This window comes from Bacteroides sp. OF03-11BH (assembly GCF_003604005.1).
GTDB classification, from domain to species: Bacteria; Bacteroidota; Bacteroidia; order Bacteroidales; family Bacteroidaceae; genus Bacteroides; species Bacteroides ovatus.
Genome location: NZ_QTMW01000033.1, coordinates 1 through 57,671, shown reverse-complemented (window position 1 = coordinate 57,671; position 57,671 = coordinate 1). Strand labels below are relative to the sequence as shown.

Sequence of the window (57,671 nt, the reverse complement as noted above, 5' to 3'; positions counted from 1 at the left end):
ATATGGTTTCTGCAAAAGAGGCGGATGCAAGAGTACTTCCTGCGGTAGTAGAAGCGGTGGCGGCTGACATCAGCGCCCCTGATACAGGAGCAATCATAACTTCATCAAAGTGTGCTTGCGCCAACAGGTTTAATATCCAGTCTTTTAACGTAGAGTTCTTTATTATTCCGGCAATAGTACCAGTAGCAACCAATAAAATAGCAACAGAAGACATCTTTTGCAGTCCATACTCCATACAAGGCAAAAGATTCTTCCACTGCCTCATACAAAGTAATCCACAAAGACCACCTATGGGCAGCGCAATCAATGGGTCAATAGCAATATCTGCAACAGGACGTAAAGCTAAAAGTATAATCGTTACTATAGGAGCTACCAGACTACTGGCAAGTGACGGAAGTTGCCTATCATCTTGCACTTCCTCCTTTGTCTCACGCATCACCATCAATCGCTTAGGAATAAAGCGCACGATCACAAATACCGTAAACAGTAATCCTAAAAAAGCAGGTAAAAGATTAGCTAACATAACTGATGAAAGATCTGCTCCAAAATTATCAGCTGCAATAATCGTATTGGGATTGGGAGAAATGATATTTCCACATTTTCCTCCTCCTATCATAGCTACTAACAATACAGAAGGAGACAATCCTAATCGTTTACCTATGGAAAGAGCTACAGGAGCAACCGTTATAACAGCGACATCTATAAATACACCGACTGCACAAAGTAACATGGTAGCTAAAGCCAAAGCTCCAAATACTCGTTTCTCGCCTAATGAAGAGATGATAGCATTGGATAAAGTAGCAGCCGCTCCCGTTTTAATAAGAACGCCAGACAACACTCCTGCGGTAAGAATACGAATAATGGCCGGAGTCACGTCTTTTACTCCCTCCGTCATCATTTTTACAGTTTCCACCAGAGGCAATCCACCTAATAAACCACCGACAATAGCTCCGGCTATTAAACTATAAGCTGGAGCTATTTTTTTGATAATCAAAAATACGGATAACATTAATCCGATTAGAGCACCTATTGTTGTCATGAGAAACTCTTGATTTTATTTCTGATTCAGACTGAATTGCTTTATAATACGTATCAATTGGGTTACAGTACGCTCTACATTATCCAACGTAAACTTCTGCTGCATAGCTTTATCCAAAGATACAGGGGCAGGCTGAATAGATAATACAGCAGTAAATCCCATTTTATTCAGTTGTTCAGTAGCTTCGACCCCACCACCCAAAGCAATGACAGGGACATTTTCTTTCCGAGCTTCCTTCAAAATTCCGCCTAACGCTTTACCCATGCCCGTTTGTGCATCCAATTTCCCTTCACCTGTGAAAATAAGATCCGCGCCTTGCAATGCTTCACGAAAATGAAGAATATCCAATATGACATCAATGCCCGACTTTAGCTCTGCCTGTATAAAAGGAAGCAATCCTCCGCCGATACCACCTGCCGCTCCCGCACCTGGAATAAAAGCAATATCCATCTGTTTTTGTCTCTTAATAACCTCGGCATAATGCCGAAGCCCCTCATCCAAACTTATAACATGGTCCGGAGTAGCTCCTTTTTGGGGTGCAAATACATAGGCTGCTCCCTGCAAACCATAGAACGGATTATGAACATCACAGGCCATTGTAAAAGTGGCTTCTTTCAAAGCCGGATGAACAAAGGTTTCATCTATAAACTCAATCGCAGCCAAGTTACTCCCTTTCGGTTCTAATCGTTCTCCCGATTTATCAAAGAAACGAATACCTAAAGCACTTAATATACCCATGCCAGCATCATTGGTTGCACTGCCGCCAAGTCCTACAATAAATTGACGACACCCGCGGTTCAATGCATCCAAGATCACTTCGCCAGTCCCATAAGAAGTCGTATTCATCGGATTGCGTAAAGGAAATGCGACTAAAGGCAATCCGCTTGCTGATGCCATTTCTAAAATTGCAGTAGCTCCATCTTTTGTTATTCCATAAGAAACTTCCACCGGATTCATTAACGGGTCATGCACCTCACAGAAGATCTTATTCACTTCCAGAGCAGTACAAATGGCCTCGGTAGTTCCTTCACCACCATCAGCTACCGGAAATTCTAATACCTCACAATAAGGCAGTTCTTTCCGGATAGCCTGCCGGGCGTACCGGGCAATATCCAGTGAACCTGCTGATCCTTTGAATGAATCAAATGCTAAAATAATTTTCTTCATACAACCTATATTTACATAACAAATTTATTTAGCAGACCACTTATCCAGCCCCAACTCTAATAACCGGCATTACGCCTTCTAAAGAAGCTCCTTTCGTATTTAATGTTCTTTTGTAAATCCAACCATTATTACAAAGCACATAAAGCACATTCATAGCTTCTCCTCCCCATGCAACAGATACAGGTTTCACATTTCCCGGCATGGATAGAATAGCTTCACTTCTTCCATTATAATCACAGATCTGAATACCATACGCCGTTGCCAGATACGTTCTTCCAAAATTATCACAGATTGCGGATGTCGTTTCTGCCCCATCAGATTGATCCGGCACATGAATATAATAGAATTCCTGCCCATATAGTAAATCCTTATGTTCCTTATTCACCTTATAGCTGAATCCACGCCGCGTGTCATATCCAAAAGCATATAACCAGTTATTGTTGCCACTTAACGCCAATGAATACACACTTTTTAATCCATCTGCCTTTCTTGATAACTCATATTCATTCGACAAATACCAGATTGAAGTAAACAGATCTCCCTGATTCTCTTTTCCAACTATATAGTAACCGCCATCTCTCAAAGCGACAGCGTTGCATGGACATATTTCAGTCTTTATGTTTTTCCGGATATGCCCGTTTTTATCTGCAATGACTAAACCTTTCCGAGATTCATATGCCAACATTTCATTATCTATTCCTATAGCCAGCACCTTTTTATCAATAATCACAGTTTCTCTTTTATCATCAAGCAACTTTGCTCCTTTCTCCGAAGCAACAAGGATTTCTCCTTTATTATTAGAAAGTAAAATAGAGTTATCTTCGATGCCGGACACGACCTGTTCGAAGTTTTTGCCATCCAATAAAACTTGCCTCAACATAGAATTATGTGTTTCCTTTTTGGGTGATGGAGAATTACCCGGATATCCTTTCCAAAGAAAGCGCATTGCATCCGGAAATAATTGAGTTACATTATCATCACAATGATCTGCATTCTCCGTAAATTGATAGGTAAAGTCATAACCTGCAAAATCCATGGCACGCACCATAGCCTGATTAGCACTCCACCAATCACCAAATGAAGTCCACATATCATGTGAACCACTTTGAAAATAAAACCGAATAGGTTTAGGCTCAAATTTATGAACCAATGTAGAATTCGTAAAAGAACCTCTTAATCCGGTCAGCGAACCGCAAGAGCTATAAACACGAGTGAACTCTTCGGTATTCCAGGCAACATTAAAAGCACAGGCAGCACCAGAACTACAACCTGTAATCATCCGGTCATTTTTATTTTTCGATAGTATTATACTTTTCCCTTCGGAAGTCTTCAATGATTCGACAAAAGGCAAAAGTTCCTCTAAAACAAACTGTCCAAAACGTGGAGAAGGAGTATCATATTCGTATGTCCTGTTTGCCCGTGGACTATCCGGGTCAAAATCACCTATGACTTGTCCCGGAGAAGCAGCCACCAATATCATCATTGGGATTTCTTTACTGGATATTAGATTGGACACTACAGTATCCGCTCTATAACTCATTCCATCTTGAAACACACAGACACATGCAGGAGTCTTTCCATCATATTGTGCAGGTACATAGATGTCTACTTCACGTATCGTACCGGGAAATACAACGGACTTATCAAAACGAGCATAAATATGCTCGCCATACTCTACGCCGACTTTTTTCTTACTGTCGGCCGTTAATACATATTTATTCTGTGCCTGACAAAGACAACAGACTAAAAGCAAAAAAAGCATTAATAATTTTTGTATCATAACCCTCTATTTTTTATCGATTAATGACTTTACTCTCTATACACCCAAACAAAATTATGTAAAAAATACCATTATAGCCAACTTGACAAGATATTATTGCACCTTACAATCCAACTTCAACTCACGAATGCCCGGAGCTCAACAATATTCATGTTCACCTAAAATATAATCAGAATAACTTGATTAATTTCTGATATACACCTTAGCCTTATAAATTCCCGGAGTAGCTATCTTCTTACGACTTGCATAAGAATACGTAAAATTTTGCTCTCCCTCTGCTTCCAAAAAGCCTTTAGATGCATTCACTTCTGAAGAGTCATAAAGACGTCCTACGGCGATCAAAGCATAATTATGCCATGTCTCATCACCATTCAATAAACGGGCAGAGCTCCATTCCCCAGCTTCATAACCTCCCTCCCATATCTGTTCAAAATAGCCTATCTTATTGGGATCATTTGCCGAAATAAATACTTTAAAGTTCATCCCTGCAACCAGAAACTCATCTATATCCGTTTGTATAATCAGGCCGTAAGCCGGTTCATTATTCTTTTCATACACCACTTTTAGCGTATAATCCTTAAATGGGAACACTTGTTCCATTTCATCACCATACTTCAATATACCACGCATTTTTCCCGTACCTTGATATCGGATAATTAAAGATTGCAATTCTTGCAACACTTCATACGATTTGATTAGAAGAAAATGTTCACCCTCGTCCTCTATTGCAAATAGAGCAAAACCAATCGCATCATGTTCGGCAAAGGCATAAAAAGCTCTTCCCGGCTCCATAGTAGATTCCGGGATAAGTAAAGGATTATCCGGACGATGATATTCAGCTACTATTCGCTTAAAGTCAGGTAAATAAATATCAGGAGTCAAAATATCAAGGTGACCGGCAGCAGCTTTATAAATGTCAATAACACGCGAAACCGGTCCACCCGTAGGATATCCTCCCGGCAACTGTTCCGGATATTGCACCAGCCATGCATTGACAAACATGGGTAACGGATATTGCTCCTTTCCCACCCTAGCCACCTCATCGATATAGTCAGCGTACTGCCACGCCATAAAGAATTCTTTAGTAAAAGGCGTATCTCCAAACACCTCTTTCCATGTTCCAGCTTTCACCGAGCCCTTGCTTTCCCATATCTCTTTCACATGTTGATTCAACATATCCTTATTATCCTCCAAATAAGTCATCAGCTTTTCTGGAACCTTTTTTTCAAACCCTACTAAAGCTTGTGGACAGTAATCTATCTCCTGAAATACTCCAACCTCGTTCTCCGGTTGGATAAGAATTACCGTACGTTCCTTATCAACCTCCGACAGATATTTCATCAATGCCCCAAACGCTTTTGCATCCGCTTTCCGGGCTTCCCTACAGAAAGGAGAAATCGTTTCAATATTCTTCCCATCCTTATTCTTCACCCGAAAGAAACGTTCCGTATCTTTCTTAACCCAACCCGGCACATAACTCGATTCTCCATTCTTCCAACTGCCAAACCAAAGCAGACAAAGTCTCAAATCATTCTCACGAGCCTTTTGTAACATGACATCAACCAAATGATAATCAAAAATTCCCTCTTCAGGTTCTAACAACTCCCAAGTCACAGCTGCCAACACAGTATTCAGATTCATCGATTTGAGACGTGCCCAAACAGGTTCCATATACTCAACCGTAGAAGACGTGGAATTATGAAGTTCTCCGGCAATCATCAGAAAAGGTTCATCGTTGACCATCAACTGGACTGCTCCTCCATTTTTCTGCAAAAAAGGAATTGTTTCTTCTTTAACCCCTCCCTTATTATCGCATTGTACCATAACAAGGAGAGTAATCACACAAATAATATATGATATAAATTTTCTCATTCCCTAATTATCTCTTTAACGCAGTGTAAACCGCTTCGTTTGTACATCTCTACTATTACAACCAACCATCACATCAAATTCACCCGGTTCATATACATACTCAATATTATAATTATAAAATTTCAGCATTTCCGGAGTAATCCTGAAGCGGACAGTCTTAGACTCACCAGCTTTCAGATATATTTTTTCATATCCTTTCAGTTCTTTCAATGGACGGGTGACACTCCCTACCACATCACGTAAATAAAGCTGAACGATCTCCTTTCCATCCACTGTCCCTTTATTGGTCACAGTGATACTTGCAGTCAAAAACTCCGTATTGTTTATTACTTCCTTATCCAACGATAACTCTCCGTATTCAAACTGTGTATAACTCAATCCATACCCAAAAGGATATAGAGGTTCATACGTCTCATCAATATACCCTGTCCGATACTTTTCTGATGGTTTTTCTTTACTAGGTGCCCTGCCAGTGTGCTTGTAGCTATACGAAATAGGAACCTGTCCTACACTCCGCGGAAAAGTAGCCGTAAGTTTACCACTTGGATTTACATCTCCAAAAAGCACATCCGCTACCGCATTTCCCGCTTCCGTACCCGGAAACCAGACATTTAAAATAGCAGGAACATTTTCCTCTTCCCAAACCAACGTCAACGGCCTGCCCGCAAATAAAACAAGAACCACCGGCTTGCCTGTATCTACCAGTTTCTTAAGCAAGTCTTTCTGGGCATCCGGAATATTTAAATCGACTCTCGACGTACTCTCTCCAGACATTTCAGCCGCTTCTCCCATCACTGCAATTATAATATCCGATTGATTGGCAATATCCAAAGCCTCTCGTTGAAGCTGACTATCTGTCCGTCCGTCACGCGGGAAGCCTTTTCCCCAATGAGAAGCTCTCTTTTCCAATTCTTCATCATACGTGAGATTACTTCCGCGAGCATAATTGATTTCGGCTTTGTCTCCCACAGCTTCCCTTATCCCCTCAAGTACAGATACAGGAGTATCCAGATCCGCGCTCACAGTCCATGTTCCCAACATATTTCTCCGATTATCCGCCAACGGGCCAATAACGGCTATTTTGCCACTCTTTTGAAGAGGCAAAAGCCGCTCCTTATTTTTCAATAAAACAAAACTTTCAGCAGCCATTTCTCTCGCTGCCCGCCGATGTTCGGGAGTGAACAAATCTTTCTTCGCCCTCTCCTCATTGCAATACTTAAACGGATCTTTGAACAATCCTAATTTATATTTGGCAACTAATATACGGCGGCAAGCCGTATTTATCTGTTCTTCCGTAACTTTTCCCTCATCAAAAGATTTCTTCAGCGTGCTCACCAGTCCCTCACTTGCCATGTCCATATCCAAACCGGCAATAAGTGCCCTGGCAGATACTTCCTGCATATTTCCAATACCATGCTCCGTCAATTCACGAACAGCATCCCAATCAGACACTACAAAGCCATCAAATCCCCACTGTCCTCTCAACAAGTCAGCCAAAAGCCATCTATTGGCTGCAGCCGGAATGCCCTCTACTTCATTGAATGCACTCATTGCACTGCCCACTCCCGCTTCTACGGCTGCCAGATAAGGTAACATATATTCATTAAACATACGTTGACGACTCATATCAACCGTATTATAATCTTTCCCGGCATCCGGAGCTCCATAAAGAGCAAAATGTTTCACACAAGCCAATATATTGGTATTAGCCGACAAGTCACCCTGATAACCACGCACGTATGCTTTGGCAATCTCACCACCAAGCCACGGATCCTCTCCAGCTCCCTCGGCAATACGCCCCCATCGTGCATCCCGTGTGACATCCACCATCGGACTGAATGTCCAGCAAATCCCATTGGCACTTGCCTCCACCGCCGAAATACGGGCTGCCTCTTCAACCATATCCATATTCCAGGTTGCCGCCTGCGCCAAAGGAATAGGGAAAATTGTCTTATAACCATGTATCACATCCATCCCAAACAACAACGGAATCTTAAAACGACTATGCTCCAAAGCCAACTGCTGAACTTCCCTGATTTTCTTCACATCCTGAAGATTCAGCAAAGCTCCTACCTCATTCTTTCGTAAGCGCTCACCGGTATTCGTATTCTTTACAGGACCGGTAATAACCGCCCCATCAATATTAGGCATATTCAACTGACCTATTTTTTCCTCAATAGTCATTTTACTCATCAGGTTATCTACAAACTTATTCATCTTAGACTCCTGTGAACTCTGTGCCATCATACCACAAACAGGTATCATAGCCAATATCAATACTAAAAATCGTTTCATATCATTTTGTTTTTCCTGATTATTCATTTTGTTATTTCCGTTCCATATATTAGTTTCCCGGTGGTATTATACACCCTGTTTGATGCATCAAACACTATCGGAGCACAGTCAAAAGTCTGGTCATCGGTGCGCAAATGTATCTCCGTATTCTTTATTATTCCCTCATTGGCAGGTTTTCCCACGCCAAAAACCTTACCGACATAATCTCCATCCGTACTCCAGTTATTCCCCTCGATATAACAACTATCTATTACACAACCTTTATTGATTCCTGCCCAACTATCACCATAATACAATACAGCAGGACCTTCATTATTGATAAACCTACATTTACGAACCACCACATCATGTACATCCGCTTCAAAATCAAATCCCTGCCCATCCGGACTTTTCCCCTTAATGGTATTCGAGAACGTACAGTTTTCCACCAAATAGTTGTGTACTCTGGCGCATTGGAATGCAGCTACTCCCCACCACATACCTATACCCTCATAACCAGTCTCATTGATTATAATATTTTCGGCCGTACCGCCCGTGATACAATACAGCATTACCCCTCCCGTACGGTATGAACGCTGTACATCACAATCCGAGATATTTACATTTAGAAAAGCCTTTGCCGATATCAAATCGTGTCCATGACGTCTCCATTCACCGGTATCATCATAGTCTCTTCCTATCACTTCAATTCCCACATCACAACGATCAAATTTACATTTCGTAATAGTAATATCCGAAAGCAATGTTCGCCCTCCAAAAGCATCCGCTCCACAGATACTGACTCCCATTCCATAAATCAAATCCGGAGTAACGGGACGTCCGTTCCGTCCACCGCCAATCGGCTCATCCTTATCTGTTATATCATGAAAGTAGCAATCTTCAATCCATATATATTCGTGGTTATACGTGTTTTCCTCCCAAACCACTATTCCTCCATAACAGTCGGAAACTTCCAGACCTTTTATTTTATATCCGGCATCATTCACAATCCTTATTCCATAAATAGCATCATGTCCGGGCTTTATATGAGGCCGTGCCCCTTTCCCATAAGAAGAGATAACAATCGGATTTTCCGGCCTGCCACTCCCTACCGGAAACAAAGACTCTTTCAACCATATATCACCCGCCCTCAATAAAAGGCTATCACCCGGAAAGAGTCTTAGCTGCGATGCTTTTGCCAGTGTTTTAAATGCACGTTTCGGAGTCAGTCCGTCATTGGAGTCATCCCCCGTACTCGAACTTACATAATATTTACGTTGTCCTGCTGAAGCCTGCTGATTAATAGTAAAAGCCTGATGCCCAGACACAAGCGGATAATTCTGACCTTTCCATACAAAAGTTCCTTTAATGTTTTCCGGCAAATCTACCGTAGCAATCAACTTTCCTTTTTTATCCACCTCATAGTTCACTGCAATATCTCCCAAAGGATGAGGAACGGTTCCTGAAACTTTCTTCAATGTCCCCAAATTAGGAGCAATACGTACCTTGCCAAAACCTGGCGCATCAGAATCAATCCCCAATACAACACGATAAAACTCGATGTTAGGGCTCGCTCCCCAAGCATGACAATCAGAACGGGAGGGTTCAGGACGTTCCGCCCATGTAGTCAATCCCAATGCCATTTGTTCTTTCCATACTCCCAGATGCTCCAGCAGTTCATCCCCCAAACCCGCCTTGTTTAAAGCCTGATTCAAATAATAGCGAAAATAGATAGTAACCTGTATTAAATCAATATCAGTCAACACAGAATGCATCACCTGCCGGGCTCCATCTCCTGTAATCACCCCTGCCAATACTGCCAACGAATTCACATGTTGAGAGAAACTATTGTGTTTATACGTATCAGCAAACAATCCACGAGAAACATCCCAATATTTTTTCCGTATGGCAACTTTTACAGCCGATGCTATCTTCGCATAATGTTCTCCCATAGCCGGAAGTCCGAATGCCTTTTCCATTTTGACAACAGACTCTAATGTAAGAAGATACATCAAATCCTGTAAAGCAGAGTTTCCATCCTTTTCGCGCACAGGCTCTCCATTAGGAAACCCTTCCGCCCAATCTGCAAAAAACCAATAAGGTACATACCCCAATGTATGATCTGGTTTCAACCATTGTTCATACCAGGCCAATATAGTACGATAAGCAGGCAGTAATGTTTTCAAATATGCCTCATCCCCCCTATACATCCAGTAATCATACCCCATTCCTATCCACCAAAGTGAAAACGAAGATATAAATTGATGAGAATTGGTAGGATACCGTCCCATCGTTATTCCATCTGCTACAATCGACTGCCGCCCCTGTTCCAATGCATTCTTCACCATACAAGTATCATGCGTATTATACAATGTTATCATTGCCTGAATACGTGTATCTCCCAAATATTGCAGTTGCTCATAATAAGGACAATCCATGTAGGTTTCATTCGCACACAGCCTGGCTGTTCTCCATCCTATCTCCAATATATTCTCCAGATATTCATTCTCCGGTGCCACAAAACGGGCTTCTCTTACAAACGGATAAGCCGAATAAGTGCTATACAGATCCTCAATGACAAGAGGTTCATTTTTCGTCTCAATCCGTACATCCACATATCTCCAAGTACGCCACCACAAATTAGTATACTCCCTGTCATTCCCACCGTCACATATTATTTTATCCTCGTAACCTACAAACATTTTTCCATCCAACTCATTCCTGTTGTCTTTAGCACCTGTAGCGGGATTCGAATAATAGGCCTCCGTGTAACCCAAACGAACTTCCGTCCCTCTTCCCCCGCTAAAAAACATCGACAAATAACCGGTAGTCAGTTGTCCCTGATCCAATATCAAATGAATTTTGCTATTTGCCGGAACAGTAAATGCCTGTTTTTGAGATGGAAATTTTCCGGGTAACCTAACTCCATCCGCTTTTCTAACTTCAGAGAAACGCTCCACTTTATAATCCATTGGCGGTATCGGAGTGGGAACCAAAAGACGTCCCGGATAATCTGCTCCCCCTTTCATGGAACCAGCTAATTCCTGCCGCGCCTTTACCCAACCGGAATCATCATAATCCGATTGTTCCCATCCCCAGGGATATGATGCTGCATCCAACAATTCTCCGGGACCAGCCACATAATATCCGCAAACGGGAGTTTCCCAAGTACTGTATCCTCCATTTTTGATACAAACCCACGTATCGTTTGTATTAACAACAGCTTCCGCCGCCGTATTACCTTGCACTATAAAACCTGTCCGATTGAAACTCATTTGTGCCAAAGGCTTTTTATCACCATAATTCCAAACCACAGCGGCCAGCACATTCTTTCCCTGCCTCAAACAGGAAGACAGATCGACAGTCTCAAAATTCCAATTAAATACATTTCCTCTGGCAGGTCCCAACGATACTAAACTTCCATTTATATACAACTTATACCGGTTGTCAGCAGAAACATGTACCCAGAAATGCTGTGGAAGCGTATCCAACTCAAAAGTCTTCCGGAAGTGATATACTCCATAAATATCCGCAGGCTCATCAGGCATAGAAATCCAACGTGCCGGCCACTGCCCCATATACAATGCAGGATTCACCTTTTCACCCTGATGTCCCGGCAACCGAATTTGTCCACAGAGCGGAAAGTGCATTATTATCAATAACAGTGTTACAAGTGTACGGTTTATCATACTATTTTACATTTCAATCATTAAACATTGTAATTGAAAAGACAACAGGATCAGTGGCAGACTCATCATATATGAGCCTGCCCACTTATTCCCAATCATTTAATCAGCTACCTATTGAAAAAAGATCCCAGCTAAAGAGGACAAACGATTAAATTATCGAACAATGCCATTCCTGAATGACCATTAGCCAAACCAACAGTACCTTTAGAGAAGGCAGCATCTGTCAATGTCCCCATCAAATTTCCATCCATATATACCTGAATAGAAGAATCTTTCAACTCTATCCTTATCTTATAAGCTGTCTCTTTCAGCATACTATAACATGGATAACTAGCCAACGGAGAAGTATTTTCAGTACCGTTTACCACTTTATAAATATCAATTGTACTCCGGTAATTACGAAGCAAATTAACTTTTGCAATATAATAGTTCTTTCCACTATCGTCAGCACAGAACACCAATCCCGGAATGGCAACCTCCGACTTACAAGTTACTTCTGCCTCAAGGAAATAATTTTTCCAGTCACTTCCTCCTTTTGCAAAAACAACCCTATTATTCTCGACGGATAACTTGCCACTGGTTACTGAACTACCTGCCGCATTATCTTTCCATTTTGATAAATCAGAGCCAAATCGCTCCTCAAACATAGGATTAGTGCGTGACGGACCACCACTGTATATTAACTTTCCGGCAGCATCATAAACCCTGTTAGACTCATCAAAAGCCAAAGGATAAGAATAAAAAGTAGTTGCTTTATTTCCCATGTGAATTTCAGAATTCTTCACGATGCCGCTATTAGCGGGATATCCTATATTAAAAATACGATTATCATCCACTCTATTGTTACCTTCAAAATAGCAATCATCCACCACATTACCCGCATTAGCTCCCGGCCAAGTTCCACCAAAACACAATAACCCTGCAGCATCATTATTAAGGAATCTGCATTTACGAACCGTCACGTTCTGGTTGTCCGACTCAAAGTCAAACCCTTGTCCGTCGGGACTGCTGCCCTTTATCGTATTAGAGAATGTACAATTTTCAATCAAGGAATCACTAACACGGGACACTTGGAACCCAGCCACTCCCCAATACATGCCGACTCCCTGATATCCGGTTTCGTCAACCAGCAAATCACGGGCATCCAGTTTACTCACACAACTGATACAAATTCCTCCAGTACGATAAGAACGGGTAACATCACAATTGGTTATTTTCACATCATAAAAACTGTTCGATGTCGTTTTATCTTTTCCATGATAGTTCCACTTTCCTGAAAAATCATGATCGCGGGAAATAAACTGAATACCAACATCACAACGGTCTATCTTCGTATTACGGATGGTGATATCCTCACAAATCCGGCTATTACCGTAAGCGTCAGAACCATTAATACAAATACCTGAAGCCATTACCAGATCCACAGGCATTTTCTGATCCCATCCACCACCCCATCCGGTAGTAGTTCCTGTTACCTGATGCACATAACAATCCTCAATCAGAATATACTTGTGGTTATACGTATTCTCATACCAGAATACAATCCCACCATAACAATTCATTATTTCCAATCCACGAATTTCATACCCGCTTCCATTCACAATCCGGATACCATATATCGTATTGTTACTATATCCCGGACTGATAATAGGCTTGGCCCCTGTTCCATACGTTCCAATCACAATCGGCTTTTCTCTCGTTCCGCTTCCTTTGGGCATCAACATTTGCCTTTGCCATACGTCGCTTGCACGCAACAGCAACTTACTTCCCGGTTTCAGTTCCAATTGAGAAACTTTAGTCAATGTCTTGAAGGGCGTATCTTCACTTAATCCGTCATTTTCGTCATTTCCCCGGCTAGAACTTATATAATAAGTTTTTCCATCAGCAGCTGATATTATATATGGAGCCGAATAACCAACTGATGTTCCTTTATCTCCCTCCACGGTAGCTTTTACTTTATATTCACCTTCGGATAAAGTTGAAGATAATTTTAAAACAAAAGCAGCCTTATTATCTGTCAGCTTTCCTGTTTGTTTTACCGGAGTTTCTAACGAGTGTCCATCTTCAGCTGCAACCAATTCTATCGTAACACCTGCATTATCCTTCACCTGTTCAGTTTCAACATCAACGCTAACTTCCACCTGTTCGCCCACCACAGAAAAATAAGAGCCCAATCTCACAGATGATACTGATTGTACACGCTTGTAAACTTCGATTTCAGCTAATTGCAAGATATAAGTATCTTTATATCCCGTCCATTCATTATTCGCAGAATAAAGATTTGTAGCGACCAGACGAACAAATTTTGCATTCACATCAGCAAAGGTATACTTACGAGGCAATGCATCTGTTACTTCTGTATGATTTTCTCCAGTAGCTACTATATTCCATTGTTTACCATCAACAGATGTCTGCAAGGTAAAGTCTACAGGAAAACCAGCATGAATGCCATCGTAGCGGGGATACACCCAAATAGAGTTTATCTCCGATTCCTTGGTTAACTCAATCTGAACCCATTCTGTATGATTCTCCGTAGAACCGACGCTACTATAATACCCTTGATTCTCGGCAGCCTCAATTTTTCCGTCAATAAGATAGAAAGGGGCTCGTCCTGAATCAAAACTGGAAGCGGTAGCCACACCGCCCAATGCTAAATTCTTCACATCGGGCACTTCTTCAACGGGTGGCTCCGGCGTTGGTTCCGGTGCAGGTTCAACCATATCGTTATCCGAACAAGACAGAACTTGCAGCGAAATCAACACTAGAAACATAAAATTCAAGATTCTATTTATCATATTTTTCTAATTAACAACATTAGTATTGTAAACACAGAGCTCTGCAAATTGCATCGTGTACACATCTTGCCAACCTGTCCACATATTATTAGCTGAAAATAACTTAGTAGCTATTATCTTGACATATCCGCCATGCACAGTTTCAAACTTAAAAATTTCCGGCGTTGGAGTTTCGGGAGTATATGCAGGAACTGGATAATCTGTTTTTGACACAACCTCTTTCCACTCCTCTCCATCTACCGATACCATTATCCTAAAATCAATAGGAAAACCATCTACCCCTTCTCCACCATATTTAGGATACAACCATACTTCATTAAAATCATCTTCACGCGTCAGCTTCACATTCACCCATTGAGATTCACTAGATGATGAAGACCGTGTACCGAAGTAAGTCGTGTTGCTATCCGCAAAATTTCCATCAACCAAGAACTGACCCCCATGCCCATCTTCTTCACTAATAGCCTGAACAAATCCTCCTAATGCAAGATTAGGTTCATTCGGGTCTGGCTCCGGCTCTGGTTCCGGGTCAGGATCAACACCTGTTTCATCATTTAAATAGACCTCTATTTCCTTCAACTGTATATAATATACATCTTTATCACCCGTCCACATATTATTAGCTATAGCGAGTTTAGTGGCAGTCAATCTCACATACAAAGCAACCACAGGATCAAAATCAAACTTCTGCGGATCAGCAGTCGTTGCTTCATAACCCGTTTTCTCCACAACAGAAGTCCATGTTTTAGCATCGGTAGAAACCTCCAGCTTAAAATCTTTAGGAAAGCCCTCATTTGCAGCTCTCGGATAAAGCCAGATAGAGTTAATCTTTTGTTTCTGTATCAGTTTTATCTGTACCCATTCTTCATGGTCCACACCAGTCTGATAAGTTCCGAAATATTCTTCATTTCCCTGAATTAAACCATTAATCAACAATGCAGCGCCATGATCGCCATCCTGCTCACTCCCCGACAAAGCAATTCCTCCTTTTGCCAAATTCTCATTTACTTTCTCCACCACATCACCGTCATCGCCATCTCCATCATTGTCCACATCCTGATAAATCTCACCGGGAAAATATCTGTCTTCCGAACAACTTGAAATATAACAAGCACAGAATAACAGAAATACTATATATGCTATCTTTTTCATATTATATTCATTTAAAATTAAAACAATTACCAGCCCTCATTCTGATCAAGTTTCGGATTCAGATCCCTTTCCGCCTCCGGTATAGGCCACAAATAAAATTTCTCCGGGAAAGAACGAGTAAATAATTTTTCACCTGTAAACTGATACACATCATGATTCAACCCAAAAACAGGATCATTGGTATGTGCAGTTCTCCAACGTCTTACATCAAAGAACAAGTGTCCCTCTCCGGGAAACTCATGAAAACGTTCCATTCTGATGGCTTTACGCATAGCCGTTTTATCCAATCCGGACAGTTCGTTCAATCCCGCTCTTTTCCTAACCCGATTCACCGCATCATAAATATCATCATCGGGTGCTGCCAATTCTTCATTCTTAGCTTCGGCATACATTAGTAATACATCAGCAAAACGAATCAGCGGTATATCTGTCGGTCCCTGATAAGCCCAATATCCCTCATCACCAACACAAACAAATTTACGCCATGAATAAGTAGCAAAATCATTGAAAGTCACTCCTAATGCTTGCGGGTCATCATTGACATGCGCTTCATAAGGCCAATACACTTTAAAATATTTACTATCCTTTCCATAATAGGTAGCAGAAGGCAAAATCATATTTACGCTAATACGTTTATCCAGTCCTTTAGGAGAATTGATAACATCATCATACCACTGTATCAAATCATTACCAAAAGTCACTTCATCCTGATAATCGCTTCTTTTAGGCCGTGTGCTCAAATCAATAGGACTTCCATCAGCATACGTACTGGTTTCAAAAGGAATATGTGATCCTAAACTGTAAGATTCTCCGTTTATAAAAGAGGAACGGTTTCCATACCAACTATCATAAGCTGTACCATAACCAATCTGTGCTATAAATGACAATGCATAAATATATTCAGTATTTCTTTCGTATTTCCAATCGAAAAGCTTCGCATAATCTTCAACCAAATCATACTTATAAGGTTCTTCCATCAGCTTGTGCAATTCCACAGCTGCATCTCCCCAACGCTGATCGTAAAGATAGGTACGCCCCAGCATTGCGACTGCTGCACCTTTCGTAATTCTACCGTTTTCAGAATCACCATATTCCAATGGCAAACGTTCAATTGCATCTTTGAAATCCTCTATCACAAAATCCCTCACCTGATCTGCTGTATTACGGGGTAAATATGTATCAGTGGGGTGAGTTGGTTTATCTAAAATAATAACACCACCATAAAGCTGCCAAAGCATGAAATAAGAAAATCCTCTAAGAAAACGAGCTTCCCCAATCATTCTTTCCCGAAGTTCTGGAGTGATATTGGGATTATCCGTCAGATTTGCAATAGCGTCATTAGCAGCATTAATCACCTTATAATACTCCACATAAGCTGACAAGAAAATGCCATCACGAGTAGTAGCTGTGCCCATCTCAATGTTAGAATTACGGAAATAATCGTATCCATCAGGACCAAAACAAGTAAAATGATAGCAATATCCCTGCATCGCCCATCCATTCTTAGTCAGTTTATAAACGCCATTCAATTGCATGTTCGCATTAGCATCCGAAGTCCACACTGTACTACCCGACAAATCATTATACGGCGAACGATCTAAGAAGTCCGTACAGCCAGTCAACAAAAGAGCAAAAACCGATATAATATAAAATATTGATTTCATAACTAATTAAAATTTAATGTTAACACCTAAAGATACAGTTTTCAATATAGGATAACCCACATCTCCATTCATTTCCGGATCCATTCCCGGATAAGAAGTGATTGTGAAATAATTCTCCAAATTACAATAAGCTCTGATACGCACTTTAGGAATCAAATTCTTGGGTAGAGTATAACCCAGCTGAAGTGTCTTCAATCTTAAGAAACTGGCGTCATACAGATAATAATCGGACACTTGATTATTTTTCTCATTACTTGCATAAAGTTTAGGTATATTAGTATTCCGATTTGTTTCCGACCATTGATTTTGAAACTTCTTCAAGAATAGACGTTCTGTGTCCGCATTTGTCAGACTGAAAATTCCTGTACTAAGATATCGATCCCATCCTGCCACTCCTGAAAACAAGGCACTAAGATCAAAATTCTTATAAGAAAAAGCGATTGAACCACCAAATGTGAATAAAGGAAGCGGCTGTCCTTTGAGAACTCGGTCTTTATCATCTATTCTCTTGTCGTTATTCAAATCTTTATACAAGAAGTCACCAGGTTCAGGACGAGACGGTGAAAAAGTCCATCCCTCACTCACCAACTTGTCAATTTCGGCTTTGTCCTGTACAATATGATCTATTTCTCTCATATAGAATTTCCCAATAGGTTGTCCTTCGGTCCATACAGTAGCTCCATTGATTTCAAGATAATCGCCCTTATAATCTATTATTTCATTACGATTGTATGCTCCATTTACAGAAACTGCAAATCCTAAATCACCAAAATTCTTATTATAAGAAGCAGAAAACTCAAAACCTCTGTTACGAACTTTTGCACTATTTATCATCGGAGCTCCCAAACCACCATTTACATACGGAATAGGATTTCGATACAAAATACCATGCGTCAGCTTGTTATAATAATCAAATGTTAAAGAAAGGCTTCCAAATAAGTTCACATCTAATCCCAAGTCAACGACATCCGTCTTTTCCCAAGAAATATCCCGATTCGCAATTGCTGTAGTCCATACTCCTTGCTGAATAGCATCACCAAAAGAAGTATTTGCAGGACTATATACATTCTGCCAGTCATAATTACCAATGCCATTATTACCCAAACGTCCCCACGAAGCTCTGATTTTTAAATTATCAACAATTGGTTTAAGGTCTTCCCAAAAAGCTTCTTCTGATATTCTCCATGCGGCAGAGAAAGAAGGGAAAGTTCCCCAACGATTTCCCGGTGCGAAACGAGATGAACCGTCCATGCGTACATTAGCTTCAAACAGATATTTACCGGCATAATCATAATTTATACGCCCGAAATAAGACCTCATGGCATAGTCGTCCTTTCCACCATCCGAACTCTGCAAATCAGAAGCAGCGGTCAATACCGGAGTAGAAAGACTTATCAAGCCTGCCTTGCGAGCATTAAACCACCAGCTTTTACAATATTCCTGATTATATCCAACCAGTACACCTACATTATGTTTCTTAGCAATCGTTGTATTATAAGTTGCAAATAAATCAATCACATATCTATCACTATTACTATCCATATTGGTTATAATCCCCTGTCTTCCTGTAGTTATCTGTTGATCCAAACGGAAATCCCAACGCGGAGAATCTGTGTCGACTATATTTTCTTTGTAGTTATAAAGATCTCTAAAATAGCTTGCATTGATAACCAAACCTTTCATAGGAGTCAACACCGCAAACACTTTACCAGTGAAACGGCGCTTATTTTTTTCACCTTGTAGAGCTTCCAATATCCACAACGGATTATTTTTATCTCCCGTTCCTGTCTGCCCTGTACCATACCTTCCGTCCGGATGGCGAGGAACCATACCCGGTGTTGTAGAATAGAACCATTCCAAAGCTCCATTTATATTACCAGCATCATTCACACCTAGCATGCCTGATACGTTTACACCTACCTTCAACCAATCATTTACTATAAAATCTGTATTGGTTCTCAAATTTACGACTTTATAAGAAGTATTATTCATCAAACCATCATTGTTCTGAAAATTGACAGAGGTATATGAAGAAACCTTGTTATTTCCACCTCTCAAAGATATTTGATGGGTTTGCACCATATTGGTATTCAACAGTACATCCCACCAATCCGTATTCGGATATTTTATTGGATCAACCTTTGACTGTTCTCTCCATAAATTTATAAAATCATCTCTGTACAATTCTCCTCTCTGCGAGTTCCTTGCCACCTGATTACATAAATCCATATAATCAGCAGTATTGCTTACCAATTCAGGAAGTTTTGTCGCCCCATTCCAGCCTACACTCCCACTATATTCAAGTTCTATCTTCCCGTTTGTATTCTCACCTGTTTTAGTTGTTATAAGAATAACACCGTTAGAAGCTCTGGAACCGTAAATAGCAGCAGATGCGGCATCTTTCAAAACAGTTACAGAAGCAATATCATTGGCACTAATTTGTCCGATTTCGCCAGGTTGTCCATCAATTAAAATCAACGGGTCCTGACCGGCATTTAGGGAGCCGACCCCTCTTAGACGTAAAGTAGCTCCATCCGCTCCGGGAATACCTGAACCTTGTCTCACATTCAAACCGGGCATCGTACCAGATAAGGCACTAGAAACATTAGTGATAGTTCGGGAACTTGTCAAATCATTATCAAAGTTTACATTAGCTACGGAACCTGTCAGGTTTACTTTTTTCTGTACACCATAACCAACTACCACCACTTCATCCAACATCGCCATATTTTCGATCAAAGTGATTGTCAGAGGTTTATTTCCGTCAGTCTTGATTTCCTGCTTTTTATAACCGATATAAGAAACGTCCAACCACACCTCTTTTCCGGCTTCGACATACAATACAAAGTTCCCATCAACATCGCTGACTGTTCCCACACTGACACCTCTAACAGCAATCGTTGCGCCAATAATGGGTTCTCCATTAACATCTACCACCTTTCCGGTTATTTTCTTCTGATTTTCCGTTTTAAGCAATTGCTTGTTAGATAAAATAATGCTTTTATCCAGTACTGAGTAGGCTACATCCGTATTTTTGAAAAGTTCGTCTAGTATTTTAAAGACATTCTGCTTATTAGCCGTTATAGACACACGTCTGTGGACATCCACTTGTTTACTGTTATAGAAAAATACAAATTCAGTTTGTGCCTCTATTTTATTCAAGACACTTTCAACAGTTTGATTCTCCACATTCAATTCCAAAATTGTGTTTTGAGCATAGGTATTCGCTGCGCTGATACATCCCACGGAGATGCACAACATAATAATTAATAATCTCATAGGCAGTGGAATTTTATTTAAGGTTACGCATAGTAACTTTCCTATCCAAAAAAATTGGATACTACAATGTTTTTGCATAAATTTGCTGGACTTTTAAATTTAAAAATAAAGTTAACTGCACTTGTCTGCAAACAAGTTGGTTTAATGAATTTTTATATGGGGAAAAATACTGCAATATTTTTTCCCATATTTTTGTTTTAAGGCGGATGTGTTTTCATATCATAGTCTTTTTTAGTTAATAAATTTCGATAACGCTCTTTCCTTTTACGACTTCTTCTCCTTTCCTGGTGGTTTCAATATACTTATATTTTATTCCTGAAGCTATTTTAAAATGTTCCAGAATCCTATCCAAACGCTGATCTATAAAAGTACCGGTAAAGCAATACTCTTTCAACAATGAGTTTGTAAGCTGAAAGTCAACTTCAAATCGCTTGCTTAAAATCCTTAAAGCATCTTCAATCGGAGTGTCGCGGAAAATAATCTTTCCGCTTTTCCATGCTATATCCGATTCGATGGAAGTATCCGTACATACCAACTTTTCACTCCCGAAGTCATATACCACTTTCTGCCCAGGAATCATCATATGCACCGTCTCCTGACCTTGTTGGCGGCAATGGAAGTTCACTTTACCCGTTACCAGACTGGCCGCTACGAAATCGTCTTTCGGATAAGCATCCACATTAAATTCCGTACCTAAAACTTCCAGTTGCACATTATCTCCCACGTTAACCAGAAATCGCCTTCCGGCATCCTTCCTTACTGAAAAATAAGCTTCGCCCTCCAGTTCGACTTGTCGGTCACTCTCGGTAAAACGAACCGGATATTTCAAATAGGAAGCAGAGTTCAGCCACACTTGAGAGCCATCCGGTAAAGTAATCTGCGAAATCATTCCGGGATTTGCACGGATCTCAACATACTGGTCTACATCGGCATCCTGACTGAAAAAGAAATAAAGAGAAGAGATTAGCAATGGGATGGACAAAATAGCTGCAACTCTCATTGTCCATTCCCACCAACCTCTTTTCATCCGTTTAGACAATCTCTTATCAACCTTTACTAATGCCTTTTTTGCATCTACCTGACTCAAAGTTTGTACAACATCGGTTGCACGATATAGGTATAATATCTGTTTGGCAGTTTTCCTGTTTTCTTCAGAGAGAGAAATCCAGGTTTCTACCTGTTCTTTTTCTTCGTTCTCCAATACTCCGGAAAAATACCGGAGTAACATGGCTTCATCCATTGCTATATTTAATTCTCTATTCATTTTTCCCTGTTTTACTAATATGACTGGAAACTCGCGATAGTTCCTAAACGAAAATGCAACTTTTTTTAGAAAAAGCTGCATTATTTATTTTAAACCACTGGAAATCAATACAATTTATTTAAAAAGGAAATAAGGGAAAATAGCTGCAATCAGTGGCAAATAATCTTTGAGTTCTGTTCGAAGAATCTTCAAAGCCTGCTGAATACGATAATCTACAATCTTGGTAGATACATTCAGCTCCTGCGCTATTTCCTTATAGGTTTTATCTTGATAACGACTCATTTCAAAAGCAACACGATATGTTTCCGGTAACTGTGCGACTGTTCTTTCTATTTTCGTCATCAATTCTTCGGCAATATAAAAATCAGGATCTTCAAAAGTCCCCTGCATTTCTGTTGCCAATACATGTTCGCAGAAACGTTTTTTAGTATAGTTCTTATCAATCAATGCCAGACATTTGTTTTTGACAGACTTGAATAAATAACTTCTTAGAGAAACTTCTATCACCTGAAACGATCTGTTTTCCCATAACCAGACCATTATGTCCTGAACGATCTCTTCCGCATCTTCCATGGACACATAATATTTGCCAAAAGCACATAGCACAGGGTAATATTTCAAAAACAAGGTATTAAAGGCTTCCCTATCCCCTTTTTTCATTTGAGAATAAAGCTCAAAATCTTCTGTCATCACCAATTTATCCATCTAGTTTTTACGATTTTAAGGAATTAACCATGCTATTACATGACGGCAAATATAGGCAATAAAATATTAAATGGGATACCTTTACCACATTTTTCAATTCAGATATCAATTAATGAAGGGCAGCCAAACGAACGTAGCGTGCTTCCCGGTAATCTTATTTCAAATCCTCAAAATAAGTATCGAGCAGACTTCTTGCAGCTATAAACGAAGTCAGGTTACCTTTCAATACCTGCTGTTCTTTTTCTAAAAGCATTGTTTCAATCTTCGGATTATGATAAAAGCTGTCACGAAGTTGTTCATTAATGCTTTCATACATCCAGTATTTACTTTGTTCGTTGCGGCGATATTCAAAATAGCCGTTTTCTTTCACGAAGTCAATGTATTCGTAAATCATGTCCCAGACCTCCTTCACTCCCAGGTTATAAAAGCCGGAGTAAGTCAATACTTTGGGAGTCCATCCGGATTCAGGCGCAGGAAACAGATGCAATGCATTACGGAATTGAGTGGCAGCCAACTTGGCACGTTCCAGATTATCTCCATCGGCCTTATTGATAACGATGCCGTCCGCCATTTCCATAATACCACGCTTAATCCCTTGCAGTTCATCGCCCGTACCGGACAACTGAATCAACAGGAAGAAATCAACCATCGAGTGAACAGCCGTTTCGCTCTGTCCCACTCCTACGGTCTCCACAAAAATCTTATCGAATCCGGCAGCCTCACAAAGAATAATCGTTTCACGTGTTTTGCGTGCCACTCCTCCCAAAGAACCGGCTGACGGACTAGGGCGGATGAACGATTTAGGATGTACGGAAAGCTGCTCCATACGGGTTTTATCTCCCAAAATACTGCCTTTACTACGCTCACTGCTAGGGTCGATGGCCAATACCGCCAGTTTGCCCCCCTTTTCGAGCACGTGCAGACCGAATACATCTATGGATGTACTCTTTCCCGCACCGGGAACGCCGCTAATACCAATCCGGATCGAATTTCCGGAAAATGGCAGACATTTCTCAATGATTTCTTGTGAGACAGCCTGATGTTCAGGCTTTACGCTTTCAACCAATGTCACAGCCTGACTCAATATAGTGACATCACCTTTTACGATACCTTCTACAAACTCTGCTACTGAAAGCTGGCGTTTCTTAGGTTTCCGCTTTAAGTAGGGATTCACAGATGAGGGTTGCTCAATGCCTTTATTGACAACAAGCCCCTTATATTCTTCACTATTTTCAGGATGTTCCATAATCATAGGATTTAGCGTTTGATATTGATTTCGACTTTCGGGCGTAACGGATCATTTGTTATCATCAGGATACGTAAATGATGCTTCTTATTACCTACGTCACGCTTACGAATAGTTACTTTGAGCTTCGTCATTCCATCCGGAGGAAGGACTGTCTTCTTCAGGCTCACTCCTACCGATGAATTGAATACCTGCAACTTACTGATGACTAACGGAGTCTTTCCGGAATTAGCTATCAATATATCATGGCTTACCTTATTCTTCTTTATCAACGGGATACTAAGATCAATATCCGTTTCCGAAATGTGCATGGCAGGAGCGTTCAAAGAATCTTTTTCCGTCATACGTGAGAAGTCGGGAAGAAGAATGGCCGAAACCGGTATTTCATTATCTTCGCTCACCTTATCACCGGAGAAACGGGAAAGGTAGACAGAAGTCTGTGTCAATCCGTAATCTTTTAGCTGGCTTGCATCCAGCGTCAGTTTGATAGTTCCTTTCTTGCCTTTCAACAAGACTTTGGGTTCCGCTTCCATTTTCAGATAAGGAGGCAGATGCATCAATACCGGTTCGTAAGGACGATCCGAAAGATTGGCGATATCAAAGGTCAATGAAGGCTGCTGTCCGCGATAGACATCGGGGAAAGCAAACTCATCACGATCTAAACGAATATTTCCGATTGTATAAGGAAGTAGCTTTGTATAATCTTTTATTTCCTGCACTACTTCACCGGTAAACTTCAGATAGACCAAGCTCGGACTGGCATTGCTATATATTCCTATCGACTTTTCAAAATGTCCTAACGCTTTTGCGTCAAAAGAAGCTTTTACGACTCCTTTTCCTCCCGGAGCAATCGGTTCTTTGGTCCAGTCGGCCACGGCACAGGCACAAGAGGTTGTGACGTTGGTCAGTACCAATGGCTGGTTTCCCGTGTTAGTGATGGTATATTCCACTGTCACCGGACGTTTCCACTCAATTTGTCCGAAGTTATGTGTCTCTTTATTTGAAGAGATACGAGGTTGGGCAACGGCTGCCAAAGCGACAGTAAGTAAAGATAATATAGATAGTAAACTACGTTTCATGCGATATTTTTTATTTTGGTGCACAAATGTAGGGGTTTTAGATGAGTTTTTCACCACAGATTACACAGATTAACACAGATTGGGAAAAGACTTTACTTAATAGCAGTCCTTGTAAGCCCCTGTTTATAAGAAAAAAGTTCCTCACCGACGAAGGATGCCTTCCTCGGTGAGGAACACCCTCTTCATCGGTGAGGAACGCCTCGCTCGTCGGTGAGAATAAAAATCCCCTGCCGGAACTATTTAATAATAATTGTCATCGAAGCAGAATGCGAAGCGTATTCCGGTGCATAAGCACACTGCATAGTTGCCAAACCTGTTTCGTAAGTTCCTGCACGACTGACACGGTAACTATATTCCAACACGTATACACCCTTTCCTAAATGATCGAAGAAGAAATTAGTCGATGCATCTTTGATGTCTACGTAATAGCCAAGCCCGTTGTTCCAACGATAACCGGAGATACTGCCGATCGGTTCGAAACAAGCGCCCCGCTGATCTTTCAACTGTACAAAGTCCATCGGACGGTCTACGCGGATGCTCAAACGGGAAACGACTTTATCACCTACCTGAAGAACCGTTTTGGCAGTAATAGGCTGTAATTGAGGCACGTTATTCATCGTACGCTCTACATACAACTGTTTCTCAACATTCAGGTCACCGCCCTGTTGTTTCACATCACTGATAGGAGATTCAAATTCTGCATACACAGCTCCCCAAGCAATACCCGGATTTCTCTTTTCCACTTCAATCTTGCGGGCATCCACTACATTCTTCTGTGTGAAAGAACGTTTGATATATCCCAATCCGGGAACAGTCGTTTTACTTGGACTAACAGTTTCCAGCACCTCATTAGCAATCACGATCCGCACATTTCCCTGATTGTCGAGTAAATTAGTATCCTTCATCAGCAATGCAAATACCGCATCGGCAGTAGCTACCGGAGAATCCCACTGTTGTGTCTGCTTTTGCTTCAACAACCAAAGTTTCATTTCTTCCACTGTATCGGTATTGCCACCTGTCTGTTCCAGCGCTTCCATCACATCTACATGAGCCTGCATCTGCATTCCGCCCCATGTATATGGATTCTCGTTGAAAGCAAAGAACATTCCCTGTTCATCTGTCTTCGTCAGATGTTCTTTCAGAGAAGCGACAAATTCCTGCGCTTCCTTCTTGCGTCCGGCTTTATCAAGCACAATGGCGGCAATCGCTTTTGTATCCATCGAAGGAGAAGTCAGCAATTCTCCTACCTTAGAAAGATAATAGGTATAAGCCGCTTTATTGGCTGCGGGTACCTGCTCTCCCGAAATAGCGATGAGATACAAATATTGCAGAATACTGCCCGAAACGCCAGTAAACTTCACACCGTCTTTCTGTGCTTTCAGGATTTCCTTATACTCGTCCAAAGCTGATTGATGAAGGTAAGCGAAAGCCTTCTGTTGCAAGGAAAGAGCCGATCCGCTTAATTTCTCACCTGTCAGCATAGCCAGACGGGCATTCAGTTCGGCGATATAGGTAGTTACAGATCGACTCCCGTTCATTCCTTTATACCAGGACCATGCCCCATTTGAGTTCTGTAACTCCTGCAATCGAGTCAAAGCTGCGATATTATTACTACGGATGTTATTCAAATCAAACAAGGTGGCGATGCGCTCTTTCTGTTGCTCTTCCGTCTGTGCTTCGAGTACCCAGGGAGACTCGGACAAAATGATATTCTTCACTTCCTGATTCTTTTGCAGATTGCTCAAGAACGTTTCTTTCGTACCTCCTTGCAGTTTCCAACTTTCAAATACCGCTTTGATCTTCGGCTGACTGTTCATGATAAACGAAGCCAATGTATTGGCATAGTAGGCAGTAGCCCAGGAAATAGCATTATTACTTGTCGGAAGACTCAATGAAGGCAATGCCTGAACGGCATACCAAGCCGGGTTTCCTGTAAATTCAACAGTTAGTTTACGATCTGTGGCTGTTTTACTTTGTTGATTGAACAGATGATCGAGTGAGAAAGTACGGGTTTCTTCTCCACGCACTGGCATTGGAAGTGTCTCCACCAAATGCTCTTTATTGCTAAGAACCGGAAGCAACTGTTGTTCTCCATCGCTGAAAGTACCACTGTCGGCAATCATCCGGCATCCCACTATTTCGTATTTATCACTAACGATAAACTGGAAGTCCACACCCATTGTCTTTCCGGCAGCAAGGCTGAATTTCTGTTTTTGTGTACTGATAACCTTCTCTGTCATCGGGTCAAAAAGGACCAGACTGACCGTTCCGGCTTGCGGCTTACCAGTCATATTAGAGATAGAAGCTGCCAGAGAAGTCTTATCACCCACACGCACAAAACGAGGGAGATTAGGAGTCAGCATAAATTCTTTGCTTGTGGTAGCTTCGCCATCCAATGTTCCCGTCAACATTCCCTTTGTATGAGAATATCCACGGAAGTTCCAACGCGTCAGACTTTCAGGCATCGTGAATGAGAAAGAGATCTCTCCCTGTTCATTGGTGCGAAGTTGAGGATAGAAGAATGCTGTTTCTGCTAAATTGGTACGCAAGTCAGCAGATGCTTCGGGAAGCATTTCGTTGTCAGATGCCTCATCCGCTTTTTCTCCCGTGGGTATCATTTCCGATTGAAATTCAACATTAGTCATGGCATCAGCAGCCATAGCCGATTTCATCTTTGGCGCATTACTCCTTAAAGTTGCAACGTCCAATGTCGAAACGCTACCTGTCACCGTCAACTTTCTCGTCAAGCCATATCCTCTCACTATTACTTCACCCAAATCTCTTCCATTATTATAATAGTCCGATAGCATCACAAAATGGTCATACTCCAGTGATGGCACTTTGAGACTCTTCGTATTCCACCAGTAGTTGAATGAATTATTGCCGGAATATCCACTCATCCAGTTAGAATATGGGACAATCTGGTTATAATAGATTTGGAAATTCTGTTGCCGATTCCATATTTTATCCAAGGAAGCATCATACATCGTTGCCAGCATTTCCGCGTTAGCAGCTTGTCCTTGCGGCGTTTTAATCGTCAGCTTCCATTCTTCCTTTTGTCCCGGACGCAATTTATCACGGAACACTTCCCACTTCATAGTCAGTGTCTTATCAGGAATCCGTTTGGTCAGCCGCACCTGTTCCTGATAAACCTGTCCGTCCCTCACCATACAGAGATTCACAAAGACACCATCCCCATAACTTTCCCGATATGGATACTCGAAACGTACAATCGTATCTGACAAATTCAACGTCTTGCTCTCCAGCAATTTATCACCGGAAAATACATTCATCATCACATAAGCATCTTTTTTCGACGTACCGAAACAGAACACGGCCGGATGGGCAGCATCAAATTCCGTATTTGCACCATAGAACCACATCGTCGTTTCTACAGGCGGACGTTTGTCCTCAACAGAGAAAAGAATCGTGTTGGTGTCAGCAGTCACTTCCTTGCCCTGATTATCTTTCACTGATGCTTTCAGCACATAAGGTCCCGATGGAAGATTCTTCCAGTCAAGCGTCATGTCTTCATTAGAAGTAAAGGTTCCCGTTGCAACCGGTTTCTCTTCCAACTGCTTAAAGTCCTTGTCTTTGGCAGGGTACAAGTAATAATTCCCCTTCACCTCCACAGGTTGTCCATTCAGGTTCTGCACTTTAAACATTGTTTCGAAGGGTTGATCCTTGCAAGTCTTATCTTGCAATTCCACCTGCAAAATCAACGAACGGTTTCCTGCCGAAATCACGTCCGTAGAAGATTGTGTTTCACCTGCCACATTGGTAACAGTGGCCTCAATGGAATAACGATAATATACCTTATCATTATTCTTATAAGAGTCACTTTCCTGCAAACGAACCGGTATCGTGAATTCTCCATTCTCATTGGCCATCACTTCACCGGAAGCAATCTGCACAGATTCCGCAAACCGCCAAAGGCTGTATGCAGAACGCTTTACCGTATATTTCACCGGAAGATCCTGAAGCAGCACACCACTATAAGATTGTACCTTACCCTTCACCTGTACCTCATCACCCAGTTTGTAACTTCCTTGTTGCTTTTCAAAAGTGATATCAAATGTCGGACGTTTATAATCTTCTACCCGAATGCCTGTATGGTCTCTTCCCGCTTTCAAAGAAAACATTCCGTTCAAACAGGCCGAAGGCAATGCGAAATCGGTGGTAAACGAACCGAACTCATTGGTACGTACCGACTTCTGCCCTACTTCCTGATTGTTTACATCCAATAAAGTCACCGTATATTCCTTGTTCGGAAGTACATTCGCCGTATCCGATTGTTGAGAATAAGCAATTCCCTTCACATACACAGTCTGTCCGGGACGATACAAAGAACGGTCGGTCAATAAAGTCATATTTTCAGTCACTTTATCTTCGTCGCCGTAATATCCGTAACTTCCTGCATAAATGCCTTGTTTCGGCATTGCCGTATCCGTCCCCTTGGAAGCTTTCAGATAGCGGTATTCGGATTTCCAGGGAAATACGACCTTACCCTCTTCGTTTGTCGTAAACTCCTGCAACACTTTTTCGTCATTACTGTACATCGTCACTTTCGCATGGGGAATAGGATACCCTGTCTGTCCATCCAGCGTCACCACTTGATACTGTTTGTCCGGCAAACGGCATGTCAGCACTTTGAAACGTGTTACATCAAACTTGCTTTCACTATCTCTCTTCGCACGAATATCCGGTATGATACGCATCACGTAAGATCCAAGTTCAGGAGCTTTGAATGTAAACACAGTGTCCTGCGTCTGATAATCTTTCGGACGAAGCACAGCGTAATGTTGTTCCTTTATCAGTTTCTTCGCCTGATAAAGACGGACAGTGAAACCATCCAGATTTTTGTGTGAGACCCTTAATTCTATCTCTTCGTTCGGAAAAGCCAAATCGGATGCATTAACATTCAAATAAGGAGCCAATATCTCTTCCCGAAGATTCTTCAAAGCATTGATTCTGCGATAGCCTGGATAAAGGCGGATTGCCCCATCGCAAAGCTGCAATGCATTGAGCTGCTGTTGTTTTCCAATAGTATACCGGGCTTCTGCCAAATAGACTTCGGCACAGATCGGTTCGGAAGCATACTTGCTTTTCAATGTGTTCAAAGCTTTCAGATAAGTATCTTCCGTCAGTACCGGAAGTTCGCCCTTAGCCTGCAGAGGTCGAATATTCCGATCAGCATTCCATCTCCATTCCAGGTAGTTAAGTGCTGTCAACACATAACCTTCTTTTAATCCGGTTGCTTTATAAGCGGGAATCATATTCCCATAAATAGCTATTATATCTTGTTTGACCGGATTCACAGTACCGTCATTAGTAATCCTGTTACTCAATTCTTCCACCCGTTGCAGTGCTTCAATGCTACGGGAAGCCAATAAATGATACATATCATGGTGATAGTATTCGCTCGTTTCCCCCAGTTCTACAAAAGGAATATAGCCGCGTGAGGACGTTTTGAGCAGCAATACAGAATCGGCCAATGCCTCCTTTATATTTGTCCGCACTTTTTCGATGAACATATTGGCTGTCCATTCACGCATATCGGTAGCAGGTGTCTGATCTACGATTTCTGTCCGTTGGCGGAGTTGCCACTGATTGCTGGCTGCATAATCTGCATAGATTCCCGCTATCAAAGAGTGTAGGATGGCGCGATCCATTGGTTGGTCAGTCTGTTTCACCCATTGTTCCAGTCCTTTCAAATCAGCGTAAAGACTGTCGGGATTCAACATTTCCCGATATTTCATCCGCCACGTATATGCTTTGAGCATTTGTGGAGAGTTTTTCTCTTTTTCCCCTTTCTGATAAATCTCATCAGTCAGTTTTATCACAGTCTTAGGCAAGCTCTTTTTCTCCGCTTGCTCCACTTCTTTCCATAATTTGTCGAAAGTTTGTGCCTGTACCGCCGGAATCACTCCCAACCATAGCAGCACCATCATACAAATTTGCTTTACTTTCATAATCTTTCTAGTTTAAGTTTGCTATAAGTCTCACTCTTATAAATAACAAAGTAAGGAAATAAAGTTTAAAGATTTGTACTTTTTAGCTTAAAAAAAGCTTTTATCAAGCTATCAGCCCCATACCATATTGTATAAACATTAGCCTATTAATCAACTCGCTCTGGAATAAAATAAAAAGTCCAAAAACTGCCACTCGGTTTATTATTTAATTGAAAAGTTTATCTTCTGCAATAAGATTCACCTATCTCTTACAAGTTCATAAATGCAAAAGTATCTTGCACCTTACACTAAACCAGCGATAGTCAACTGATATACAAGTATTTGAAGCAGTGCAAGATACCGTTGCAGATGCGTGCAAGATAGAGGTATCTTACACACTGTCTCGTTTATAAGAATCCGGGCATATTCATAGAAGACACTCAATAATTTGCAGCACCTCTACATAAAATGACTTGTTCATGCCGGTGAATAAGCTGTTTTATGCCTTGAGACCAACAGTTTCAAGTAATGAAACTACCAGTTTCACACCGGAAAACTAAGTGTTTCAAGCGTATGAAACAAACTGTTCACAAGCTTGAAACTGATTTTCCCCTATGGAGAAGCCAATCGAAACCTTACGGAATACAATTAATTCATCCGTATCTATTATCTCGTTCAGCCTGTTATTCCAGATAATATTACGCCAGTTATCAGACACAAATACATCATCTTTCATGTATTAGTACCAGACAAATCAGCATACAACTTACTATAAATCAACTATTAAGCACTTATTACAGGTATAATTGTAGGGTGAGAGTAAAAATTACCCTCACCCTACAATCACAGTTACCCTCACCCTTTGTAACATCGATGAACAAAGGCTTTCAAGTGATTCGGTGAGGGTGTGATAGTAAAATCAGCCAAACTCGCATGTGATACATTCCAGCCCAAGTGGCAAAAGACAGTGTACCCAAACACAGAAATTAAAGGAGGAACTGACACTGAAACAGATCCCCCGCCACAGTTGTTAGCTAAAACAACTCTATATAAAATTTTAGATATAAAAAATGGGGATATCGTATTTAATAACGTATCCCCACTCTAAACTTAGTTAATGTACTTGTTCTCATTTCTCAATTCTGTACCCCCATGAAAGCATTTCATTACGACCTACTTCACTAAGGATTTTTCTAACTAAAGAACCCATTTTCTTTGCCATAATCTTTAAATCTTTTAAATTACTAATTCCTGAAAACTAAAAAATAAAACTTACTTGTTTGGTTTGGTATTAATTGTTGAATATCCCCAAACATGTACATCGGCTTCGCCGATCTTTCTAAACAATCTTTTTAAACTTTTCATTTTGTTATCCTCCTAATTACATGTTTTACAACACAAAAATACAGCCTTTGTTTATACATTGATCTAAAAAAGAGAGAAATTTATGTTTTATAGCATATTTCTTGATTTGCATCAATTGATTTATTTGTTATAAAGCAGAATTGTAATATACGCTGCAATAAATATAAAAAAAAGGCACAGATGAAATATCATCCGTGCCTTCACTATGGTCACCTATTATATAATAGGAGAATATTTATATAAAGAGAAATACGTTATTTCATTGGAGTTTGCTCCAAAGTTGCCACCAGGAAGTCATAGAACTTCTGTACGGTAGGAATCAACGCTCTTTCGTCCGGTGAATGCGGTGAACGCAAAGTCGGACCAAAAGAAATCATGTCCAATCCCGGAATAATAGCACCGATAATACCACATTCCAAGCCAGCGTGAATCACTTTCACTGCAGGTTCTACACCAAACTGTTGTTTATAGGATGACTTCATCGCATGCAAAATCGGAGAATTTACATCAGGTTGCCAACCGGAATATCCACCAGTCATTTCCACCTTCATACCTGCCATAGAGAAACAAGACTCCAAGCTGGTAGTCAGATATTCCTTCATGCTATCACTCGAGCTGCGAGCCAGAATCTTAATGGCAGCTTTTCCTTCACCAATCGTAATAATAGCAAGATTGGAAGAAGTCTCTACCGTATCCGGAACAGTAGGAATCATACGGGTCACACCGTTCTGACAAGCAAAGATTGCATCAATCAGATTGTCCTGAATCTCTTCAGGCACTTGACCCGCAGGAAGTTCCACACGTTCAGCCGTAAAGCTGATCGGTGTTTCAATTGCCGAATATTCTTCATTGAACAGGTCTTCGCAGTATTTCACCAAGCCCAATAGTTCTTCTTCATTTTCAGCCGGAATGGTAATAACCGCATGTGCTTCACGTGGGATAGCATTACGCATATTACCACCTTCCCAGCTAGCCAAACGGGCTTCATAGCTGGCAACCGCCTCACGAACGAAACGAACCAGCAACTTATTAGCATTGGCACGTCCTTCATTGATTTCCAATCCCGAATGTCCGCCACGTAATCCTTTCAATGTAACTTTCACTGCGATATCTCCTTCTTCGGGAGCTACTTCCTTATATTCCAGGGTAGCAGTTACATCCATACCTCCGGCACAACCAATATACAACTCGCCTTCATCTTCCGAATCCAGATTCAAAAGAATCTCTCCGTTCAGTGTACCCGGTTTCAAGCCGAACGCACCGTACATGCCGGTTTCTTCGTCTTTCGTGATAAGAGCTTCCAAAGGACCGTGTTTCAGGTCTTTTGCTTCCAACACGGCCATAATAGCAGCTACACCCAGTCCGTTGTCTGCACCCAGAGTAGTGCCTTTTGCTTTTACCCAGTCACCGTCTATATAAGTTTCAATCGGATCTTTTTCAAAATCGTGTACAGTATCGTTGTTCTTCTGCGGAACCATATCCATGTGCGCCTGAAGAATCACACCTTTCCGGTTTTCCATACCCGGAGTGGCAGGTTTACGGATAATCACATTACCTGCTTCGTCTACAAAAGACTCCAGCCCCAGCTCTTTTCCGAAACCTAAAAGAAATGCTGTAATCTTTTCCATGTGTCCTGACGGACGGGGAATCTGTGTCAACGAATAAAAATGCTTCCACACGTTCTGTGGAGCTAAAGAAAGAATGGTACTCATAATAAATATTTTAAAACTATTTTAAATCTGATAATTAAACAGTGCCAAGTTATGGAAAAGTTTTCAGATGACAAAGGAGGTTGGCAAAAACATGTAAGAATATACACTTTTAGCTAAAAATTTACGCCCGATGTCTATTGGTGAACGGCAGAGCAGCCAAGCCGTACACACCCAATAAAACAACCAAAAAGGTTTGAATACCGTGTACAATCAGGGCAAATATTCCGGCATCCGTCACGTTTACTCCATAAAGCATCATCATAGAAATGATGGCAAAATGCCAGGGTCCCGCTCCGTTAGGGGTAGGCACAATTACGGCAAACGTGCCGCCGACAAACATGACCAATGCCGCAAGGATACCCAAATGTGCCGTAAAGGCAAAGCAATAGAATGTAAAATAGAAATGGAGAAAGTAACAAGCCCAAATAGCCAGTGTATAAAAAATAAAGAGGGGAATGTTGCGCACGCCTTTTAAAGACATAATTCCTTCCCATATATTCAATACAAATCCTTTCACCCGTTCATAGAAGAACAACGTTTTTCTTAAATAATAAAGAAGTATCACCACACCAATAAAACAAAACAGAATGATATAAAACCACACTGAAGTCAACAGGTGGACTAATGAAGGGATTTTCGTTCCGGTCTGCTGAAGGAAAGTGACGAATATCGGTAATTGGAGCAATACAGTGATGCCTGTGATGAGGAGAATAGTCAACGTATCGACCAACCGCTCCGTAACGACTGTTCCCAACGACTTGGCAAACGAGACATTATCATATTTCGCCAACACTCCGCAACGGCTCACCTCCCCGATCCGGGGAACCACCAGACTGGCAGCGTATGAAATGAAGATAGCATTCACGCAATCGCTCTTTTTCGGGAAAGCGTCCAACGGTTCCAATGTTTGTCTCCACCGCCAACCACGAAAGACTTGTGCAAACACTCCGAACAATAACGAGAAGAGCATCCACCACCAATTTGTACCGTGTAACAACACATCGCCCGCTTTTGTAAAATCAAAGTCGCGATATACCCAGAATAAGATAAAGCCGCCTAAAACAACCGGTAATATCAGTTTCAGCGTCTTTTTTAATAGTTTCTTCATCCTTAATTCTTCATTAGCTTCGCTGACACATCATTTATTTTTTAATAAATAGTGGTACGTTCTTCATTTAAAAGAATTACCTTTGTCAGCTGCAAAAGTAATTATTTAGTTGGTAAATGAAATTAGTAAAGCCTAAAAAGTTTCTCGGACAACACTTTCTGAAAGATCTGAAAGTTGCGCAAGATATTGCCGATACAGTCGACACCTTCCCCGAACTGCCTATTTTAGAGGTGGGGCCGGGTATGGGAGTATTGACCCAGTTTCTAGTAAAGAAAGACCGATTGGTAAAGGTCGTAGAAGTTGACTATGAGTCGGTTGCTTATCTTCGCGAAGCCTATCCGTCACTGGAAGACCACATCATCGAGGATGACTTCTTGAAAATGAATCTTCACCGGTTGTTCGACGGGAAGCCTTTCGTACTGACTGGTAATTACCCGTATAATATTTCCAGCCAAATCTTTTTCAAGATGCTGGACAACAAAGATATCGTCCCCTGTTGCACGGGAATGATTCAAAAAGAGGTAGCCGAACGTATTGCAGCCGGACCGGGCAGCAAGACATACGGTATCCTTAGCGTATTGATACAGGCATGGTATAAAGTGGAATATTTGTTCACTGTCAGCGAACACGTGTTCAATCCGCCTCCCAAAGTGAAAAGTGCTGTTATCCGTATGACACGCAACGAGACTAAAGAGTTGGGATGCGACGAAAAACTGTTCAAGCAAGTAGTGAAAACGACCTTCAACCAGCGACGGAAAACATTGCGCAACTCCATCAAACCTATTTTAGGCAAAGATTGTCCGCTCACGGAGGACATCTTATTTAATAAACGCCCGGAACAACTATCGGTAGCCGAATTTATCGATCTGACCAATAAAGTGGAAGAAGCATTAAAGACAGCCGGCAACGCCCAATAATTGGCGGGCAACAGTGAGCAGAGAACTGGATTTTGTAATTCGTAATTTGTAATTGACAACGATGAACGAGGAATACATTGACAACGTTAAACACCTTATTGAGCAAAAAGACGCCGACAAGGTAAAAGGTCTTCTCATCGACCTCCATCCGGCCGACATCGCCGAATTGTGCAATGACCTGAATGCGGAAGAGGCTAAGTTCGTCTATCGCCTGCTCGATAACGAAATTGCCGCCGACGTGCTTGTCGAAATGGACGAAGATGCTCGTAAAGAGCTGCTCGAAATGCTTCCTTCGGAGACAATCGCCAAACGCTTCGTTGACTACATGGACACGGATGATGCCGTAGACCTGATGCGTGAACTCGATGAAGACAAGCAGGAAGAGGTTCTTTCGCACATCGAGGACATCGAACAGGCAGGAGACATCGTCGACTTGTTGAAATACGACGAAAATACCGCCGGTGGTTTGATGGGTACGGAAATGGTACTTGTCAACGAAAACTGGAGTATGCCCGAATGTCTGAAAGAGATGCGGCAACAGGCGGAAGAACTGGACGAAATCTATTATGTATATGTCATTGACGATGACGAACGTCTGCGAGGTATCTTCCCGCTCAAAAAGATGATTACTTCCCCTTCTGTATCGAAAGTGAAACACGTGATGCAGAAAGATCCGATTTCGGTACACGTAGATACTCCCATTGACGAGGTAGTACAGGCGATTGAGAAGTATGACTTGGTGGCTATCCCCGTTGTCGACAGTATCGGTCGGCTTGTGGGACAAATCACCGTCGACGACGTCATGGATGAAGTCCGTGAGCAGTCGGAACGTGACTATCAGTTGGCATCCGGTCTTTCGCAGGACGTAGAAACAGACGATAATGTATTGAGACAGACCACCGCCCGCCTCCCCTGGTTATTAATCGGTATGATCGGCGGAATCGGCAACTCTATGATATTGGGTAATTTCGACTCCACCTTTGCTGCCCATCCCGAAATGGCACTGTATATACCGCTGATCGGTGGTACAGGAGGAAATGTCGGAACACAATCTTCGGCAATCATCGTACAGGGTTTGGCAAACAGCTCGCTGGACGCTAAAAACACGTTCAAGCAGATAACCAAGGAATCGGTAGTAGCTTTAATTAATGCCACTATTATCTCCTTATTAGTATACACCTACAACTTTATCAGGTTCGGCGCAACGGCTACGGTCACCTATTCCGTATCCATCAGCCTGTTTGCCGTGGTAATGTTCGCTTCTATTTTCGGGACACTGGTACCGATGACGCTGGAGAAGTTCAAAATCGATCCAGCCATTGCAACAGGTCCGTTTATAGCCATTACAAATGACATCATCGGAATGATGTTGTACATGGGAATAACCGTTTTATTGTCATAAAAACACGATAAACAAAAAAAAATAAGCAAAATAGTATGAAGTAATCGTTTTATTTCATTAATTTGTGACCCAAAACTAATATACAATGATGGACGCTCATGACACTAATCAACCCTTGAACCAAGGGGAATTAGAAGAAGAAAAGAAAACAGTCGAGGTTTCTGAAGCTATTACAGAGACTCCGGCTGAAGATGTTACTGCCGAAGTTCAACCTGAAGCAGCTCCTAAACCTGCCACTAAGGAAGATGTACTAAACCAGCTAAAAGAGCTTGCGCAAGACGCTGAAAATGCGAACAAGCAGGATATTGACAATCTGAAACAATCATTCTACAAGTTACATAATGCCGAGTTGGAAGCTGCTAAGGTACAGTTTACAGACAACGGTGGAAACATTGAAGATTTTGTTGCCGAAGAGGACCCGACGGAAGAAGAATTCAAACGCCTGATGGGGGTTATCAAGGAAAAACGCAGTAAACAGGTTGCCGAGTTGGAACGCCAGAAGGAAGAAAACCTGCAAGTGAAACTTTCCATTATTGAAGAACTGAAAGAATTGGTGGAATCCGGAGATGACGCCAACAAATCTTATACGGAGTTCAAGAAGCTGCAACAGCAATGGAATGACACAAAACTGGTGCCGCAAGGTAAAGTGAATGAACTTTGGAAAAACTATCAATTATATGTAGAGAAGTTCTACGATTTATTGAAACTGAACAATGAATTCCGCGAATATGACTTCAAAAAGAATCTAGAAATCAAAACGCATCTCTGCGAAGCTGCCGAAAAGTTGGCTGACGAGGAAGATGTTGTTTCCGCTTTCCACCAACTTCAGAAGTTGCATCAGGAGTTCCGCGATACAGGTCCGGTAGCCAAAGAACTGCGTGATGAAATCTGGAATCGGTTTAAAGCAGCTTCTACCGCTGTCAACCGCCGCCATCAGCAGCACTTTGAATCGCTGAAAGAAGCCGAACAGCATAATTTGGATCAAAAGACCGTCATCTGCGAAATCGTTGAAGCGATTGAGTATGATGAACTGAAAACATTCTCTGCCTGGGAAAACAAGACCCAGGAAGTGATTGCCCTGCAAAACAAATGGAAAACCATTGGTTTTGCGCCCCAAAAGATGAATGTGAAGATCTTCGAGCGTTTCCGCCATGCCTGCGATGATTTCTTCAAGAAGAAAGGAGAATTCTTCAAGAGTCTGAAAGAAGGAATGAACGAGAATCTGGAAAAGAAGAAAGCGCTCTGCGAAAAAGCGGAAGCCTTGAAAGACAGTACAGACTGGAAAGTAACTGCCGATGCACTGACCAAACTTCAAAAAGAATGGAAGACCATCGGACCGGTTGCCAAGAAACACTCGGATGCTATCTGGAAACGGTTTATCACAGCTTGCGACTACTTCTTCGAACAAAAGAACAAAGCTACTTCTTCACAACGCTCCGTAGAAACAGAGAATATGGAAAAGAAGAAAGCGTTGATCGAGAAGTTATCCGCTATTGATGAAAGCATGGATACCGAAGAAGCAAGTACCTTGGTTCGGGATTTAATGAAAGAGTGGAACTCTATCGGTCATGTGCCGTTCAAAGAAAAAGATAAGTTATACAAGCAGTATCACGGAATCATCGATCAGCTATTCGACCGCTTTAACATCAATGCTTCCAACAAGAAGTTAAGTAGCTTCCGTTCGAATATCAGCAATATTCAGGGAAGCGGCACTCAATCTCTGTACAGAGAACGCGAAAAGCTGGTACGTACTTATGAGAATATGAAGAATGAGCTTCAGACTTATGAGAACAATCTAGGCTTCCTGACTTCTACTTCTAAGAAAGGCAGCAGCCTGCTGACTGAATTGAACCGCAAGGTAGATAAGTTGAAAGCAGACTTGGAACTGGTATTACAAAAGATCAAAGTAATCGATGAATCAATAAAAGCAGAAGAATAAGAGTTCTGCCCGATTTAGAAAAATTAGAAACAGGTTTTATACTCACTTGAGCTATAAAACCTGTTTTTCTTTTCTACTAAACAAGACGACAGCCAGTTTAAGGATTTATTCTTTATCAATCAACCGCACGGCTTTTCATAAGATTAGCATTTTTCGAACTATCAACGTGCATTCGTGTCACCGAATTAGCCACCGAATTAGCGTCAACTTTTTTCGGATGGTATTTGTCAAAGCACAAAAAAACCCGCTAAAATTGCATTTTTAGCGGGTTTTTGTCAGTAAAAAGCTGGTGTTTTGTTGGGCTACCTGCCCTCAAACTTTAATTCCTTTATAGTCTCATTCATAATGAATTAACAGCTTCCTATTTTCGTAGTGTCACCGAATTAGACACCGACTTTGGCAAAAACCCTCTTTTAATATCCCATTGAGGATTCAAGTTTTGTAATACAAAGGTATCGTTTTTAATCGGATAAACCTAATTAAAGTGACAAATAACGATAAATATCGCATTTAATTTATTAACTTCACAGCGTAAAAAATATAAATTATGCAAAATAACAGGTATCAGAATTCTTATATTAAAGGCTTAAAAAGAAATGTTATCAATAATACCATAGCAGGAATCGTTATAGCAGGAATAATATTCATTATACAACTGATAGGAGGCTGCGAACAACCGGAAATAACTCATCGAAAAACTCTCATTGACAGCCTGCAAATAAACACGAATGATGAAATTAATGACTGGGACACAGACACCACCATCTACCATACAACCACTAAACCAACTAAATAAAACATTTTTCTTGCTAAATAATCAACCTATAAGTTTATTATCTCGTTATTTTTGCGTATCTTTGTCTTACTATAAAACAAGGAGATATGACATTTGACGACATTACTGGAGATAGAAAATTATGGGCTGTACACTTTGAAGGCGAGGATGATAACGAACTTTATAAGGTGTTCAACAACTGGGCGGACGTGGTTTGGCTACGTGCTTTCTTCAAGGAGAACATTGACGACTTGAACGCCTACTTTAAAATAACAGACATAAAAGAAGCTATCAGCGATACGATTGAAGATAGTGAACGCCTTCGATACATCATAATGGACATCTCCCCGGAAACCGATTTAAGCAAAATATTCCGCCCGCTGGACAACAACCAGGCTTCGGATGTGATGCTGCAAAAAGAAAAGGCCCGGTTAAAACGTAAATACGGTCACTCGTCATGGCTCCGGCTATACGCTATCAAATTGATTCAAGGCAACTACATCATCACCGGAGGCGCCATCAAGCTGACGGCTACGATGCAGGAAAGAGAGCACACCAGGCAGGAACTTGTGAAAATAGACAAAGTCCGACGCTACCTGCTGGAAGAAGGAATTATTGATGACGAAGGGTTTATAGAGTATATTAGTGAATTATAATTTGGGAGGAATAGTATGGAAAATAGTATGAAATCTATCGCACAAAGGCTTGAAGAACATTCTTCTCCAACGCCTTCGAAATGGCGTGAGCTGTTTGACTTCCTTGAAACAAACAAGTCTTGGCTCCGACATTCGCAAAATATTGCCATGCTGATGCTGGACAGGATGGAAGAATTAGGAATGAGCCAAAAGCAATTGGCTGAAAAAATGAATTGCAGCCCGCAATACATTTCAAAGGTGTTGAGAGGACGGGAGAACCTTTCACTCGAAACTTTGACCAAGATTGAAAACGCACTGGAAATCTCGATTATCAAAGAGGAACCGATGGCTGTATAGCTCACCCCGGCTGCAGTAGGAAAGATTTGCTATCAGATTTTTCCGGATCAACTACTGCAGCTCGGGAATAGTGCTAGCAAATGTTTCGTCCTGGAAGAAGCCGGCTGCCGGATTCTGCTAGCAGTTGGCAGGGGATAACAGGTTGATGAAGCCGGGATCCTGCCAGGTATGTGCTAGCAAACTGGAAAAAAGTCATGCTTGAAACTTTTCGTCTGATTGCTCACCGTGCCGCCGTGTGGTTCGTGGCAATGCGTGCAGCGGGAATACCGCCACCCACAAAGCCCCGCTCCCCACAGCAGCACTCCGTCAGTGTTTAATCGGAACATTCCTTCACCGGCAGCGTATCTCGGACGTTCAGTGTTTCTGTGCACCGTGCCGCTTTCCTTGCTTTCCCGTAGCCGTCGGACTGGCGCAAAGAAAGCCGCCCTACGGCAGTGTTTCTATGGGACATTCTTGGGGAAAGTTTCTTTAAAGTTACTCCGGTGTATAATAGTCGAGGCTTGCCAAGTGGGTGATTACAGAAGTTACTACCGTCTTATATCCGGCTCCGGTTGCCGCTCCCTCACTTGCCGAATACAGCAAAGGAAGCAGCACCCTATGCGATGGGCACCCTTTCGGATGATATCCTTAGCGGAATGTAATCCCTTGCGGCACGGGTGACAGCTGCGATGCCCGGTGCGGTTTCGCTCCGCCCGGCACTAACGCCGGGACTAAGGCGAGAATCCGCTACCTCTTTTCGTCTGACTATAGGAACGGGCTGTTAGTCAGGAGTGCAGCCCTGCGGTGCGGGGTTCCCGTATTTTATGATTGAGCGGGTTTGTCCGTTTGAACTAGAGGCGTCGAAAGCTTTCGCCGCCGTGCTGACGTGATGTTGCTAGCGCCGTGGTCTTCCGGTTTTTCTAGTGGAGTGCAGCTTTTGCGCAGGAAATCCGGAAGAGCAATTATGTTTAATTAGTCACAAAACCGTTCCGGATTTTGTGCTTTAATTCAACATAACAGCATCTTCCAAATATTCCTGCTGTTTGCGGGCTTTTCCGTTGTTTCAGGAACGGGCATAAAGTTACTCCGTTTAATGTCCACCCTTGCGGACTGCGCCCTGCGGAATGTAAACGCCACCACTGTGGCGGCAAGCCGCCACCCCGACCACACCCCTTAGTTACTCCTGCCTTTCCCGGTTTCCGGCAGGGTTTCCGACTTCTTGCGGGTTTCCTGTTCCTGCGGGCTGCGCCTGGCGGCGTGCCCGGCTGACTGTTTGCACCCTGCGGACAGTCTTTGCAGAATATCGGAGATTCCCGGCGGTCGGCTTCGCCGTCCGCTTCACGAAGCGGGGCAGACGCCCCGCCGAAAAGTTACGGACAAAAGAAATTCGTGACAATTGCCCGAATATCACAAATTTCCTCTGCCAACAAACATATATAACTATATCTACCAAGTATACAGGTGACAACCAGCCACTAAAAAGCCTATCTTTACATCTGTAAACCAACACTATAATTATGTATACCAACATGCACCAACAAAACAACTGCCAAAGTTTGACCAACCGTAGCTACGGTTTCAAAGAACTGGCCGTTCTCTATTTCCCGAATATTGCACCTGCGTCCGCTTCTATCCGCCTCAAACAGTGGATAAAGGACGACACCGAACTACTCGAAGCATTGCAAGAAACAAACTACCAGTTAAGTAACCGCATCCTCACCCCCAAACAAAAGGAACTGATAACCATCTCTTTCGGCTCACCCTTTTAAACCCTAGCGCAGCAGCTCCTACGGCTACAGCCCGAACCCTCTTCGCTAGGGGAACGCCCAGCGGCAAGGGGGAAGAGCACTTCCCCCGACAAGCGTCTCCCCCAAAGGGGGACGGAAGGGGGGTAGAACAAGAATACACAACTAAAAATCATCCACATAATCACCCACAAAAAACAATGATTAAACAAAGAAACATCACCCTGATTGTGGTGCACTGCACCGCATCCCGTTGCACAAGCAACCTCACCCCGGAAGCCCTCGACTCCATGCACAAACGCCAAGGCTTTGCCGAATGTGGCTATCACTATTACATCACCAAAGACGGAACAATACATCACATGCGCGACATCACCCATGTCGGCGCCCACGCCAAAGGCTACAACACTCCGTCGATAGGAGTTGCCTACGAAGGAGGCCTGGACGCTTCCGGACATGCCGCCGATACCCGCACCGACGCACAAAAACAAAGCCTTGAAACCCTTCTCCGCTTCCTGCTGCTCACCTACCACGGAGCAAAGATTTGCGGTCACCGCGACCTCTCGCCCGACCTCAACCACAACGGTACCATAGAACCCTGCGAGTACATCAAACAATGCCCCTGCTTCTGTGTCTCCGTCGAATACGGGTATTTAGCAGTGAACGGTGAGTGATGAACACGTAGATATACGCACGAAAGCGCAGCCACTAATCGGTAACCATTAACCGTTCATCGCTCTCTTCTACCTTTGCGGGAAACAATTAAAAAGGAGGTCATTATGAAACCATTTTGGAGAACGACGTTGAAGGTATTGAAAGTTATCGGTAAAATTTTTGTTTGGCTCACCGGGGCAGACAGTCCCGTGAAAGACGATGAAAAGAGAAACGATTAAGGAGTAAACTTTACGATCGGAGTGAAAACCCCTGTTTGGAGGGCTGCGGAATACAAACCGCAGCCCTTTTTTCATGTACATAATCGTATGATGAAACACGTATCATCACAGATAAGAACATACGTCCGCACGCCCACGCACGTATATGTAGATTTGCAACATTATTAATCATTAAAACACTAATTAACATGGCAATTACAATCAAACCCGCTTTGCGCAAGAATCCGCAGGACAAAGCCGCTGCAGCAAAATACTATGCGCAGGTAGTGCTCGCTCCGGAAATGAAACAAAAACAAATCGTTGACCAGATCGCAGACCGTTGTACACTGACCGGCTCTGACATCAAGGCAGTTCTTGACGCATTGATGGTCGTTATCAAGCGCAACCTCGCAAACGGTTCACCCGTCCGCCTGGGAGATCTCGGTTCATTCCGTCCTTCCGTTTCCGGTAAAGGTACCGAGGATGCCAGCAAGTGTGGAGCAAGCAGTGTGAAAAAAGCACGTGTCATCTATGTTCCTTCTGCTGAAATCAAGGAAGCCGTTTCAATGTATTCTTTCTCCAAGGCAGGAGCAAGCGCAGCGAACGAAGATGGCGAAGGAGGAGATGAGAAACCAAATCCGAAACCTGACGAAGGCGGCGGAGAAGCTCCAGACCCGGCAGCTTAAACAATGACCGGTAACGAAGAAAACGCCTGCTAGCGCATTATCCTCGTTTCGTACATCGCAAACAAACCAAGGAAAAAGCCCGATGAATGAGAAATCATTTCACCGGGCTTTTCATTTGCGGGTATTTGGTGAACGGAATATGCTTCTGAAAGTCTCATAGAAAACATCAGGAGTTTTTCAAAAAACGTCTGACGAAATAAAAAAAACGTCTGATGAATTTTTGAAAACAACTCGAAGGGTTTCAAGTACGTTTTTGCTTCTTTTCCGGCTGTTTTCGGGAGTTTTTACGTTTTATTCCCGTATGGTTCTATCCGTAAATAAACAGAATGACACAGACAGAAACGCAATTATCTATAAAGTGACGGGAAAGTATAAATGATAAGTTTGCTGTTTTACAGCGTATTTTTCCTCTTTTCTTCTACAAAGATAGGTCACGGCCGTCCGTCAGTCAAGAACCGCTACGCTATTTCAGATAAAAATATCCTGCGCTCCTACGTCGTGCGGTATTTTTATCTGAAATTTCTTGTCTGCCGTTCATCCATGCCCTTGGAGAGGTAGATGAAAAAAGGAAAAAAATGTGTTCCTGTGCAGTGTGGGGCGGATAAAAGCATGTATTAGTCTTAGGCCCAATATCCGCCGAAGTGATTGTGCCTGGTTACTTTGTCTAACTTCAATTGCTTGCGGCGAAACTTGTTGATTGCCCGTTTGAGCGATTTACGTCCCGATGTGCTGCAGTTCTTTTTTTTCATTCGGCATTGGTAGCAACGGCAGATACCAATACCTGTATGTGATTCTTTCATTTCTATTCTGTTTAATATAAGTTTTGAGAACTTACGTTTTTTACTATTTTATTTTGTGACATTTGCCCGATTGTCACGGATTTGTTATTTGCACTTTTCGGCGGGGCGCTTCGCCCCGCTTCATGGAGCGGACGGCGAAGCCGACCGCCGGGAATTTCCAATGTTCCGAAAGGCGTAAACAGTCAGCCGGGCACGCCGCCAGGCGCAACCCGCAGGAAGCACAAACACCCGCAACAGGTCAGAAAACCGCACGGCTCGGGAGTGGCAGAAGTAACTAAGGGGCGGTGGTCGGGGTGGCGGCTTGCCGCCATAGTGGTGGCGTTTCCACTCCGCATGGCTTTTTTCGCCTGGGGGCGGAAAAATAAAACAATCCATATTAAACATAACCACGCATTATGCACCCGACTTGCCTGAATGGCAAGGCGTGCGGGCATAATGACCCGTTATGTTGAATATCGCTACCCCTTTGTTTTTCTGCCGGTCTCTTTTTGGGTGTCCCCCAAAAAGGAAGACGGAAGGAAAACAATTGCTGTCACGGCGCACGCAGCATCACGTCTGTACGCGCCCGAAGGACGGCGAAGGGTGCTTACTTCCACAATACAAACTTGCTCAACCGTAAACCCGGGAACCCCGCACCGCAGGGCTGCACTCCTGGCTAACACTTCCGTTCCTATAGTCAGCCGAAAAGAGGTAGCGGATTCTCGCCATAGTCCCGGCGTTAGTGCCGGGCGGAGCGAAACCGCACCGGGCATCACAGCTGTCACCCGTTCCGCAGGGGATACCCTTCCGCAAGGGTTTCCACCGCATAGGCTGTCGCTTGTAGTCCGGCTGTGCCGGGGTGTGAGCGGAAGCCGGAGCCGTATGCGTCAGGCGGTAGTAACTTCCGTAATCACCCACTTTGCCAGCCTCGACTGTTACACACAGGAGTAACTTTTGGGAAGACTTCCCCCAAGAACGTTCCATAGAAACACTGTCAGAGGGCGGCTTTCTTTGCGCCCATTGGGTGGCTACGGGAAAGCAAGGAAAGCGGCACGGTGCACAGAAACACCGCCCGTCCGAGAAACGCTGCCGGTGAAGGAATATTGCTATTAAACACTGACGGAGTGCTGCTGCGGGGGACGGGGCTGTGTGGGCGGCGGTATTCCCGCTGCACGCATTGCCACGAACCACACGGCGGCACGGTGAGCAATCAGACGATAAGCCGCTCGCGAAAGTAATCCGCTTGGTTCGGCACTTGCCCATTACCTTCACTTGCTATCACATACCTGTCGGGATCCCGGCTCCATCAACCTGATATCCCCGTTAATTGCTAGCAAATTAGTTGCTCCGGAACGAACCGGGAACAAGAATCCGCTAGCACTTTTACGCAGCTCGAGTACACGATCCGGAAACATCTGCTAGCAAATATTTCATTGGCCAAGATCTTCCGGAGCGTATTTTGCTAGCAATCGTTTCCCCCTACTCTTTCTCCCTGCCCGCTTTCTCCAACCTGTCGAGTGCCGACAGAAAACCCCGCACTGCTTCGCCCTGCTCCCGATACTTTCGTTTCAGTTCTCCGTGTTCCTTCGCTTCCTGCTTGTAGTGGGTACAGAAACGGGGGTATTCCTTGACGACGTATTTAATCGCTTCGCTCCCGCTCTTCTTCCCAATGATGTCTTTGAGTATCTCCAGTTGGGCGGCTTCTTCGGCTGTCAGTCGCAAGGTGATCGTGCTTACTTTTTCGCTCATGATCGTTCACCCCCTCTCTTGCCGTCAGAGTTGGCTGGTTGAAGGGCTTGCGCCTGTTGCTGCTGGTTCATCACTTCCGCCCGTCGGTATGCTTCCGCATACGTCTGGCAGTGTATTCCGTATCTCTCGATAGTGACGCCCGCGGCTGTCACTTCGTGCGCCACGCACCACCCTGTACGCATTTTGCGGGGGTAGTAGAGCGGCGTCTTGTTTTTATCTTCACTCATAACTGTGTGGCTTACGCCGTTTTTTGCAATTCGTTTTTCTTCGCTTTTTTCAACCGTGACCTGATGAAACAGCTCACCGAAAGAATCCGCCCTTTCGATCGTCGTATTTCCCGTATAACCTCTTGCAGGACATCTTCTTTGCCTTTCGCCTCTCCGCATAATTCGTCCATGTCGTAGCTCGGCACGCCGATACCCGACAGCATCTGCCTGACGTTATGAACGCCCTCTTTCACCTCATCCGTATGCTCTTCCATCATCCGCAGGCGTCCCGTCTTCACCAGTCCCCACAAGGCGGGCAACACCTCTCCGGTGAACGAATAACGTCCGCCGCTCGCCTTCAACTCTTCAATCAGTTGCCATATCGGGCTGTCGTCCAGGGCAATATTTTCTATCATCAGAACCTTACGGATATCTCCTTTCGAACACCCCAGATTGTAGCAGGTTTCACCCAGCCGCTGCAACTTCAAACGGTATTCTTCGCCATGTTCCGGACGTTTCCCGCAGGATTCTGCGGAAACATTTCCCCTATTCCCGTCCGGAGAGAGTGAAACTTTGTCCTCATCATCCCTTGCCGGCGGAATAGTCCGGGGGATAGAGGGGGAATTTTCTTTACTTTCTTTTTCTTTGTGCCGTTTTTCCGCAGAATTCCGCGGAGTTTCCGGAATTTCCGCAGAACTCTGCGGAATAATGACGCCGGAAGATATTCCGGCAGTGATTACGGTTTCTTTTCCGATATCGGTTGCGGTCTGTTTTCCGGTATCCAGTTTGGGAGAACCATAAACTGTTTTTCCGGTTTTCGTCTCAATTTCCTGACCGGAGAAAAGAGGTAGCGGCGCACCTGTCACACCGGAAGCCACGTCTTGTATCTCGACAAGCCGTATATCTTCCGGTATTACAATCTTCTTCTTGGCTCTCCGGCAGATTTCGAGATATCTCTGCTGAATATCTACGGAAGTAAGTACATGATTCGTATGCCAGGTAATGGTGTCGAACAATTCCACTTCCGTGCAATATTCAATGATTTTTTCTACCCGTTGCTCTTCAATGCCCCAGTATTCGGAAACATCAAAAAGCTGGTCGTCCGTGAAACGGATATAACAGCCTTCAACCCGGTATATCTCGTTTTGGATATACTGGTACACTGCATACCCTTCGCAGCCGTACCGCTTCTTCAGGCGTTTTACCTTGATGTCCTGAAAGCGGTCGGTTTCCGCCTGATAATATGATAATCCTGTTTTTGCCATTTTCGCTAGATTCTTCTACTGTAATTGGATGCGAGGTAATTCATGATTTCTTCTTTGCTGTAGAGAAATATCCCACCCAGTTTGTAGAATGGGATTGCGTGCTCCGCACGCATGTTCCTTAACGTTGAGTTGCTGATGTTGAGCAATTTGCATACATCCGTGGAGCGGATGAACACGGCATCTTCCGGAACAGTTTCGAGTGTGACGGGTTCCACGGGTTTGTACTTCGGTTTTCCGGTGGCTTTCTCCTTTTGGGGTTCCACGACTGCTTTTTCAGATTCCTTTTCAGGTTTCACGATTCTCATGCTGTTGGTTTCTGTTTTCATGATTTTGTTTTTTATGTGAGTTAATTATCAGGGGTTAACCGGCTGTTTATCCATGCAGGTGAAAGCTACCCGGTCGAGGTCTTTCAGTTGGCTGCTGTCGAGGGCGTAGATGGTTTTTATAATCCACCCTTTCAGGACGATTTCCCGGTGTCCTTCCCTGTTGGCGTAGTGATGCAGCGCGCGGGTGACTGCATCCTTCATTTCCTGTCCGGAAATGAGGCTCTTCTCGTATGCTATCATGCTATCGACAGCTTTCTGCTCCAGTTCTTCCTGGCTGATGGTTGCGGTTGTTTTCATCCGTTTACGGCTTTATTATCTGGTGATTTTTGAGATTCCTTTCTGGTGTACAATTCTTTGAGGGCCGCCATGTCGTCCATGACTTTCGTGTCCAGAATCTTAGCGTAGATTTGCGTCGTCTTGATGCTGGTATGTCCCAACATTTTTGACACAGTTTCAATCGGTATGCCGTGAGACAGGGTGATAGTGGTGGCAAAAGTGTGTCGGGCCATGTAAGTAATATTTAGAAATGCAATAAAAAACAGAATGACGATAATTAAACGTAAAACGTTTATAATTAAGCATTTTGCGAGAATTGCAGAACAGACAGACCTGCAAAAGAAAACAAAATATTGCGACGTTTCAGTTACCAGACTGTTAGCCGCCTGTTTCGGAAACGACGGCAGGTAACCGAATTTTTACCGATAAGAACAAAGCGGATTTGTATTCACTGTTTCTCAATGTTTTGCATGCCAAAGGACGCTTTTCAAAGGAGTATTTTTACAACCTAAAAAAGAGCGTTATGAAAGTGGAAAAATTCAAGGTGCTGCTCTACCTGAAAAAGAGCGAGCCGGACAAGACCGGCAAAGCCCCGATCATGGGACGGATCACCCTCAACCGCACGATGGCGCAGTTCAGCTGCAAGCTCTCCTGCACCCCCGGGCTGTGGAACGCGCGTGAGAGCCGGCTGAACGGCAAGAGCCGGGAAGCGGTGGAGACCAATGAAAAAATAGAAAGACTGCTGCTTGCCGTACACTCGGCCTTCAATTCCCTCATGGAAAGAAAAAGGGATTTCGATGCCGCCGCGGTCAGGGACATGTTCCAGGGCAATGCGGGCATGCAGATGACCCTGCTCAAACTTCTCGACCGGCATAACGGGGAAATGAAGGCCCGTGTCGGTGTGGACCGTGCGCCCACCACACTCTCGACCTACCTCTTCACCTACCGCACGCTTTCCGAATTCATCAAGGCGAAATTCAAGGTTCCGGACCTTGTCTTCGGGCAGCTCAACGAGCAGTTCATCCGCGACTATCAGGATTTCATCCTTCTGGAAAAGGGATATGCCGTGGACACGCTTCGCGGCTACCTGGCCATCTTGAAAAAGATCTGCCGCATCGCCTACAAGGAGGGCCACTCGGAGAAATACCATTTCTGCCACTTCAAGCTGCCCAAGCAGAAGGAGACAACACCGAAAGCACTCAGCCGTGAGAATTTCGAGAAGCTGCGTGATCTGGAGATACCGGAAAAACGCAGGTCACATGTCATCACCCGGGACCTCTTCCTCTTCGCCTGTTACACCGGCACCGCCTATGCCGATGCGGTAAGCATCACCCGGAAGAACCTCTTCCGGGATGACGAGGGCAGCCTCTGGCTGAAATACCAGCGAAAGAAAACCGACTACCTCGGACGTGTCAAGCTGCTTCCGGAAGCCGTCGCGTTGATTGAGAAATACCGGGACGATACCCGCGAGACTCTTTTCCCGCCGCAGGACTACCACACGCTCAGGGCCAATATGAAATCCCTGCGCCTGATGGCAGGGCTGAGCCAGGACCTTGTCTACCACATGGGACGGCATTCTTTCGCCTCGCTGGTCACGCTCGAGGAGGGAGTGCCGATAGAGACCATCTGCAAAATGCTGGGACACTCCAACATAAAGACCACCCAGATATACGCGCGCGTAACCCCGAAGAAGCTGTTCGAGGACATGGACAGGTTCGTCGAGGCAACCCGCGATTTGAAACTTATCCTTTAATCCCTAAACAATCATTATCATGCGCAGTACATTCAAGCTCTTATTCTACATCAACCGTAACAAGGTGAAATCGGACGGCACGACCGCCGTCCTCTGCCGGATCAGCATCGACGGAAAGAAATCGGCAGTCACGACAGGCGTCTATTGCAAACCCGGGGACTGGGACAGCAAGAAGTGTGAAATCAAAACAGCCAGGGAGAACAACCGCCTTGCCGCCTTCCGCAGCCGGTTGGAAGAGGCGTACGGGAACCTGCTGAGGAACCAGGGAGTGGTCACGGCCGAACTGCTCAAGACCACCGTGTCAGGCGCCAATTCCGTACCGGAATACCTCCTGCAGGCCGGAGAGGTGGAACGCGAACGGCTCAGGGTCCGCTCCAAGGAGATCAACTCCACTTCCACCTACCGCCAGTCGAAGACCACCCAGCTCAACCTCAGGCAGTTCATCGAATCCCGCGGGATGAAGGACATCGCCTTTTCGGACATCACCGAGGAGTTCGCCGAATCGTTCAAGGTCTTTCTCAAGAAGGAGCTGGGACACAGGAACGGACACGTGAACCACTGCCTGTGCTGGCTCAACCGGCTCATCTACATCGCCGTGGACCGGGAAATACTAAGAGGCAATCCGATAGAGGACGTGGCATACGAGAGGAAAGAAACACCTAAACTAAGGCATATCAGCCGCAGTGAACTGAAGCGGATGATGGAAACCCCGCTGCCCGACCCGATGATGGAGCTGGCACGCAGGACGTTCATCTTCTCCTCGCTGACCGGTCTGGCCTACGCGGATACGAGGGCTCTCCATCCCCGTCACATCGGAACGACTTCGGAAGGAAGAAGGTATATCCGCATCCGCCGCGCCAAAACGGACGTGGAGGCGTTCATCCCGCTGCATCCCATAGCCGGACAGATACTGGAGCTTTACAACACCACGGATGACGACAGGCCGGTATTCCCGCTGCCGGTCCGCGACGTCCTCTGGTATGAGGCACATGGAATGGGCGTGGCATTAGGCATGAAAGAGAACCTGTCCTACCACATGGCCCGGCATTCGTTCGGGACCCTGACACTGACCGCAGGTATTCCGATAGAGAGCATCGCCAGGATGATGGGCCACACGAACATCGACAGCACGCAGGTCTACGCCCAGGTCACCGACCGGAAGATATCCTCGGACATGAACCGGCTGATGGAAAGAAGAAAGCCCGCGGCCGGCAAGGAAGCCGCAGGCTAAATAAAAACTGCCGCCGGAATCGTAAATGCAATTCCGGCGACAATCCTTAAACTTAAATACGATATTATACCAATGCAGGGTGATAGTTCTCCTCCAGCAGCCTCTCGATGTCCGACTGCCTGTACAGGATCTTCCCGCCAAGCTGGATATAGGGAATCCGTCCTTGGTCCCTGTAATCCTGCAGGCACCTGCGGCTGATCTTCAACATCCCGGAAAGCTCCCTGTCGGTCAGGAACCGTTCCCCGTTGAAGGGAGGACGGTTGTCACGGGCAAGACGTTCCACTTTTTTCTCCATGTCGTCCAGCAGGGCAAAGAACCTGCGGACACGTTCGTTCTCCTTGTCGATAATGCCTTCCATCTCTTCCGCTCTTTAAAGGTTTCCGTTCTTCCTTCTTTCTCTCACCTCCTTCTCCTTGCGTCTGATGCCGACGTAGACCATCAACTTCTCCACATCCCCGGGCTTGTAATAGAACTTGCGCTGGAGGCGGGTGAACGCCAGCCGTCCGGTATCGCGGAGAGTCTGCAGGGTACGCGGCGAGATGTCAAGGCGCAGGCAGACATCCTGGCCGTCCAGTCACTCTCCGGGTTCCTTACAGCGGTTTCTCTCATACAATCTGTCCACACGTGCGGACAGGTTCTCGGCGCGCGCCAGCATCCTCTCAAGGACACCGGCCTCGATGTAGCATATTTCCATATTTTCAACTCGTTTAAATATCAGTGCGAATATAAGGGAAGAAACCATGAGAGGCAAGCACGACCGGCACACTGGCAGGAATAGTCATGGATAGTCGGTTTTTGTCATATGGGAAGGAAAAAGAAAGCCGAAGCAGGTCTGGATCCACTACCCCCTTTGGGTATGTGAAAGGAACGTTGTGGTGAAAGAAAAAACTCCTTTTCACACATGGATGAGGCAATGCCGGAAGTCCGGCAATAAAAAATGTGGCTTCTCTATCCGGGTAAATGCCATGATTACAGACTTCTTCCTGTTCCTATACCATCAGGTCGGTTACCTTCAGGTTAACAACTTATCCAACCTGTGATAGATCCGGATGTGAAAAGATTACTTTGGCTGGCTATTACAATATAATAAGTAGAATCATGTCAAATCTACTGCTGCTATTGTTTGTTGATAATGGCTGGCAGTAGAACAAACTTTCGTTAAACCAATACGTTCATTCTTTATTATCAAGTTTTTAGACTACCTTTGTATTTTATTAACTCATTTACCAAACATTATGGGACTACTCAAACCGAATCAAGTTTTGAACAAAGCATATAGACAGGTTGCGATTGAAACAACAGATTTTGACTTATTCAAAAATGCCCTTCGCACATTGAGAGACAATATTGTGGATGGGCAAAGAGAACACACGCAAAAAGAACATTTACGTAATTTTCTGAGTGAAACGTTCTACAAGCCATACTACATGGCTCCCGAAGAAGATATTGATTTGGCTATCCGATTGGATAAAACTATCAAGTCCAATATAGGGTTATTGATTGAAGTAAAGAGTACCACCAACAAAGGTGAGATGATTTCTAATGACAATCTTAATCGTAAGGCTTTGCAGGAATTATTGCTATACTATCTTAAAGAACGTGTCAATAAGAAGAACAATGATATTAAATATCTCATCGCTACTAATATTCATGAATTCTTTATTTTTGATGCCCATGAGTTTGAACGCAAATTCTATCAGAACAAACAATTACGTCGTGAGTTTCAAGACTTTGTGGATGGACGCAAAACCAGTAACAAAACCGATTTCTTCTATACTGAAATTGCAACAACCTATATTGAGGAGGTGAAAGATAGCCTTGAATACACTTACTTCAACTTACAAGACTATCAACACCTGCTTGATAGAACAGACAGTAGCGCTTCACGCAAACTTATCGAACTTTATAAGATATTCAGCGATACACATCTTTTGAAGCTATCGTTCCAAAATGACAGCAATTCGCTCAACCGTGGATTCTACACTGAGCTGCTACACATTATTGGTATTGAGGAACGCAAAGAGAATAATAAAACCGTGATTGTACGCAAAGCTGTGGAACGGCGTGACGAGGCTTCATTACTAGAGAATACTATTAACCAACTGGATGCAGAAGATTGTTTGCGTCACATAAATGGTCGTTTGTATGGGAATGATTATGAGGAACGGTTATTCAATGTTGCAATGGAATTGTGTATTACTTGGATGAATCGTATCCTTTTCTTGAAACTGTTGGAGGCTCAGATGTTGAAATACCACAATGGAGATGCAATCTATAAATTTCTTTCAATAACTAAGATTCATGACTATGATGATCTCAACACACTCTTTTTCCAAGTGCTTGCACGTGACATGGGCAGCCGCACACACTCCATTATGCGTGATTTTGCTTACGTTCCCTATCTTAACAGTTCTCTTTTCGAGGTGACAGATTTGGAAAGTAAAACAATTAAGATAAACAGCCTTTCACAACGTACGGTACTTCCTGTCTTGGCGAGTAGCGTATTACGAAATAAAAAACGCAATCTACAAGTCAACGCATTACCCACCCTGCAATATTTGTTTGCTTTTCTCGACGCTTATAACTTTGCGAGCGAAGGCAGTGAAGAAGTGCAAGAAGAGGCTAAAACACTCATCAATGCTTCTGTTTTAGGGCTTATATTCGAGAAAATAAATGGTCACAAGGATGGTTCAGTATTCACTCCAGGCTTTATCACTATGTTCATGTGCCGTGAAGCAATCACCAAGACCGTGTTGCAAAAGTTTAATGGTTATTATGGCTGGAATTGTACCACCCGTATAGAACTATACAACCATATTGACAATATAGTCGAAGCTAATGAACTAATTAACAGTTTGCGACTGTGTGATCCAGCTGTTGGTTCGGGTCACTTTCTTGTGTCTGCTCTCAATGAACTGATACTCTTGAAATACGAATTAGGTATTTTGGTAGATGCTACCGGTAAGCGTATCCGCAAAGCGGACTATCAACTTGCCATTGAAAATGACGAGCTGATTGTTACCGATACCGAAGGTAATTTATTTGCTTACAACCCACTCAATGCGGAAAGTCGCCGCATGCAGGAAACTCTTTTCAAGGAGAAGCGTCAAATCATTGAGAACTGTTTATTTGGCGTTGATATTAACCCCAACTCTGTGAAGATTTGCCGCCTACGACTGTGGATTGAATTGTTGAAGAATGCTTACTATACGGCTGAAAGTAATTACACTTATTTAGAAACCTTACCAAATATCGACATTAACATCAAATGTGGAAATTCTTTGCTTCACCGATTCGCTTTGACAGACAGTATTCAGACCGTACTGCGAGAGTCTAGTATCAGCATCAGCCAATATAAGGAGGCTGTAGCTAAATATAAAAATGCCCAAAGTAAAAGCGAAAAGCAGGATTTGGAAACGTTTATAACAGAAATCAAGTCGAAACTGAAAACAGAGATCAACCGCCGGGATGCACGATTGGTTAGATTGAACAAACGCCGCTCTGAGTTGGCAAACTTACAAGCGCCTCAACTGTTTGAACCGACAAAAAAGGAAAAGAAAGCGTCGGACAAGCGCATTGCCGATTTAAAGAAAGAAATTGCGACTTTAGAAAATATATTTGAGGAAATACGCTCCAACAAAATTTATCTTGGTGCATTCGAATGGCGTATAGAGTTTCCAGAAGTACTCGATGCCGAAGGCAACTTCTTGGGATTTGACTGTATCATTGGCAATCCACCTTACATTCAGTTACAATCTATGGGTAAGAGTGCCGATGTATTAGAATGCATGGGTTACATAACTTATGCACGCACTGGTGATATTTACTGCCTCTTCTATGAGTTGGGTATGAACCTGCTTACTCCCAATGGTTTTCTTTGCTATATCACGTCTAATAAATGGATGCGTGCAGGGTATGGTGAAGCCTTGCGAGGTTATTTCGCAAGCAAGACCAATCCTATTATGTTGGTAGATTTTGCAGGTATAAAAATATTCGATGCAATAACGGTAGAAGCAAATATTCTTTTATCTCAAAAAGCAGCAAATATTTTTAACACACAAGCTTGTTTGGTACAAGATTCGAATGGCTTGAATAATTTGAGCGATTTCGTGCAGCAACAAGGCGTGAAGTGTAACTTTGCAGATTCTATCCCATGGGTGATATTGTCTCCCATTGAACAGAGCATCAAGCAGAAGATTGAGTCTGTGGGAATACCCTTGAAGGATTGGAACATCCAAATCAACTATGGGATAAAAACTGGTTTCAATGATGCTTTTATCATTTCTACCGAAAAGCGTGATGAGATACTAGCGAATTGTCAAACAGAAGATGAACGTGTTCGGACGGCTGAACTTATACGACCGATTCTTCGTGGCAGGGATATCAAGAGATATGAATATGAATGGGCGGACTTGTGGATTATAGCCACATTTCCTTCGCGGCATTATGATATAGAAAGTTATCCTGCGGTGAAAAATTATCTTCTGTCAATTGGCATAGAGCGTTTAGAACAAACAGGAGAAACTCATATTGTTAATGGCAAAAAAATAAAAGCCCGAAAGAAAACTAGTAACGAGTGGTTTGAAACACAAGATAGCATCAGTTATTGGGAGGATTTTTCTAAGCCAAAAATTGTATGGAAAATAATCGGAAACCAAATGGCTTTTGCATATGATGCCAACAATTATGTAATGAACAATGCCTGTTATATTATGACAGGCGATCATTTGGATTATCTGTTGGCAGTATTGAATTTTCCAATAACTGAAGTAACCTTCGTGTAATCATACGAGTCTGTGATTTCCTGCGTTTACGCAGTTTGCTATAAGCAAGATAGGCACGGCGTACATCAAGATACTTGTTACGGGGACGTTGTATGTGCAAGGTCTGGCAATGTTTGCACAGATGACGATGAAGCCATACAATACCTTCCCATAAGAGTTTGGTATCAGTAGGAAAACGCAGATGACTTTCATAACAGGTGGCATCGGTCATACAGACATGAAGGTTCTCAAGATAAGGTTTCCAATGCTCGGCAAGAATGAGCTGGAGGGGCTCAACGTCAAGGCGATGCGCTAGTTCCTGACGAATTGCACTAACGATTTTAGGATTGGTTAGTGGATGAAGCGGATCAATCTGAACACCACAAAACAACTGGTAATGAATATTACCGTTTAAATGCTCAATCAGTTGTGCATCGGAAAAGTTGGTATAGGACTTCAAGACCATCAAGGCTATTTTACCTTCGGGAGAAAAATAACTTTTACGACCCAAAGCAGAGGACTTCAAATGCATTTGTCGGGCCAGTTCCGAGAAAGGAAACAGAGCATGGAGGCGACCTAATTCACTCGTTGCAAAACTTTGACGATATTTTTTTAGCATATCGAACTCGGTAAAACCTAAACGAGGTTCGATTTCTGAGATTTTTTGTATCTTTACCATGTGTTTTTATTTTAGATTACCCCCGTTTTGGCCGTCAAACCGTTTTTTGGGGGGAATGCTTAAAGATACAAAAAAGGCAACTAACTCGCAATGAATTAGTTGCCTTAAATTTTATTATTTTAGGAATATCCCTGTTTTAATGATTGGTGGTAAGCATTCGAAGAAATGCACCTTTTACACTTTGAGGTTTGGTTGT

The 57,671-nt window shown here is 43.2% G+C and carries 42 protein-coding genes and 3 pseudogenes (1 of these 45 running past the window's edge); 13 read left to right on the top strand and 32 right to left on the bottom strand.

Annotated elements, in window-relative coordinates:
• The 19 genes and pseudogenes from DXA54_RS19940 to DXA54_RS19855 form a co-directional block, all read right to left on the bottom strand.
• On the bottom strand, positions 1-1,039 hold the 5' portion of the coding sequence (locus tag DXA54_RS19940; protein ID WP_120080506.1) for a GntP family permease. The gene continues 209 nt to the left of window position 1, outside the view; 1,039 of the gene's 1,248 nt are visible here — the first part of the coding sequence; it begins with the start codon at positions 1,037-1,039; its stop codon lies off the left edge, out of view.
• A gap of 15 nt (positions 1,040-1,054) precedes the next feature.
• Positions 1,055-2,206 (bottom strand): glycerate kinase, encoded by a 1,152-nt coding sequence (locus tag DXA54_RS19935; RefSeq protein ID WP_120080504.1) that lies wholly within the window; start codon positions 2,204-2,206, stop codon positions 1,055-1,057.
• A 40-nt stretch (positions 2,207-2,246) separates the two neighbouring features.
• Positions 2,247-3,986, bottom strand: a complete 1,740-nt coding sequence (locus DXA54_RS19930; RefSeq protein WP_008020666.1) for an alpha/beta hydrolase-fold protein — start codon at positions 3,984-3,986, stop codon at positions 2,247-2,249.
• A 183-nt stretch (positions 3,987-4,169) separates the two neighbouring features.
• Positions 4,170-5,858 carry a DUF5597 domain-containing protein gene (locus DXA54_RS19925; protein WP_120080502.1) on the bottom strand — a complete coding sequence of 563 codons (1,689 nt, stop codon included), beginning with the start codon at positions 5,856-5,858 and terminating at the stop codon, positions 4,170-4,172.
• 15 nt (positions 5,859-5,873) lie between these two features.
• Positions 5,874-8,153: a beta-glucosidase BglX gene (gene bglX, locus DXA54_RS19920; RefSeq protein WP_165863275.1), complete on the bottom strand. Its 2,280-nt coding sequence runs from the start codon at positions 8,151-8,153 to the stop codon at positions 5,874-5,876.
• Between the two features lie 23 nt (positions 8,154-8,176).
• Positions 8,177-8,875: pseudogene (locus DXA54_RS28805) on the bottom strand (right-handed parallel beta-helix repeat-containing protein); the annotation flags it as partial.
• Between the two features lie 546 nt (positions 8,876-9,421).
• A pseudogene (locus DXA54_RS19915) lies at positions 9,422-11,818 on the bottom strand (alpha-L-rhamnosidase C-terminal domain-containing protein); the annotation flags it as partial.
• A gap of 134 nt (positions 11,819-11,952) precedes the next feature.
• Entirely contained in the window at positions 11,953-14,616 is a 2,664-nt protein-coding gene (locus DXA54_RS19910; RefSeq protein WP_082194793.1) for a discoidin domain-containing protein, read from the bottom strand.
• A gap of 6 nt (positions 14,617-14,622) precedes the next feature.
• A complete protein-coding gene (locus DXA54_RS19905; RefSeq protein WP_120080496.1) occupies positions 14,623-15,768 on the bottom strand; it encodes a discoidin domain-containing protein in 1,146 nt (381 codons plus the stop codon).
• A 26-nt stretch (positions 15,769-15,794) separates the two neighbouring features.
• Positions 15,795-17,432, bottom strand: a complete 1,638-nt coding sequence (locus DXA54_RS19900) for a RagB/SusD family nutrient uptake outer membrane protein (protein ID WP_120080494.1) — start codon at positions 17,430-17,432, stop codon at positions 15,795-15,797.
• Between the two features lie 6 nt (positions 17,433-17,438).
• A complete protein-coding gene (locus DXA54_RS19895; RefSeq protein ID WP_165863274.1) occupies positions 17,439-20,711 on the bottom strand; it encodes a TonB-dependent receptor in 3,273 nt (1,090 codons plus the stop codon).
• Positions 20,712-20,946: 235 nt separating this feature from the next.
• Positions 20,947-21,975, bottom strand: coding sequence for a FecR family protein (locus DXA54_RS19890; RefSeq protein ID WP_050554742.1), 1,029 nt, complete (start codon positions 21,973-21,975; stop codon positions 20,947-20,949).
• Positions 21,976-22,089: 114 nt separating this feature from the next.
• Positions 22,090-22,680: an RNA polymerase sigma-70 factor gene (locus DXA54_RS19885; protein WP_008020650.1), complete on the bottom strand. Its 591-nt coding sequence runs from the start codon at positions 22,678-22,680 to the stop codon at positions 22,090-22,092.
• Between the two features lie 154 nt (positions 22,681-22,834).
• Positions 22,835-23,926: a methylmalonyl Co-A mutase-associated GTPase MeaB gene (gene meaB / locus DXA54_RS19880; protein ID WP_074638108.1), complete on the bottom strand. Its 1,092-nt coding sequence runs from the start codon at positions 23,924-23,926 to the stop codon at positions 22,835-22,837.
• A gap of 11 nt (positions 23,927-23,937) precedes the next feature.
• Positions 23,938-25,005, bottom strand: a complete 1,068-nt coding sequence (locus DXA54_RS19875; protein WP_004301426.1) for a DUF1573 domain-containing protein — start codon at positions 25,003-25,005, stop codon at positions 23,938-23,940.
• 236 nt (positions 25,006-25,241) lie between these two features.
• Positions 25,242-30,977, bottom strand: a complete 5,736-nt coding sequence (locus tag DXA54_RS19870) for an alpha-2-macroglobulin family protein (protein WP_165863273.1) — start codon at positions 30,975-30,977, stop codon at positions 25,242-25,244.
• 544 nt (positions 30,978-31,521) lie between these two features.
• Complete coding sequence (locus DXA54_RS28255) at positions 31,522-31,692, bottom strand: hypothetical protein (protein ID WP_004301421.1); 171 nt, start codon at positions 31,690-31,692, stop codon at positions 31,522-31,524.
• An 883-nt stretch (positions 31,693-32,575) separates the two neighbouring features.
• The gene (locus DXA54_RS19860) at positions 32,576-34,033 is read right to left on the bottom strand and encodes an aminoacyl-histidine dipeptidase (RefSeq protein WP_004312095.1); all 1,458 of its coding nucleotides are present in this window, start codon (positions 34,031-34,033) and stop codon (positions 32,576-32,578) included.
• Between the two features lie 121 nt (positions 34,034-34,154).
• The gene (locus DXA54_RS19855) at positions 34,155-35,141 is read right to left on the bottom strand and encodes a lysylphosphatidylglycerol synthase transmembrane domain-containing protein (protein WP_004315816.1); all 987 of its coding nucleotides are present in this window, start codon (positions 35,139-35,141) and stop codon (positions 34,155-34,157) included.
• A gap of 116 nt (positions 35,142-35,257) precedes the next feature.
• Between DXA54_RS19855 and rsmA the strand changes: the two genes are divergently transcribed.
• The 6 genes from rsmA to DXA54_RS19825 all read left to right on the top strand — a co-directional run bounded on the left by rsmA (position 35,258) and on the right by DXA54_RS19825 (position 41,166).
• Positions 35,258-36,058, top strand: a complete 801-nt coding sequence (gene rsmA / locus DXA54_RS19850) for a 16S rRNA (adenine(1518)-N(6)/adenine(1519)-N(6))-dimethyltransferase RsmA (protein WP_004312093.1) — start codon at positions 35,258-35,260, stop codon at positions 36,056-36,058.
• Positions 36,059-36,119: 61 nt separating this feature from the next.
• Positions 36,120-37,460, top strand: a complete 1,341-nt coding sequence (mgtE, locus tag DXA54_RS19845) for a magnesium transporter (protein WP_004312092.1) — start codon at positions 36,120-36,122, stop codon at positions 37,458-37,460.
• A gap of 85 nt (positions 37,461-37,545) precedes the next feature.
• Positions 37,546-39,399, top strand: a complete 1,854-nt coding sequence (locus DXA54_RS19840) for a DUF349 domain-containing protein (protein WP_120080492.1) — start codon at positions 37,546-37,548, stop codon at positions 39,397-39,399.
• Between the two features lie 547 nt (positions 39,400-39,946).
• Positions 39,947-40,195, top strand: a complete 249-nt coding sequence (locus DXA54_RS19835) for a hypothetical protein (RefSeq protein ID WP_008650660.1) — start codon at positions 39,947-39,949, stop codon at positions 40,193-40,195.
• A gap of 86 nt (positions 40,196-40,281) precedes the next feature.
• Positions 40,282-40,830: a hypothetical protein gene (locus tag DXA54_RS19830; RefSeq protein ID WP_004312090.1), complete on the top strand. Its 549-nt coding sequence runs from the start codon at positions 40,282-40,284 to the stop codon at positions 40,828-40,830.
• Between the two features lie 15 nt (positions 40,831-40,845).
• Positions 40,846-41,166, top strand: coding sequence for a helix-turn-helix domain-containing protein (locus DXA54_RS19825; RefSeq protein ID WP_008650659.1), 321 nt, complete (start codon positions 40,846-40,848; stop codon positions 41,164-41,166).
• A 313-nt stretch (positions 41,167-41,479) separates the two neighbouring features.
• Here DXA54_RS19825 and DXA54_RS28250 read toward each other — a convergent pair whose 3' ends face one another.
• Positions 41,480-41,617, bottom strand: a complete 138-nt coding sequence (locus DXA54_RS28250) for a hypothetical protein (protein WP_153882657.1) — start codon at positions 41,615-41,617, stop codon at positions 41,480-41,482.
• A 705-nt stretch (positions 41,618-42,322) separates the two neighbouring features.
• On the bottom strand, positions 42,323-42,556 hold the full coding sequence (locus DXA54_RS19815) for a hypothetical protein (RefSeq protein WP_032852938.1): 234 nt from the start codon (positions 42,554-42,556) through the stop codon (positions 42,323-42,325).
• A 106-nt stretch (positions 42,557-42,662) separates the two neighbouring features.
• On the opposite strand from DXA54_RS19815, the gene DXA54_RS19810 reads away from it, so the two are divergent.
• The 3 genes from DXA54_RS19810 (at position 42,663) to DXA54_RS19795 (ending at position 44,448) form a co-directional block, all read left to right on the top strand.
• Positions 42,663-42,914 carry a DUF4248 domain-containing protein gene (locus DXA54_RS19810; RefSeq protein ID WP_008650657.1) on the top strand — a complete coding sequence of 84 codons (252 nt, stop codon included), beginning with the start codon at positions 42,663-42,665 and terminating at the stop codon, positions 42,912-42,914.
• Positions 42,915-43,090: 176 nt separating this feature from the next.
• Entirely contained in the window at positions 43,091-43,564 is a 474-nt protein-coding gene (locus DXA54_RS19800) for an N-acetylmuramoyl-L-alanine amidase (RefSeq protein WP_008650656.1), read from the top strand.
• Between the two features lie 407 nt (positions 43,565-43,971).
• Positions 43,972-44,448 (top strand): HU family DNA-binding protein, encoded by a 477-nt coding sequence (locus tag DXA54_RS19795; protein ID WP_004312083.1) that lies wholly within the window; start codon positions 43,972-43,974, stop codon positions 44,446-44,448.
• A 620-nt stretch (positions 44,449-45,068) separates the two neighbouring features.
• On the opposite strand, the gene DXA54_RS19785 is transcribed toward DXA54_RS19795, so the two are convergent.
• The 8 genes from DXA54_RS19785 to DXA54_RS19750 form a co-directional block, all read right to left on the bottom strand.
• Entirely contained in the window at positions 45,069-45,248 is a 180-nt protein-coding gene (locus DXA54_RS19785) for a hypothetical protein (RefSeq protein WP_008650648.1), read from the bottom strand.
• Between the two features lie 609 nt (positions 45,249-45,857).
• Entirely contained in the window at positions 45,858-46,490 is a 633-nt protein-coding gene (locus DXA54_RS28590; RefSeq protein ID WP_008650646.1) for a hypothetical protein, read from the bottom strand.
• Positions 46,491-46,706: 216 nt separating this feature from the next.
• Positions 46,707-46,976: a hypothetical protein gene (locus DXA54_RS19775; RefSeq protein ID WP_004310978.1), complete on the bottom strand. Its 270-nt coding sequence runs from the start codon at positions 46,974-46,976 to the stop codon at positions 46,707-46,709.
• Complete coding sequence (locus tag DXA54_RS19770) at positions 46,973-47,203, bottom strand: hypothetical protein (RefSeq protein ID WP_004310979.1); 231 nt, start codon at positions 47,201-47,203, stop codon at positions 46,973-46,975. Before DXA54_RS19770 ends, DXA54_RS19775 begins: the two co-directional genes overlap by 4 nt.
• A gap of 11 nt (positions 47,204-47,214) precedes the next feature.
• Positions 47,215-48,447, bottom strand: coding sequence for a DUF4373 domain-containing protein (locus DXA54_RS19765; protein WP_008650637.1), 1,233 nt, complete (start codon positions 48,445-48,447; stop codon positions 47,215-47,217).
• A 5-nt stretch (positions 48,448-48,452) separates the two neighbouring features.
• A complete protein-coding gene (locus tag DXA54_RS19760; protein ID WP_004310981.1) occupies positions 48,453-48,773 on the bottom strand; it encodes a helix-turn-helix domain-containing protein in 321 nt (106 codons plus the stop codon).
• Between the two features lie 27 nt (positions 48,774-48,800).
• The gene (locus tag DXA54_RS19755) at positions 48,801-49,070 is read right to left on the bottom strand and encodes a hypothetical protein (protein WP_008650634.1); all 270 of its coding nucleotides are present in this window, start codon (positions 49,068-49,070) and stop codon (positions 48,801-48,803) included.
• Positions 49,067-49,366 carry a tyrosine-type recombinase/integrase gene (locus DXA54_RS19750; protein WP_050428298.1) on the bottom strand — a complete coding sequence of 100 codons (300 nt, stop codon included), beginning with the start codon at positions 49,364-49,366 and terminating at the stop codon, positions 49,067-49,069. The genes DXA54_RS19755 and DXA54_RS19750 overlap by 4 nt, the downstream gene beginning before the upstream one ends.
• 206 nt (positions 49,367-49,572) lie before the next feature.
• On the opposite strand from DXA54_RS19750, the gene DXA54_RS19745 reads away from it, so the two are divergent.
• Positions 49,573-50,802 carry a site-specific integrase gene (locus DXA54_RS19745; protein WP_004311259.1) on the top strand — a complete coding sequence of 410 codons (1,230 nt, stop codon included), beginning with the start codon at positions 49,573-49,575 and terminating at the stop codon, positions 50,800-50,802.
• A 19-nt stretch (positions 50,803-50,821) separates the two neighbouring features.
• The gene (locus tag DXA54_RS19740; RefSeq protein ID WP_008768946.1) at positions 50,822-52,033 is read left to right on the top strand and encodes a site-specific integrase; all 1,212 of its coding nucleotides are present in this window, start codon (positions 50,822-50,824) and stop codon (positions 52,031-52,033) included.
• A 64-nt stretch (positions 52,034-52,097) separates the two neighbouring features.
• Here DXA54_RS19740 and DXA54_RS19735 read toward each other — a convergent pair whose 3' ends face one another.
• On the bottom strand, positions 52,098-52,391 hold the full coding sequence (locus DXA54_RS19735; RefSeq protein ID WP_004311261.1) for a helix-turn-helix domain-containing protein: 294 nt from the start codon (positions 52,389-52,391) through the stop codon (positions 52,098-52,100).
• A 12-nt stretch (positions 52,392-52,403) separates the two neighbouring features.
• Positions 52,404-52,607 (bottom strand): helix-turn-helix domain-containing protein, encoded by a 204-nt coding sequence (locus DXA54_RS19730; RefSeq protein ID WP_032849094.1) that lies wholly within the window; start codon positions 52,605-52,607, stop codon positions 52,404-52,406.
• A 301-nt stretch (positions 52,608-52,908) separates the two neighbouring features.
• Here DXA54_RS19730 and DXA54_RS19720 point away from each other — a divergent pair, with 301 nt between their 5' ends.
• Both DXA54_RS19720 and DXA54_RS19715 read left to right on the top strand, forming a co-directional pair.
• Positions 52,909-53,073 carry a hypothetical protein gene (locus DXA54_RS19720; RefSeq protein WP_005651720.1) on the top strand — a complete coding sequence of 55 codons (165 nt, stop codon included), beginning with the start codon at positions 52,909-52,911 and terminating at the stop codon, positions 53,071-53,073.
• A gap of 195 nt (positions 53,074-53,268) precedes the next feature.
• On the top strand, positions 53,269-56,817 hold the full coding sequence (locus tag DXA54_RS19715; protein WP_004311263.1) for an Eco57I restriction-modification methylase domain-containing protein: 3,549 nt from the start codon (positions 53,269-53,271) through the stop codon (positions 56,815-56,817).
• Here the strand turns inward: DXA54_RS19715 and DXA54_RS19710 are convergent.
• Positions 56,789-57,475: pseudogene (locus tag DXA54_RS19710) on the bottom strand (transposase); the annotation flags it as partial. The gene DXA54_RS19715 and the pseudogene DXA54_RS19710 overlap by 29 nt on opposite strands.
• Between the last annotated feature and the right edge of the window lie 196 nt (positions 57,476-57,671).

Bases quoted from the DNA above. Each gene is read 5' to 3' on its own strand.
- DXA54_RS19935 (WP_120080504.1), bottom strand. From the start codon at position 2,206: ATGAAGAAAATTATTTTAGCATTTGATTCATTCAAAGGATCAGCAGGT.
- DXA54_RS19930 (WP_008020666.1), bottom strand. From the start codon at position 3,986: ATGATACAAAAATTATTAATGCTTTTTTTGCTTTTAGTCTGTTGTCTT.
- DXA54_RS19925 (WP_120080502.1), bottom strand. From the start codon at position 5,858: ATGAGAAAATTTATATCATATATTATTTGTGTGATTACTCTCCTTGTT.
- bglX (WP_165863275.1), bottom strand. From the start codon at position 8,153: ATGAAACGATTTTTAGTATTGATATTGGCTATGATACCTGTTTGTGGT.
- DXA54_RS19910 (WP_082194793.1), bottom strand. From the start codon at position 14,616: ATGATAAATAGAATCTTGAATTTTATGTTTCTAGTGTTGATTTCGCTG.
- DXA54_RS19905 (WP_120080496.1), bottom strand. From the start codon at position 15,768: ATGAAAAAGATAGCATATATAGTATTTCTGTTATTCTGTGCTTGTTAT.
- DXA54_RS19900 (WP_120080494.1), bottom strand. From the start codon at position 17,432: ATGAAATCAATATTTTATATTATATCGGTTTTTGCTCTTTTGTTGACT.
- DXA54_RS19895 (WP_165863274.1), bottom strand. From the start codon at position 20,711: ATGAGATTATTAATTATTATGTTGTGCATCTCCGTGGGATGTATCAGC.
- DXA54_RS19890 (WP_050554742.1), bottom strand. From the start codon at position 21,975: ATGAATAGAGAATTAAATATAGCAATGGATGAAGCCATGTTACTCCGG.
- DXA54_RS19885 (WP_008020650.1), bottom strand. From the start codon at position 22,680: ATGGATAAATTGGTGATGACAGAAGATTTTGAGCTTTATTCTCAAATG.
- meaB (WP_074638108.1), bottom strand. From the start codon at position 23,926: ATGGAACATCCTGAAAATAGTGAAGAATATAAGGGGCTTGTTGTCAAT.
- DXA54_RS19875 (WP_004301426.1), bottom strand. From the start codon at position 25,005: ATGAAACGTAGTTTACTATCTATATTATCTTTACTTACTGTCGCTTTG.
- DXA54_RS19870 (WP_165863273.1), bottom strand. From the start codon at position 30,977: ATGAAAGTAAAGCAAATTTGTATGATGGTGCTGCTATGGTTGGGAGTG.
- DXA54_RS28255 (WP_004301421.1), bottom strand. From the start codon at position 31,692: ATGAAAGATGATGTATTTGTGTCTGATAACTGGCGTAATATTATCTGG.
- DXA54_RS19860 (WP_004312095.1), bottom strand. From the start codon at position 34,033: ATGAGTACCATTCTTTCTTTAGCTCCACAGAACGTGTGGAAGCATTTT.
- DXA54_RS19855 (WP_004315816.1), bottom strand. From the start codon at position 35,141: ATGAAGAAACTATTAAAAAAGACGCTGAAACTGATATTACCGGTTGTT.
- rsmA (WP_004312093.1), top strand. From the start codon at position 35,258: ATGAAATTAGTAAAGCCTAAAAAGTTTCTCGGACAACACTTTCTGAAA.
- mgtE (WP_004312092.1), top strand. From the start codon at position 36,120: ATGAACGAGGAATACATTGACAACGTTAAACACCTTATTGAGCAAAAA.
- DXA54_RS19840 (WP_120080492.1), top strand. From the start codon at position 37,546: ATGATGGACGCTCATGACACTAATCAACCCTTGAACCAAGGGGAATTA.
- DXA54_RS19835 (WP_008650660.1), top strand. From the start codon at position 39,947: ATGCAAAATAACAGGTATCAGAATTCTTATATTAAAGGCTTAAAAAGA.
- DXA54_RS19830 (WP_004312090.1), top strand. From the start codon at position 40,282: ATGACATTTGACGACATTACTGGAGATAGAAAATTATGGGCTGTACAC.
- DXA54_RS19825 (WP_008650659.1), top strand. From the start codon at position 40,846: ATGGAAAATAGTATGAAATCTATCGCACAAAGGCTTGAAGAACATTCT.
- DXA54_RS28250 (WP_153882657.1), bottom strand. From the start codon at position 41,617: ATGTCCCATAGAAACACTGCCGTAGGGCGGCTTTCTTTGCGCCAGTCC.
- DXA54_RS19810 (WP_008650657.1), top strand. From the start codon at position 42,663: ATGTATACCAACATGCACCAACAAAACAACTGCCAAAGTTTGACCAAC.
- DXA54_RS19800 (WP_008650656.1), top strand. From the start codon at position 43,091: ATGATTAAACAAAGAAACATCACCCTGATTGTGGTGCACTGCACCGCA.
- DXA54_RS19795 (WP_004312083.1), top strand. From the start codon at position 43,972: ATGGCAATTACAATCAAACCCGCTTTGCGCAAGAATCCGCAGGACAAA.
- DXA54_RS19785 (WP_008650648.1), bottom strand. From the start codon at position 45,248: ATGAAAGAATCACATACAGGTATTGGTATCTGCCGTTGCTACCAATGC.
- DXA54_RS28590 (WP_008650646.1), bottom strand. From the start codon at position 46,490: ATGGGCAAGTGCCGAACCAAGCGGATTACTTTCGCGAGCGGCTTATCG.
- DXA54_RS19775 (WP_004310978.1), bottom strand. From the start codon at position 46,976: ATGAGCGAAAAAGTAAGCACGATCACCTTGCGACTGACAGCCGAAGAA.
- DXA54_RS19770 (WP_004310979.1), bottom strand. From the start codon at position 47,203: ATGAGTGAAGATAAAAACAAGACGCCGCTCTACTACCCCCGCAAAATG.
- DXA54_RS19765 (WP_008650637.1), bottom strand. From the start codon at position 48,447: ATGGCAAAAACAGGATTATCATATTATCAGGCGGAAACCGACCGCTTT.
- DXA54_RS19760 (WP_004310981.1), bottom strand. From the start codon at position 48,773: ATGAAAACAGAAACCAACAGCATGAGAATCGTGAAACCTGAAAAGGAA.
- DXA54_RS19755 (WP_008650634.1), bottom strand. From the start codon at position 49,070: ATGAAAACAACCGCAACCATCAGCCAGGAAGAACTGGAGCAGAAAGCT.
- DXA54_RS19745 (WP_004311259.1), top strand. From the start codon at position 49,573: ATGAAAGTGGAAAAATTCAAGGTGCTGCTCTACCTGAAAAAGAGCGAG.
- DXA54_RS19740 (WP_008768946.1), top strand. From the start codon at position 50,822: ATGCGCAGTACATTCAAGCTCTTATTCTACATCAACCGTAACAAGGTG.
- DXA54_RS19735 (WP_004311261.1), bottom strand. From the start codon at position 52,391: ATGGAAGGCATTATCGACAAGGAGAACGAACGTGTCCGCAGGTTCTTT.
- DXA54_RS19715 (WP_004311263.1), top strand. From the start codon at position 53,269: ATGGGACTACTCAAACCGAATCAAGTTTTGAACAAAGCATATAGACAG.